54 protein-coding genes (1 of these 54 running past the window's edge) are annotated in these 56,204 nt (G+C 66.8%); 28 read left to right on the forward strand and 26 right to left on the reverse strand.

Annotation, left to right across the window (positions count from 1 at the left end; all coding sequences use genetic code 11):
- Positions 1–33 precede the first annotated feature (33 nt).
- From OCH239_RS13190 to hmgA, 8 genes are all read right to left on the reverse strand, one after another.
- On the reverse strand, positions 34–3,150 hold the full coding sequence (locus OCH239_RS13190) for an efflux RND transporter permease subunit (RefSeq protein ID WP_037263478.1): 3,117 nt from the start codon (positions 3,148–3,150) through the stop codon (positions 34–36).
- Between the two features lie 27 nt (positions 3,151–3,177).
- Complete coding sequence (locus tag OCH239_RS13195; protein ID WP_084782443.1) at positions 3,178–4,353, reverse strand: efflux RND transporter periplasmic adaptor subunit; 1,176 nt, start codon at positions 4,351–4,353, stop codon at positions 3,178–3,180.
- 249 nt (positions 4,354–4,602) lie between these two features.
- Entirely contained in the window at positions 4,603–4,800 is a 198-nt protein-coding gene (locus OCH239_RS13200; RefSeq protein WP_037263480.1) for a DUF2783 domain-containing protein, read from the reverse strand.
- On the reverse strand, positions 4,797–6,428 hold the full coding sequence (locus OCH239_RS13205) for an FAD-dependent oxidoreductase (RefSeq protein ID WP_037263483.1): 1,632 nt from the start codon (positions 6,426–6,428) through the stop codon (positions 4,797–4,799). Before OCH239_RS13205 ends, OCH239_RS13200 begins: the two co-directional genes overlap by 4 nt.
- Before the next feature lie 69 nt (positions 6,429–6,497).
- Positions 6,498–6,803, reverse strand: coding sequence for a hypothetical protein (locus OCH239_RS22690; protein WP_157577870.1), 306 nt, complete (start codon positions 6,801–6,803; stop codon positions 6,498–6,500).
- 8 nt (positions 6,804–6,811) lie between these two features.
- Positions 6,812–7,762 (reverse strand): MBL fold metallo-hydrolase, encoded by a 951-nt coding sequence (locus tag OCH239_RS13210; RefSeq protein WP_037263486.1) that lies wholly within the window; start codon positions 7,760–7,762, stop codon positions 6,812–6,814.
- A gap of 13 nt (positions 7,763–7,775) precedes the next feature.
- Entirely contained in the window at positions 7,776–9,041 is a 1,266-nt protein-coding gene (fahA, locus tag OCH239_RS13215) for a fumarylacetoacetase (RefSeq protein ID WP_037263489.1), read from the reverse strand.
- Positions 9,042–9,138: 97 nt separating this feature from the next.
- Entirely contained in the window at positions 9,139–10,500 is a 1,362-nt protein-coding gene (hmgA, locus tag OCH239_RS13220) for a homogentisate 1,2-dioxygenase (RefSeq protein WP_037263492.1), read from the reverse strand.
- A gap of 144 nt (positions 10,501–10,644) precedes the next feature.
- On the opposite strand from hmgA, the gene OCH239_RS13225 reads away from it, so the two are divergent.
- The 6 genes from OCH239_RS13225 to xrtE all read left to right on the forward strand — a co-directional run bounded on the left by OCH239_RS13225 (position 10,645) and on the right by xrtE (position 18,475).
- Positions 10,645–11,085, forward strand: coding sequence for a MarR family winged helix-turn-helix transcriptional regulator (locus OCH239_RS13225; RefSeq protein WP_037263494.1), 441 nt, complete (start codon positions 10,645–10,647; stop codon positions 11,083–11,085).
- A 110-nt stretch (positions 11,086–11,195) separates the two neighbouring features.
- Positions 11,196–12,602, forward strand: coding sequence for a cardiolipin synthase (gene cls / locus OCH239_RS13230; RefSeq protein ID WP_051489462.1), 1,407 nt, complete (start codon positions 11,196–11,198; stop codon positions 12,600–12,602).
- Entirely contained in the window at positions 12,602–13,309 is a 708-nt protein-coding gene (locus tag OCH239_RS13235) for an endonuclease/exonuclease/phosphatase family protein (protein ID WP_037263496.1), read from the forward strand. Before cls ends, OCH239_RS13235 begins: the two co-directional genes overlap by 1 nt.
- A gap of 344 nt (positions 13,310–13,653) precedes the next feature.
- Positions 13,654–16,419, forward strand: coding sequence for an SdrD B-like domain-containing protein (locus tag OCH239_RS13240; protein ID WP_037263498.1), 2,766 nt, complete (start codon positions 13,654–13,656; stop codon positions 16,417–16,419).
- A gap of 122 nt (positions 16,420–16,541) precedes the next feature.
- Positions 16,542–16,727: a hypothetical protein gene (locus tag OCH239_RS23115; RefSeq protein ID WP_037263501.1), complete on the forward strand. Its 186-nt coding sequence runs from the start codon at positions 16,542–16,544 to the stop codon at positions 16,725–16,727.
- Positions 16,728–16,849: 122 nt separating this feature from the next.
- On the forward strand, positions 16,850–18,475 hold the full coding sequence (gene xrtE, locus OCH239_RS13250; protein ID WP_425280288.1) for an exosortase E/protease, VPEID-CTERM system: 1,626 nt from the start codon (positions 16,850–16,852) through the stop codon (positions 18,473–18,475).
- 61 nt (positions 18,476–18,536) lie between these two features.
- On the opposite strand, the gene OCH239_RS13255 is transcribed toward xrtE, so the two are convergent.
- From OCH239_RS13255 to OCH239_RS13265, 3 genes are all read right to left on the reverse strand, one after another.
- Positions 18,537–19,256, reverse strand: coding sequence for an anti-sigma factor (locus OCH239_RS13255; RefSeq protein ID WP_051489470.1), 720 nt, complete (start codon positions 19,254–19,256; stop codon positions 18,537–18,539).
- Positions 19,253–19,717 (reverse strand): sigma-70 family RNA polymerase sigma factor, encoded by a 465-nt coding sequence (locus OCH239_RS13260; RefSeq protein WP_211241988.1) that lies wholly within the window; start codon positions 19,715–19,717, stop codon positions 19,253–19,255. The genes OCH239_RS13255 and OCH239_RS13260 overlap by 4 nt, the downstream gene beginning before the upstream one ends.
- Before the next feature lie 229 nt (positions 19,718–19,946).
- Positions 19,947–20,756, reverse strand: a complete 810-nt coding sequence (locus OCH239_RS13265; protein WP_037263507.1) for a DUF4394 domain-containing protein — start codon at positions 20,754–20,756, stop codon at positions 19,947–19,949.
- A gap of 342 nt (positions 20,757–21,098) precedes the next feature.
- On the opposite strand from OCH239_RS13265, the gene OCH239_RS13270 reads away from it, so the two are divergent.
- The 11 genes from OCH239_RS13270 (at position 21,099) to OCH239_RS13320 (ending at position 33,808) form a co-directional block, all read left to right on the forward strand.
- Positions 21,099–21,428: a PilZ domain-containing protein gene (locus OCH239_RS13270; RefSeq protein WP_037263510.1), complete on the forward strand. Its 330-nt coding sequence runs from the start codon at positions 21,099–21,101 to the stop codon at positions 21,426–21,428.
- Between the two features lie 620 nt (positions 21,429–22,048).
- Complete coding sequence (locus tag OCH239_RS13275; protein WP_037263513.1) at positions 22,049–22,363, forward strand: hypothetical protein; 315 nt, start codon at positions 22,049–22,051, stop codon at positions 22,361–22,363.
- A gap of 238 nt (positions 22,364–22,601) precedes the next feature.
- Complete coding sequence (locus OCH239_RS13280; protein ID WP_051489464.1) at positions 22,602–23,438, forward strand: cytochrome c family protein; 837 nt, start codon at positions 22,602–22,604, stop codon at positions 23,436–23,438.
- A 203-nt stretch (positions 23,439–23,641) separates the two neighbouring features.
- Positions 23,642–24,562, forward strand: a complete 921-nt coding sequence (locus OCH239_RS13285) for a LysR family transcriptional regulator (RefSeq protein WP_157577872.1) — start codon at positions 23,642–23,644, stop codon at positions 24,560–24,562.
- Positions 24,563–24,693: 131 nt separating this feature from the next.
- The gene (gene chvE, locus OCH239_RS13290; RefSeq protein ID WP_037263516.1) at positions 24,694–25,758 is read left to right on the forward strand and encodes a multiple monosaccharide ABC transporter substrate-binding protein; all 1,065 of its coding nucleotides are present in this window, start codon (positions 24,694–24,696) and stop codon (positions 25,756–25,758) included.
- A gap of 86 nt (positions 25,759–25,844) precedes the next feature.
- The gene (gene mmsA, locus OCH239_RS13295) at positions 25,845–27,380 is read left to right on the forward strand and encodes a multiple monosaccharide ABC transporter ATP-binding protein (protein ID WP_037263519.1); all 1,536 of its coding nucleotides are present in this window, start codon (positions 25,845–25,847) and stop codon (positions 27,378–27,380) included.
- Complete coding sequence (gene mmsB / locus OCH239_RS13300) at positions 27,377–28,585, forward strand: multiple monosaccharide ABC transporter permease (RefSeq protein WP_037263521.1); 1,209 nt, start codon at positions 27,377–27,379, stop codon at positions 28,583–28,585. Before mmsA ends, mmsB begins: the two co-directional genes overlap by 4 nt.
- An 81-nt stretch (positions 28,586–28,666) precedes the next feature.
- Positions 28,667–30,409: an L-arabinonate dehydratase gene (gene araD / locus OCH239_RS13305; protein ID WP_037263523.1), complete on the forward strand. Its 1,743-nt coding sequence runs from the start codon at positions 28,667–28,669 to the stop codon at positions 30,407–30,409.
- The gene (locus OCH239_RS13310; protein ID WP_037263526.1) at positions 30,396–31,322 is read left to right on the forward strand and encodes a Gfo/Idh/MocA family protein; all 927 of its coding nucleotides are present in this window, start codon (positions 30,396–30,398) and stop codon (positions 31,320–31,322) included. Before araD ends, OCH239_RS13310 begins: the two co-directional genes overlap by 14 nt.
- A 16-nt stretch (positions 31,323–31,338) precedes the next feature.
- Positions 31,339–32,256: a dihydrodipicolinate synthase family protein gene (locus OCH239_RS13315; RefSeq protein ID WP_037263529.1), complete on the forward strand. Its 918-nt coding sequence runs from the start codon at positions 31,339–31,341 to the stop codon at positions 32,254–32,256.
- Positions 32,257–32,293: 37 nt separating this feature from the next.
- Positions 32,294–33,808 carry an aldehyde dehydrogenase (NADP(+)) gene (locus tag OCH239_RS13320; RefSeq protein ID WP_037263532.1) on the forward strand — a complete coding sequence of 505 codons (1,515 nt, stop codon included), beginning with the start codon at positions 32,294–32,296 and terminating at the stop codon, positions 33,806–33,808.
- A gap of 39 nt (positions 33,809–33,847) precedes the next feature.
- Here OCH239_RS13320 and OCH239_RS13325 read toward each other — a convergent pair whose 3' ends face one another.
- Positions 33,848–35,884, reverse strand: coding sequence for an NADH:flavin oxidoreductase (locus tag OCH239_RS13325; protein ID WP_037263533.1), 2,037 nt, complete (start codon positions 35,882–35,884; stop codon positions 33,848–33,850).
- 820 nt (positions 35,885–36,704) lie between these two features.
- Here OCH239_RS13325 and OCH239_RS13330 point away from each other — a divergent pair.
- The 3 genes from OCH239_RS13330 to OCH239_RS13340 all read left to right on the forward strand — a co-directional run bounded on the left by OCH239_RS13330 (position 36,705) and on the right by OCH239_RS13340 (position 38,082).
- Positions 36,705–37,112 carry an H-NS histone family protein gene (locus tag OCH239_RS13330; protein ID WP_341871948.1) on the forward strand — a complete coding sequence of 136 codons (408 nt, stop codon included), beginning with the start codon at positions 36,705–36,707 and terminating at the stop codon, positions 37,110–37,112.
- A 200-nt stretch (positions 37,113–37,312) separates the two neighbouring features.
- Positions 37,313–37,597, forward strand: coding sequence for an acylphosphatase (locus OCH239_RS13335; RefSeq protein WP_162149998.1), 285 nt, complete (start codon positions 37,313–37,315; stop codon positions 37,595–37,597).
- A gap of 128 nt (positions 37,598–37,725) precedes the next feature.
- A complete protein-coding gene (locus tag OCH239_RS13340) occupies positions 37,726–38,082 on the forward strand; it encodes a hypothetical protein (RefSeq protein ID WP_037263539.1) in 357 nt (118 codons plus the stop codon).
- A gap of 1 nt (position 38,083) precedes the next feature.
- Here the strand turns inward: OCH239_RS13340 and OCH239_RS13345 are convergent, their stop codons facing one another.
- Positions 38,084–38,848, reverse strand: coding sequence for an alpha/beta fold hydrolase (locus OCH239_RS13345; RefSeq protein ID WP_037263542.1), 765 nt, complete (start codon positions 38,846–38,848; stop codon positions 38,084–38,086).
- Positions 38,849–38,926: 78 nt separating this feature from the next.
- Here OCH239_RS13345 and OCH239_RS13350 point away from each other — a divergent pair, with 78 nt between their 5' ends.
- Entirely contained in the window at positions 38,927–39,301 is a 375-nt protein-coding gene (locus tag OCH239_RS13350) for a hypothetical protein (RefSeq protein ID WP_037263545.1), read from the forward strand.
- 89 nt (positions 39,302–39,390) lie between these two features.
- Here OCH239_RS13350 and glyA read toward each other — a convergent pair whose 3' ends face one another.
- Entirely contained in the window at positions 39,391–40,683 is a 1,293-nt protein-coding gene (glyA, locus tag OCH239_RS13355) for a serine hydroxymethyltransferase (protein ID WP_037263548.1), read from the reverse strand.
- A gap of 240 nt (positions 40,684–40,923) precedes the next feature.
- On the opposite strand from glyA, the gene OCH239_RS13360 reads away from it, so the two are divergent.
- Genes OCH239_RS13360 through OCH239_RS13370 form a run of 3 tightly spaced genes read left to right on the forward strand, consistent with a single transcriptional unit; the run spans position 40,924 to position 42,967 of the window.
- Positions 40,924–41,685, forward strand: a complete 762-nt coding sequence (locus OCH239_RS13360; RefSeq protein WP_037263551.1) for an NAD kinase — start codon at positions 40,924–40,926, stop codon at positions 41,683–41,685.
- A 60-nt stretch (positions 41,686–41,745) separates the two neighbouring features.
- Positions 41,746–42,435, forward strand: coding sequence for a DUF4396 domain-containing protein (locus tag OCH239_RS13365; RefSeq protein ID WP_051489467.1), 690 nt, complete (start codon positions 41,746–41,748; stop codon positions 42,433–42,435).
- 34 nt (positions 42,436–42,469) lie between these two features.
- Positions 42,470–42,967 carry a DUF421 domain-containing protein gene (locus OCH239_RS13370; RefSeq protein WP_037263554.1) on the forward strand — a complete coding sequence of 166 codons (498 nt, stop codon included), beginning with the start codon at positions 42,470–42,472 and terminating at the stop codon, positions 42,965–42,967.
- Between the two features lie 316 nt (positions 42,968–43,283).
- Here OCH239_RS13370 and OCH239_RS13375 read toward each other — a convergent pair whose 3' ends face one another.
- Positions 43,284–44,150: a hypothetical protein gene (locus OCH239_RS13375; protein WP_157577873.1), complete on the reverse strand. Its 867-nt coding sequence runs from the start codon at positions 44,148–44,150 to the stop codon at positions 43,284–43,286.
- Between the two features lie 59 nt (positions 44,151–44,209).
- Complete coding sequence (locus tag OCH239_RS22695; RefSeq protein ID WP_157577874.1) at positions 44,210–44,593, reverse strand: hypothetical protein; 384 nt, start codon at positions 44,591–44,593, stop codon at positions 44,210–44,212.
- Positions 44,594–44,640: 47 nt separating this feature from the next.
- On the opposite strand from OCH239_RS22695, the gene lepA reads away from it, so the two are divergent.
- The 3 genes from lepA to OCH239_RS13385 all read left to right on the forward strand — a co-directional run bounded on the left by lepA (position 44,641) and on the right by OCH239_RS13385 (position 48,134).
- Positions 44,641–46,443: a translation elongation factor 4 gene (lepA, locus tag OCH239_RS13380; protein WP_037263559.1), complete on the forward strand. Its 1,803-nt coding sequence runs from the start codon at positions 44,641–44,643 to the stop codon at positions 46,441–46,443.
- Positions 46,443–47,495: a hypothetical protein gene (locus tag OCH239_RS22700; RefSeq protein WP_157577876.1), complete on the forward strand. Its 1,053-nt coding sequence runs from the start codon at positions 46,443–46,445 to the stop codon at positions 47,493–47,495. The genes lepA and OCH239_RS22700 overlap by 1 nt, the downstream gene beginning before the upstream one ends.
- A 309-nt stretch (positions 47,496–47,804) precedes the next feature.
- Complete coding sequence (locus OCH239_RS13385) at positions 47,805–48,134, forward strand: DUF3140 domain-containing protein (protein WP_037263562.1); 330 nt, start codon at positions 47,805–47,807, stop codon at positions 48,132–48,134.
- A 33-nt stretch (positions 48,135–48,167) separates the two neighbouring features.
- Here OCH239_RS13385 and OCH239_RS22105 read toward each other — a convergent pair whose 3' ends face one another.
- The 4 genes from OCH239_RS22105 to OCH239_RS13400 all read right to left on the reverse strand — a co-directional run bounded on the left by OCH239_RS22105 (position 48,168) and on the right by OCH239_RS13400 (position 49,583).
- On the reverse strand, positions 48,168–48,314 hold the full coding sequence (locus tag OCH239_RS22105; protein WP_084782450.1) for an entericidin A/B family lipoprotein: 147 nt from the start codon (positions 48,312–48,314) through the stop codon (positions 48,168–48,170).
- 110 nt (positions 48,315–48,424) lie between these two features.
- Positions 48,425–48,613: a hypothetical protein gene (locus tag OCH239_RS13390; RefSeq protein ID WP_037263565.1), complete on the reverse strand. Its 189-nt coding sequence runs from the start codon at positions 48,611–48,613 to the stop codon at positions 48,425–48,427.
- Positions 48,614–48,712: 99 nt separating this feature from the next.
- On the reverse strand, positions 48,713–48,970 hold the full coding sequence (locus tag OCH239_RS13395; protein WP_037263568.1) for a type II toxin-antitoxin system Phd/YefM family antitoxin: 258 nt from the start codon (positions 48,968–48,970) through the stop codon (positions 48,713–48,715).
- A gap of 166 nt (positions 48,971–49,136) precedes the next feature.
- Positions 49,137–49,583, reverse strand: a complete 447-nt coding sequence (locus OCH239_RS13400) for a low molecular weight protein-tyrosine-phosphatase (protein WP_037263571.1) — start codon at positions 49,581–49,583, stop codon at positions 49,137–49,139.
- Positions 49,584–49,622: 39 nt separating this feature from the next.
- On the opposite strand from OCH239_RS13400, the gene OCH239_RS13405 reads away from it, so the two are divergent.
- On the forward strand, positions 49,623–50,312 hold the full coding sequence (locus OCH239_RS13405; protein WP_037263573.1) for an NAD-dependent deacylase: 690 nt from the start codon (positions 49,623–49,625) through the stop codon (positions 50,310–50,312).
- Here the strand turns inward: OCH239_RS13405 and OCH239_RS13410 are convergent, their stop codons facing one another.
- The 6 genes from OCH239_RS13410 to argF all read right to left on the reverse strand — a co-directional run.
- The gene (locus tag OCH239_RS13410; protein ID WP_037263576.1) at positions 50,313–50,753 is read right to left on the reverse strand and encodes a copper chaperone PCu(A)C; all 441 of its coding nucleotides are present in this window, start codon (positions 50,751–50,753) and stop codon (positions 50,313–50,315) included. It lies immediately after the preceding gene.
- 36 nt (positions 50,754–50,789) lie between these two features.
- Positions 50,790–51,134: a hypothetical protein gene (locus tag OCH239_RS13415; protein ID WP_037263579.1), complete on the reverse strand. Its 345-nt coding sequence runs from the start codon at positions 51,132–51,134 to the stop codon at positions 50,790–50,792.
- Positions 51,135–51,255: 121 nt separating this feature from the next.
- Entirely contained in the window at positions 51,256–51,555 is a 300-nt protein-coding gene (gene rpmB / locus OCH239_RS13420; RefSeq protein WP_037263581.1) for a 50S ribosomal protein L28, read from the reverse strand.
- A 150-nt stretch (positions 51,556–51,705) separates the two neighbouring features.
- Entirely contained in the window at positions 51,706–52,716 is a 1,011-nt protein-coding gene (gene meaB / locus OCH239_RS13425; RefSeq protein ID WP_037263583.1) for a methylmalonyl Co-A mutase-associated GTPase MeaB, read from the reverse strand.
- A gap of 143 nt (positions 52,717–52,859) precedes the next feature.
- Positions 52,860–55,301: an ATP-dependent helicase HrpB gene (gene hrpB, locus OCH239_RS13430; RefSeq protein WP_037263585.1), complete on the reverse strand. Its 2,442-nt coding sequence runs from the start codon at positions 55,299–55,301 to the stop codon at positions 52,860–52,862.
- 78 nt (positions 55,302–55,379) lie between these two features.
- Positions 55,380–56,204 carry the 3' portion of an ornithine carbamoyltransferase gene (gene argF / locus OCH239_RS13435; protein WP_037263587.1) on the reverse strand. 102 nt of this gene lie beyond the right edge of the window, so 825 of the gene's 927 nt are visible here — the last part of the coding sequence; its start codon lies beyond the right edge, outside the window; it ends in the stop codon at positions 55,380–55,382.

A 56,204-nucleotide genomic window follows, 5' to 3' on the forward strand; every position in this document is an offset into this window, starting at 1 on the left:
GCAGGCCCCGTTACGGCATCTCGAAGCGCACCGTCAGGCCGATGCGTCAGCCGGCTGCCGGCTCCGGAAGAACATCCGCGCGATGAGCGCGAAGAAGAGCGGCACGAAGAAGACGCCGAGCGCCGTGGCCGACAGCGTGCCGCCGAGAACGCCCGAGCCGATGGCGTTGCGGCCCGCGGCCCCTGCTCCGGAGGAGAGCACCAGCGGCACCACCCCGAGCGAGAACGCCATCGAGGTCATGACGATGGGCCGGAAGCGCTGGCGCGCCGCCTCGACCACCGCCTCGCGGATCGGCTCTCCGGCATCCATCCGCTCGCGCGCGAATTCCACGATCAGGATCGCGTTCTTGCCGGTCAGGCCGATCACGGTCAGCAGGCCGACCTGGAAGAAGACCCCGTTCTCGTAGCCCCCGAGCCACGCGCCGAGGAGCGCGCCGAGGACGCCGATCGGCATCGCCAGCATCACCGCGAAGGGGATCGCCCAGCTCTCGTAGAGCGCGGCGAGCGACAGGAAGACCGCGGCGAGCGACAGCGCATAGAGCAGCGGCGCCTGGCTTCCGGATTCAACCTCCTCGAGCGAGAGGCCCGTCCAGGCGACCTCGAAACCCTCGGGCAGGTTCTCGTCCACGAGGCGCAGGATCTCGTCCATCGCCTCGCCCGAGGCGACGCCCTCCACCGGAGAGCCCTGGATCTGCATCGAGGGCACGCCGTTGTAGCGGTTGAGCCCCTGCGGCCCGTAGGTCCAGTCGGTCGTGGCGAAGTTCGAGAACGGCACCAAATCGCCCGTTGCGTTGCGCACCCGCCAGAGGTCGAGGTCGCCCGGCTGCATCCGGGCCGGCGCATCGGCCTGGACGTAGACGCGTTTCACCCGCCCCTCGTCGACGAAGTCGTTCACGTAACGGCCGGCCCAGGCGATCGAGAGCAGATTGCCCACGGTCTCGGCCGAGACGCCCATCGCGCCGGCCTTGCGCCAGTCGATGTCGATGTTGAACTGCGCCGCGTCCTCGAGCCCCGATGGCCGCGCCGAGGCGATCATCGGCGACTGGTTGAGCAGACCGAGCACCTGGTTGCGGGCCTCGACCAGCGCCTCGTGGCTCTGGTTGTTGCGCGCCTGCAGGTAGAAGTCGAAGCCCGAGGCGTTGCCGAGCTCGGGCACCGAGGGCGGCACGATGGGAAAGACCTGCGCATCGGTGATCTGGCTGAAGGCCCCGAAGGCCCGGCCCGCCACCGCCTGCGCGCTGTCCTGCGGACCTCGCTCCTTCCAGTCCTTGAGCCGGACGAAGGCGAGCGCGTTGTTCTGCCCCTGACCCGCGAAGCTGAAGCCGACCACGCCGAAGGTGGAGGCGACGGCGCTCTCCTCGTTCTGCATGAAATGCGTCTCGACCTGTTCGAGCACGTCGAGCGTGCGCTCCGCCGTCGCGCCGGTCGGCAGCGAGATGAGCGTGAAGAGCAAGCCCTGATCCTCTTCCGGCAGGAACCCCGTGGGCGTGCGCATGAAGAGGAAGACCACCGCGACGCCGATCCCGACATAGACGAGGAAGGTGCGGAACGGGCGTTTCACGAGGTATCCGACGGACCTGGCGTAGCCGCCGAGCGTCGCGTCGAAGCCGCGGTTGAACCAGCCGAACATGCCCTTGCGCTTGTCGCCGTGGGTCGGCTTCAGCAGGATCGCGCAGAGCGCCGGCGTGAGGGTCAGCGCGACGACCACCGACAGCGCCATCGCCGACACGATGGTGATCGAGAACTGCTTGTAGATGACGCCGGTGGATCCGGGGAAAAACGCCATCGGCACGAACACCGCCGACAGCACCATGGCGATGCCGATCAGCGCGCCAGTGATTTGTCCCATCGACTTCTTCGTGGCCTCGCGGGGTCCGAGCCCCTCCTCCTCCATGATCCGCTCGACGTTCTCGACGACCACGATGGCGTCGTCGACGAGCAGGCCGATGGCGAGGACCATGGCGAGCATGGTGAGCGTGTTGATGGTGAACCCCGCCGCCGCGAGCACCCCGAACGTGCCGAGGATGACCACCGGCACCGCCAGCGTCGGGATCAGCGTCGCGCGGAAGTTCTGCAGGAAGAGGTACATGACGAGGAAGACGAGGACGATCGCCTCGATCAGCGTCTTCACCACCTCCTCGATCGAGATCTCGACGAACGGCGTCGTGTCGTAGGGAATGACGTATTCGACGCCCTCGGGGAAGAACTGGGCGAACTCGTCCAGCCGCTCCCGGACCGCCTCGGCGGTCTCGAGCGAATTGGCCCCCGGCGCCAGGCTGATCGCCATGCCCGCCGACGGGCGCTGGTTGAACCGGGATTCCGTGGCGTAGTTCGCCGCGCCGATCTCGACCCGGGCGACGTCGTCGAGAAGGACGAGGCCGCCATTCGTCTCCGCCCGGAGCACGATCTGCTTGAAATCTTCGGGTGTGCGCAACAGCGACTGCGCCGTGATCGTGGCGTTGAGCTGCTGGCCGTCCACCGCCGGCAGCCCCCCGAAAGAGCCCGCCGAGATCTGCGTGTTCTGTTCGGAGATCTTCGCCACGACATCCGACGCGGTCATGTCATAGGCGCTCAGGCGCGACGGATCGAGCCAGACCCGCATCGCGTATTCCGCGCCGAAGACCTGCGTCGAGCCCACGCCCTCGATCCGGCTGAGATCGTCGACGAGGTTCGAGACCATGTAATCGGCAAGGTCGGTGTCGTCGTAATCGCCGCTCTCGGCGATGAGCGCGACCACCATGAGAAAGCCCGCCGAGGATTTCTGCACCTGCACGCCCTGCCGTTGCACGGTTTCGGGCAGAAGCGGCGTCGCCTGGCTCAGCTTGTTCTGGACCTGCACCTGCGCGATGTCGGCATCCGTGCCGGTCTCGAAGGTCAGCGTGATCGACGAGGACCCGGCCGAGGTCGAGGACGACGAGATGTAGCGCAGCCCGTCGAGCCCGGTCATGTTCTGCTCGATCACCTGCGTGACGGTGTTGGCCACGGTCTGCGCCGAGGCGCCGGGATAGGTCGCCCGCACCTGCACCGAGGGCGGCGCGATCTGCGGATATTGCGCCACCGGCAGGGTGAGCACCGACAGGATGCCCACGCCCATGATCAGGATGGAGACGACCCATGCGAAGACGGGCCGGTCGATGAAGAAACGCGCCATGTCTGGTCCCCCGCCGGTGTGACCGACTTATTCCGTTGCCGTGTCCTGCGGCGCGTCCGCGGCCGCCTGCTCGTTCGCCTGCGCGCTGTCCTCGCGCAGGGTGGGCGTGACCGTCGCGCCTTCGGAGATCCGCTGGAAGCCCGCCACGACGACCCGCTCGCCGTCCGACAGCCCGCTGCGCACGACCCAGTCGGAGCCCAAGTTCTGCAGGATCTCGAGCGGGCGCACCTCGATCGTGTTCTCGGCATTGACGACCATCGCCTGAGGATTGCCGCGCCGGTCGCGCGTCACCCCCTCCTGCGGGACGAGGAACACGCCCTCGGCGGTCCCCGTGGGCATCTCGACCTGCACGTACATGCCCGGCAGCAGGAGCTTCTCGGGATTGTCGAACGCGATGCGGAGCGCGACCACGCCCGTCTGCGGATCCACGTAAGGCTCGGCGGCCGTCAGCGTGCCGGTCTCGTCATAGGCCCCGCCATCCGCGAGGATCAGAGAGACGTCCCGCTCGGCATTGCCGAGCTGCGCGAGCCCCTCGCCCCGCCGCCAGCGCAGAAGGTCCGCGGCGGACTGGGTCACGTCCACATAGACGCTGTCGATGTTGCGGATCGTGGCGAGCGGATCGGCCTGCCCGACGGCGACGAGCGCGCCGGGTGACGTCTGCGAAAAGCCGATCTCGCCCGAGAGACGCGCCTCGACCTCGGTGCGTTCGAGCTCGATCTCCGCCTGGCGCCTGCGCGCCTCGGCCAGCTGCAGCGCGGCCCTGGCGCTGTCGCGCGCGGCGACGGCATCGTCCAGCGATTGCTGCGAGGCGACGTTGCGGCTCTGCAGCTCGGACAGACGGCTCGCCTCCTTGTCCGCGGCGGCAAGCTGCGCCTCGGCCTGCGCGACCGAGGCCCGCGCTTCGGCCAGCGAGGCCTCGTAGCTCGCGGGATCGATGGTGTAGAGCACCTGCCCCGCCTCGACCCGCGCGCCTTCGGTGAACCGCCGCTCGAGAATGATGCCGGCGACCTGCGGCCGGACCTCCGCCTCCTCGAACGCCGCGACCCGCCCCGGCAGGGTCGAGGTCAGCGTGACCGTCGCCTCGGTCACCTCGACGACCTCGACGCCCGGAGGTGGGGCGTCGCCTCCGCCTTGCTGCGCCGTCGCGGGCGAAGCAAGAAGCAGCACGGCCCAGAGGCTCAGGAACGTTGCGAGATATCTCATGGTCACACCAGCCGGTTTGATCACGTCGTGCGCGATGCAATTTGGGAAACTGAGACGTTCCATATGTAACCGGCGCATGAGCGGCAAGAAGCTGCGCATGATCGGCCCGCACGATAGCGTGTGCGCTGTCGCACGAATGCGTCACGCCCGAAAGGTGCCTCCTATTCGCGCACCGGCCCGCCATTCGCGGGCAGAGCCGGACCCTCCGGCGCGAATCGCCAAGGTCGGCGCGCCTTGGCAGCGCAGGCGCTACCGCTTGCCCGCGCTCCCGGCCGCTTCCAAGGCCTGCCGGAACGTCTCGCGATCGCCGACGTGATTGGCGAGGATCAGAATGAGGCGGGCGTTGAAGGCGTGGCTCTCCTCCTCGGTCAGACCCTCGTGGGCCTCGATGAGATCGGCATAGACGCCGTCCGCGTCGGCGAGATTGGGATCGAGTGTCAGACTCATGCCGGTCGCTCCTTGCCGCAGGCGTGGCGGAGGGCCGCGCGGATCGCGCCCTCGTCGAATGTCTCCCACCGCGCCGCGACGTGCTGATCGGGGCGGACGAGGTAGACGGCCGAGCGCGCATCGCCGAGATAGCGGGCGGCAAGCGCGCCGCTGGGATCGTCCGCCGCCGAGAGCGCGAGGCGCCGGGCGGTGACGCCGTCCTCCTCGACCGCCTCCGGCGCATCGGCGTCGAGCGTCAGGATCACGAAGCCGCCGAGCCGCTCGAGGAGCTGCCCGCCCCCAAGCGGCGCGTCGGGGCACGGCGCACCGGGACGGGTGCGCGAGGGACCGCCCGGCAGCGCGTCGGCCCCGTTCAGCAGCCCTCCGTCGTAGATGCAGGGCAGCGACAGGCGCCCCGAATTGACGAACGGCCGGGCAAAGGCGTGATGCTCGGCGAGGTCCAGCACCGCGTTGCGGAAGAGGCGGCTGACGGCCGATTTCGGTGTGATGAAGTCCGTCGAGCGCGTTGAGTTGAGGATGTTCTCGTCCGCGCCGTGGCAGCGCTCCGAGGAATAGGTGTCGAGCAGGGTCTCGGGCGCCTTTCCCCGAAGCACGAGGCCGAGCTTCCAGCCGAGGTTGTCGACGTCCTGGATGCCCGAATTTGCGCCCCGCGCGCCGAAGGGCGAGACCTGATGCGCGGCATCGCCGGCAAACAGCACCCGGCCGTGGCGGAAATTCTTCATCCGGCGGCACTGGAAGGTGTAGATCGAGGACCAGACGATCTCGTAGTCGACCTCGGCGCCGAGCATGGCGTCGAGCCGGGCGCGGATGTTCTCCTCCTTCATCTCCTCGGCCCGGTCGACATCCCAGCCGATCTGGAAATCGACGCGCCAGACGTCGTCGGGCTGCTTGTGCAACAGGCAGGACGCGCCCGAGGACTTGAACGGCGGCTCGAACCAGAACCAGCGCTCGGTCGGAAACTCGGCTTTCATGCGGATATCCGCGATGAGGAAGCTGTCCTGGAACACACGCCCCTCGAAATCGAGACCGAGCATGCGCCGCAGCGGCGACGAGGCCCCGTCGCACCCGATCAGCCAGTCGGCGGCGATCCGGTACGGCCCCTCGGGTGTGGTCACGTCAAGCAGGACATGGTCCTCGCGCGCCTCGACCGCGTCGAGCCGGTTCTTGCCGCGGATCTCGATCGGCGCGCCCTGCGCCTGCGCCTCGCGGACCCGCTCCACGAGGAAGCGCTCGAAATAGGGCTGGGGCAGATTGACGAAGGCCGGAAACTTGTGCCCCTCCTCCGGCAGGAGGTTGAATTCGAACACCTTCCTGTCGGCATGGAAGACCTTGCCGAGATTCCACACGACACCCTTCTCGAGCATCGGCGCGCCGGTCCCCCAGCGGTCGCAGATCTCGAGCGTACGCTTGGCAAAACAGATCGCGCGGCTGCCCTGCCCGACGCCCTCGTGATCGTCGAGCAGCAGCACCGGAATGCCCTGCAGCCCGAGATCGAGCGCAGCCGCGATCCCGACCGGCCCGCCCCCCACGACGACGACGGGATGGCGGACGGGATCGATCGCATCCTGATCCGCGCAGCGGCCATACGGATAGAGCCTGAACGCCAGGCTGTACCGATCGTCGAGCATGTGCCTCCTCCCCCCTTGATGTCCCGGCACGGCCTCCCACCGGCCCCAAGGATGTATTCCTGGCGACGATTAGGGCTCGACCGACAGCAATGGCTTGCCATCGATCAGTATGCCGTCGGCCTTAAAGAGATTGGTCTGCCGGCTGTTGTTATTTCCGATTCCCACCATCCGGATCGAGAGACCAGCTTGTAAGCCGTTAATGACACTACGCTCGTCAGGACAATAAATATGGAAACGTTTTTCGTTTCCTCGTTCCGAGGACCCGTCAGAAACATCCCTATGCTTCAATGGGTTTTTATTGCTCATCACATAGCATGCACAGCCGTTTACCATTTCCCTAGCGGCCTCCCACTCGTGACCGTTGGAGTGTTTCATATGAATTCTCATTCCTGCAGGGCCGCCCACATCTCCTTGTCGCGGGCGGCGGTCCAGACGCGGGGCGTGTCGATGCCCTGCGCCTCGTCATAGGCGCGTGCGACGTTGAACGGCAGGCAATGCTCGTAGATCGCGTAATCGCTGAACTTCGGATCGCACTCGGCCCGTACGGCGTCCCACGCCTCCTTGAGCGTGCCGCCCCGCGCCACGACCTTCGCCGCCGGCTTGTAGGTCGAGGCCACGAAATCCGCCGTGTTCGCAATCGCCTCGGCAACCTTCTCCTCGCCGACGAGCGCGTTGCCCCGGCCCGGCGCGATGGATCGGGGCTCGAAGGACGCGATTGCGGCGAGCGTGTCCTCCCAGTCGCCGAAATGACCGTCGCCGCAATAGCAGGCGGAGTGGTATTCGACGATGTCCCCGGTGAACATAACCTCCTGGTCCGGCACCCAGATCACCGCGTCGCCGGCGGTATGCGCGCGGCCGAGATGCATGATGTCGACCCGCCGCTTGCCGAGATAGACCGACATGCCGTCGCTGAAGGTCGTCGTCGGCCAGGTGAGTCCCGGTATCTCCTCGTGACCCACGAAGAGCCGCGGGAAGCGCTCGAACTCGCTGTCCCAGTCCTCCTGCCCGCGTTCGGCCACCATCGCCCGCGCCACGTCCGACATGATGATCTCGGGCGCTCCGTAGGCCGAGGCGCCGAGCACGCGCACCGCGTGGTAATGCGTCATCACGAGATGGCTGATCGGCTTGTCGGTCACCGAGCGCACGCACTCGATCACCTTGCGGGCGAGACGCGGCGTGGCCTGCGCCTCGACGATCATCACGCTCTCGTCGCCGATGATGACCCCGGTGTTCGGATCGCCCTCGGCGGTGAAGGCGTAGAGCCCCTCGCCCACTTCCGTGAAGCTGACCTTCTTCTCTTCCATGTCTCCGGCGGAGGCGAATGCCTTGGCCATGTGATGCTCTCCTTTATTCTGTCGCCCAGCCGGGCAGATCCCCGGCGGGCTTGATCGTTCCGGTGCAGGCGCCGAAGCCGACGCGGTAGCCGTCGCCCTGCGCGGCGCCGCGCAATGTCACCGTATCCCCGTCCTCGAGAAAGCTGCGTGTCTCGCCGCTGTCGAGCGTCAGAGGCTCCTTGCCGCCCCACGAGAGCTCCAGCAACGAGCCGAACGCGCCCGGCTCCGGCCCCGAGATCGTGCCCGAGCCCAGGAGGTCGCCGACCCGCATCGGGCAGCCCGATGTCGTGTGATGCGCGAGCTGCTGCGCCGAGGAATAGTACATCTCGCGGTAATTCGTGCGCGCGATCACCGTCTCCGCGCGGCCTTCGGGCGCGAGACCGACCTCGAGGGCGATGTCGTAGAGCATCGGGCCCGGCTCGCGCAGATAGGGCAGAAGCTCCCGCTCGCGCTCGGGCGTGCTCACCCGGAACGGCTCCAGCGCCGCCCTCGGCACGATCCAGGGGCCGATCGTCGTTGCGGTCGCCTTGGACTGGAACGGCCCGAGCGGCTGGTATTCCCAGGCCTGGATGTCCCGCGCCGACCAGTCGTTCAGCAGCACGTAACCGAAAATCATCTGGTCGGCCTCGGCGACGCTCACCATACCCTCCGAGGGCCGGCCAACCACCGCCCCCAGTTCGAGCTCGAGATCGAACCGCGCGCTCGGCGCGAAGCGCGGCAGATCCTCGTCCTGCCCCTTGATCTGGCCAAAGGGGCGCCTGACGCCCGTGCCCGAGACCACCACCGAAGACGCCCGTCCATTGTAGCCGATCGGGATCGACAGCCAGTTCGCAGGCAGCGCGTTCTCGGCCCCGCGGAACATCGTCCCGACATGGGTTGCGTGATGCTTGCCTGCGTAGAAGTCGGTATATTCCGAGACGCGGAAGGGCATGACCATCCGCACATCCGCCTGCCGGACCAGATAGCCCGCCAGCATCCTCGCATCGCCCGAACCCTCGGCGAGCATCTCGCCCAGCGCCGCGCGTAGCCGCGCCCAGGCCCCCGGCCCGAGACCCATGAACGCCGTCCAGTCGCACCCCTCGAGCACCTTCCCCGCGCCGGGCTCGATCTCGATCCGCCCGTCCGCCTCGAGCCGGGTGACATCGAGGATCATCTCCCCGATCGCCACGCCGCAATGCGCGCCGCCCTCCACGGCGAAGGCGCCGTAGGGCAGGTTGTTCAGCGGAAAGTCGGTCTCAGCCGAATTCGCGCTCTCCACCCAGCTTCGCTCGAGGCTCATCTCTTCTCCGAGAGGCGCGCGCCCCTGATTCTTCTTGGCAAAAATACTCCGGGGGAGGCGCCGCAGGCGACGGGGGCGGAGCCCCCTCCCCGCCAGGTCATTTCACCCCCGGCGTGCCGTCGAACTTCTTCTCGATCCCGTCCCAGCAATCGACGTAATCGTCCTGCAGCGGCGCCTCGCGCCCGGCAAACTCGGTCAGGTGCTGCGGGAAGCGTGTCTCGAACATGAACGACATGGTGTCGTCGAGCTTGGCCGGCGCGAGCTCGGCGTTCGACGCCTTCTCGAAGGCCTCCCGGTCCGGCCCGTGCGGCAGCATCATGTTGTGCAGGCTCATGCCGCCCGGCGCGAAGCCCTGGGGCTTGGCATCGTATTGCCCGTAGATGTTGCCCATCAGCTCGGACATGACGTTCTTGTGGTACCAGGGCGGGCGGAACGTGTCCTCCGCCACCATCCAGCGCTCGCGAAAGAGCACGAAGTCGATATTGGCGGTGCCCTCGATGCCCGAGGGCGCGGTCAGCACGGTGAAAATCGACGGATCCGGATGGTCGAAGAGGATGGCGCCCACCGGGCAGTAGGTCGAAAGGTCGTATTTTACCGGCGCGTAATTGCCGTGCCACGCCACCACGTCGAGCGGGCTGTGCCCGATCTCGCAGCTGTGGAACTGACCACACCACTTGATGGTGAGCGTCGAGGCGACGTCGCGATCCTCGAAGGCCGCCACCGGCGTCTTGAAGTCGCGCCGGTTCGCCATGCAGTTCGCCCCGATCGGGCCGCGCCCCGGCAGATCGAACTTCTGGCCGTAATTCTCGCAGACGAACCCGCGGCACGGCCCGTCCAGAACCTCCACGCGGTAGACGAGCCCGCGCGGGATGATCGCGATCTCCTGCGGCTTCAGGTCGATCACGCCCAGTTCCGTCGAGAACCGCAGCCGCCCCTCCTGCGGGACCACCAGCAGTTCGCTGTCGGCGGAGTAGAAATAGGCGTCCTCCATCGAGGCGGTCACGAGATAGATGTGGCTCGCCATGCCGACCTGGATGTTCACGTCGCCGGCGGTCGTCATCGTGCGCATGCCGGTCAGCCAGGTCAGCTGCTCCTCGCTGTGCGGCACCGGATCCCAGCGATACTGGCCGAGGCTGGTGACGCCCTCTGGCACGTGTGGCGCGCTCTTCCAGTAGGGCAGATCAATCCGGCGATAGCGCCCCGAATGCTTCACGCTCGGGCGGATCCGGTAGCACCACGTCCGCTCGTTCTGGTGGCTCGGCGCGGTGAAGGCGGTGCCCGAGAGCTGCTCGCCGTAGAGACCGTAATTGCATTTCTGGGGCGAGTTCATGCCCTGCGGCAGGGCGCCCGGAAGCGCCTCGGTCTCGAAGTCGTTGCCGAACCCCGGCATGTAGCCCTCGGTCGTGCCGCCGCTCCCCGCCGCGCGGACCATGCCGTTCGGAAGCTCCTGAGATGTCATGTCCTCTCTCCCTTCCCCGGGCCTCCTCCAGCCCGATTCGAGTTGGGACCAGTATTCGTTGCATGCGCAACAACGTCAACAAAGTCGTTGCATTTGAGACGAACGGGCCCGAAAGTCCGGCCATCCCCAGCCGACGAGAGGCCCATGAGCCGCGATCTGCCCGATTTCGACCTGTCCCGCTTTCTGCCCTACCGGCTGACCGTGGCGAGCGACCGCCTGAGCGCGGGCCTCGCCCGCCGCTACCGGACCGAGTTCGGGATCTCGAATGCCGAATGGCGCGTGCTCGTGCATCTCGCCGATGCGGGCGAGGTCTCGATCCGCGAGCTCGAGGCGCGGGTGCATCTCGAGAAATCCAAGGCCAGCCGCGCCGCCTCGCGCCTCGTCGAGGCCGGCCACGTCACCAAGCGGCCCAATCCCGAGGACAGACGGCTCGTCCGCCTTTCCCTCAGCGATCGCGGCCGCGCCCTCATGACCGAGCTTCTGCCCATGGCCGCCTCCTATCAGGAGCGCCTGGAGGCGGTGATCGGCACTCACATGGACGACCTCGAAGCCGCGCTCGAGGCGATCATGGAGGCGGATCTGTGAGCGCCTTGCGCTTGCTCCGCCCCTAGGGATCCGGATCGCCCCCTTGAAGATCGGGCGGCATTCGCCACAATCGGGGCACCGCACCCCGAAGGCCGCAAAGCATTGACCCCATGAACGTCTTCTGGACAGCCGCCACCGGTGTCCTCGCCATCGGCATCGTGGCGTTCTGCGTCTGGCGCGCGATCTCGACGGCCCGAACGCCGCAGGGCTCGGTGGCCTGGGTGATCTTCCTGCTGAGCGCGCCCTGGTTCGCCGTCCCCGCCTACGCCGTCTTCGGGGGCCACCGGATCCGCTCCTACACCCGCTCCCGTCAGCGCAGCCGCGCGCTCACCTCGACGCTCAAGGACCAGGCGCCCCATCCGCCGGCCGAGGTCGCGAGGTCGCGGCTCGCGGTCTTCGAGCGGATCGTGAACCTTCCGGCGACGGGCGGAAACTCCGCGACCCTTCTGATCGACGGGCACGAGACCTTCGCCGCCATCTTCGAGGCGATCGACGCTGCAAAGCACAATGTCTGCGTGCAGTTCTACACCATCGTCGACGACGCAACCGGCAAGGCGCTGGCAGACCGCCTCGTCGCCGCGGCGCAGCGGGGCGTGACCGTCCGGCTGCTCTTCGACGGCGTCGGCAGCTACGGGCTCTCCCGCTCCTATCGCAGGCGGCTGTCCGAAGCCGGCGTGCAGATCATCGACCCCCGCGCGGCCCGCGGCCCCACCTCGCGCCGCAACATCAACTTCCGCAATCACCGCAAGACCGTCATCGTCGACGGATCACTCGGGTTCATCGGCGGCCACAACGTCTCGGACACGTATATGGGCCGAAACCCGCGCTACGGACATTGGCGCGACACCCATCTCGCCCTCCGCGGGCCGATCGTGGCGCAGCTCCAGCTCATCTTCGCGGAAGACTGGCACTGGGGCGCCGGCGACCTGCTCACCAGCGAGCTGACCTGGGATCCCGGCCTTCAGGGCGACGACATGCCCGCCGTGCTGCTTCCCACCGGCCCGGCCGACGCCACCGAGGCGGGCGCGCAGACCTTCTTCGCGGCCATCGCGGCGGCGCGGAAACGGCTCTGGATCGCATCCCCCTATTTCGTGCCCGATGCCGGAACCCTCGCCGCCCTGAGCAATGCCTCTCTCAACGGCGTCGACGTTCGGGTGATCCTCACCGGAAAGATCGATCATTACCTGCCCTGGCTCGCCGCCCATGCATTTTTCGACGACATCCGGACCGACGGCGTCCGGATCTATCGCTACCAATCGGGGTTCATGCACCAGAAGGTCATTCTCTGCGACGACGATCTCGCCCTCGTCGGCACCACGAATTGCGACATCCGCTCTTTCCGTCTCAATTTCGAAACCATGGCCGCCATCTGCGACGAACGTTTCGCCTGCGATATTGCGCGAATGCTCGAGGCCGATCTCGCGCAATGCGAGAAATACGACACGCCATTAACCGAGGCGCCCGTCTGGATCCGGATCGGCTCCACCTTCGCCCGCCTGCTCGCGCCGGTGCTCTGATGAAATTGCGCGTCGCGAGCTACAACATCCGCAAGGCGCTCGGCATCGACCGGAAGCGGAGCCCGGAACGCATCTTGTCTGTGATCAACGGCATCGGCGCCGACGTGGTGCTACTGCAGGAAGCCGACCACAGGCTCGGGCCGCGCCGCGCCGCGCTGCCCCGCTCGCTCATCGAACGCGAGAGCGATTACCGTGTCGCCGATCTCGCCGTCAACGAGGTGAGCCTCGGCTGGCACGGCAACGCGATCCTGGTGCGCGACGGCCTCACCGTGACCGCGACGGAGCGCTTCGACCTCCCGGGGCTCGAGCCGCGGGGCGCGGTCATGGCGGCCGTCGGAGGGGTCCACCTCGTCGGAACGCATCTCGGACTCGTGCGGCGGTCGCGCCAATTGCAGATGCAGGCCATCCTCGATCATCTGGGGGACCGCACCGAGACATGCCTCGTCGGCGGCGACTTCAACGAATGGTCCCGCCGCGCGGGGTTCGAGCCCTGGGCCGACGATCTCAGCCTCGTGACGCCGGGACCGAGCTTTCACAGCGCGAGGCCGGTCGGACGGCTCGACCGGTTCGCCCACGGGCCCGGGCTGCGCGTCCGCTCGGCGGGTGTCGAGCATCACGGCGCCGCGCTGCGCGCCTCCGACCACCTGCCGGTCTGGTGCGAGGCCTCGCTCGAGGCCAGCGGACCGCCCGACGCCTCGCGGCGATGACGGCGGGTCCGCTTCCCCCCCATTCCATGACAATCGACGTTAATTTTACCGTATCGTTATTTTTTTCTTAACGACTTGCATTACCCCACGGTATGTTCGCGTGGCGTGTGGGAGGGAATCGGTTTCGAGCCGCCTCGGGGCAGTATTGTCCTCCCGGAACGTTGAAGTGCGTCAGGGGACAGTGATGGTTCGGGGGAGGCTGCTAAGGCGATCATCTTTAGATTGATCGCGTCAATTCGTTTCGAGGGAGTTTTACCCTCAATTTACCATCATTCTAACCGCGATGACTTCCCGTTTTAATTGTCTGGCGTGGCTGAGCCCTGCCGGCGCGAGGGAATTGAAAGATGACATATTACAGCTACCAGAATTACTACCGGACATACGAGTGGACCGCGTTCCGGGAATCGGACCTGCTCAAATCCGGGGATCGTGATCTCGGCTACGGCGACTGCTTTACCATGCCGGCATCCTCCACCGTCTGCCTTGCCACCGTGGACAACGACGGCACCCTCTCGGGCGACACTTACTGCGACGAGAACGCGGATGACCGCACGGGCCAGAACGCCTGGGTCGACGGCGAGCGTGTGGGCGGCCAGCTCTACGCCGAAAGCTACCACGTCCTGAAGGGCGCGGACGGCAAGATCTACTACCTCATCGAGATCGAGATCGAGGGCACCCACGACGATTACTTCTCGTTCTACGGCGACGTGCCGCCAGCCGGCCTGAAGCTGACGCTGGTCCAGACCTGTGCCGTGAACGGCGACTGGGTCGACTACAAGTGCCTCGACGCGGGCCCCAAGGAGCCGCCGGTGGAATACGGTTCGGTCTCGGGAACGGTCTGGTGCGACGATTGCGACGGCATCCAGGACTACGAGATCACCTACGCGAAGGGCGCGGATGTCTGGTGCGACAGCGTCACCTACGAGAGCGTGACCTGCACCACCTACAACGTCTGCGATTACGGCAGCTGGAAGAGCACCGCCGCCCAGGTCATCGACATCGTGGTGGGCAGGGACCAGGGCCACAACGGCAACGCCTACGACAACACGATCGTGGAGCTCGACAAGGGCGGCGTCTGGACCCGGGACTTCTACCTCGGCGAGGGCGGCAAGTTCTGCCTGACCTTCGACACCTACAAGAACTTCTGCGTCGATGACGAGGGCAACACCTTCGGCGTCAAGGTCAACGGCGTCTACGTCCAGACCGTTGTCGTCACCGCGGATGGCAAGGTCGAGATCAGCCTCGATCTCGCCAAGGGCTACAACAAGATCGAATTCGTCTCGAAGTCGGACGTGACCGGCTTCGGCGCCGGGATCGACAACACCGAGCTGGTCAAGCTCAAGGAGGTCTCGACCTTCGCCGAGATGCCCAAGGCGGGCGTGACCGTGAAGCTGATCGACGCCGCAACCGGCGATGTCGTGGCAGAGACCGTGACCGATGCCGACGGCAACTACCGCTTCGACGACGTGCCGGTGGGCGACTACAAGATCATGGGCGTCGCGCCCGACGGGACCGAGTTCACCATCCAGAACGCCGGCAGCGACGACAGTGTCGACAGCGATGTGGACAAGAACGGTCTGTCGGACACCTTCACCGTCAAGAAGGACCAGAACACCGACATCGACCTCGGCCTCTGCGAGAAGGACGCCGAGCCCGGATCGCTCTCGGGCCGCTACTTCTGCGACACCAACGACAACGACCAGGACGACGGCAATGGCGGCGAACCCGCGGTGCCGGGCGTGCGGGTCGCCCTCTTCGACGCGGCCGGCAACGCGGCGGTGGATATCGACGGGAACGCGGTCGCTCCGGTCTTTACCGACAGCAACGGCAATTATTCCTTCACCAACCTCGCTGCGGGCTTCTACACGGTGAAGTTCACCGACCCGAACGGCGTTCTGGCGGGCAAGCAGCTCGTCACCGCCAATGTCGGCAACGACGCCAGCGACAGCGACGCGATCGGCGACACCACCCTGTCCGTGATCGCGGCGATCGAGGTCAAGGAGGGCGAGAACACCCCGGACAACGACGCGGGCGTGGAATACGTGAACGAGGATCCGACCGCGACGGACGATGCCGGCAAGGGCTGCGCCGACGAGCTCATCTTCGTCGACTTCTCGGACAACTTCGCCGACAGCGACAGCGCCTCGGTCGGCATCACGCAGATCGGCGGCATCGACATCGCCGACGGCGAAACGGTTGTCGTGGGCGGGGTCAATGTGACCCTGAACGGCGGGGTCTTCTCCTTCGACGGCGAGGCCGCTTACGAGTACCTCGACTTTGGCCAGAAGGCGAACCAGACCTTCACCGTCACCGTCGAGGACAGCGACGGCGGCAGCGCCACGGCAGAGATCGACGTGTCCTTCTGCGGCGTTGCCGAAACCGTCGAACAGCTCAACGCCACCATCCCCGCCGGGCCGTTCAGCTTCCAGATCGCCGACGACTTCCAGGACGCCCCTGCCGGCGAGGACGCCTATACGCTGGTAATAAACGGCACAGGCGACGCGCGCTTGGACGGCGTGGCATTCGAAGAGGCCTACTGCATCAGTTTCTGGGACAATTACGAGGCAGGCGAGACCGTCGCCGACGCTCCGGTGGTGACCGGAGCCTCGATGACGACCGGCACGGACGGCAGCGTCTTCGACGATATCCCGAACGAACAGGTTGCCAGTGCGGTCAACGGCCTGTCCGCCGCGGAAAACCTCGACATGGTCAACTGGATCCTCGCCCAGGACTTCGGCTCGGCCGGATACTCCGAATGGGAAATCCAGTTCGCGATCTGGGACCTGACCGACAATTGGGATCCCAGCTCTGTCGGCTCCAGCAATGCCGCGGTTGGGCTCAACAACAGCTACGAGAACGGGCGTATCAGCGTCGCCATGCTCGACAGTCCGTTCTTCAGCCCGACCTTCGCTGCAGAAGTCGACCAATCCGATGTCGACTTCATCCTGAACGAGGCACTCGCCAACGGTGAAGGCTTCGAGTTCGGAGGTGCCGGGGATACGAGCGGACTGGCCAGCTTCATTGTGACGGGTGATCCTGAAGATGCGGCGAACCAGCAGCCGTTCATCTTCACGGTTCCCCTCGGCGAGTTCGACTGCCTGTGTGGCTAAAGCATCGGCTGCCGCGCAATCCGCGCGGCAGCCGTTAACCGTGGCATGGGCTGCGGTTCAGACGGACCGGCTCATTCTTTGAGAGCCGACCTCACGATGGTTAACTTGAAACGGAGTAAATCATGAAGAAACTCATTATCGCATCTTCGGCCATGCTGGCCTCCGCGCCGGCCTTCGCCGGCCCCGGCAGCATGTTGCCGCCAGCCACTGCCGTTCCCGAAATCAGCGCCCTCGAAGGCATGGCTGCGATCGCAGCTCTGGCCGCCGTCATGATGCTGGTCTGGGAACGCCGCCGCCGCGCGATGTGATCGCTGCGGCGACCGCACCGCGCCTGACCGGGCCCGCCCCCAGGGGTGGGCCCATTCCGCCCGAGGCCTCTGCCGCCAGATTTCCCGAAACCCGCCGAGCCAGAGTGTCCCGTCCCGTGAGCATCTCCGTTGATCCGTCGATCAGGTCCCGCCCGTCCTACACGGGCGTTGCCGTCATTGCCGGGCTCGCGCTCCTGCTCGCGGCCGAGCTGGCCGGGATCGGGATCGTCTACAAGCACCGCATCGACTTCTACTGCATCGACAACTGGCCGCCCGCCGCCTGCCGCGCCGCCAGCCGGACGCTCGTCTCGATGTACTGCGTCCTCGGCGCGCTTGCATTGACGGCCATGCTGCGCCCCGCGCCCTTCCGGACGCTCAGCGCCGGGGCGAGGTTCAGGCCCCTGCCCCTCGCCCTGAACGCCATCGGGATCGCGCTGGCATTCGTGCCGCTGAGATACCTCGTCGCGGGCGAGGCGATGGACAAGGTCCTCCCCGCCTTCGCCTTCTGGACGCTCGGCATGGGGTTCATCCTCGCCGGGCTAATGCTCTGCGTCGCGCCGCTCTCCGGCTGGCGGCGCTTCCTGCGCGACGCCGGCGGCGCGATCCTGCCAGCGATCGGCGCTGGCCTCGTCGCGCCCTGGCTCGCCGTGCTGATCCGCCCGGCCTGGCGCAGCCTCGACGAGATCTCGGCCGTCACCTTCGCCGCCGTCACCCAGCTGATCGGAGCCCTCGGCTACGATGTCGCGACCGATCCCGAGCGCCGCATCATCGGCACCGAGACCTTCTCGGTCTCGGTCAATCCCTCCTGCTCCGGCATCGAGGGCCTCGCCCTCGTGACGCTCTTCGTCACGCTCTATCTCTGGCTCTTCCGCGCCGAGCTGCGCTTCCCGCGTGCGCTGCTGCTCTATCCCGTCGGGCTTGCCGCCTCGGCCCTCTTCAACGTGGTGCGCATCACCGCGCTTCTGGTGATCGGGTTCGAGGGCAATCCCGAACTCGCGGTCGGCGGCTTCCACTCCCATGCCGGCTGGCTGATGTTCACCCTCGTCGCGCTCGGCCTCATCGCCCTTGCGCAGACCTTGCCCGGGTTGAAGGTCCCCGCCGCCACGTCCGGCCCGGTCGCCCCCATCCGCACAGTTCTTCCCTTCTGGCAGGATCCCGTCGTGGCCCGGATCCTGCCCTTCGCGACCTTCATGCTCGGAGCGCTCCTCGCCTCGGCCTTCCTGATGCAACCCGCTCTCGCCTACCCCGCGCGGGCGGTGGCCCTGATCGCGGTGATGGCGCCGTTCTGGCCGCTCTACCGCAGCCTCGGCTGGCGTGCCGATCCGGGTGCGATGGGCGTCGGCGCCCTCGTCGCCGCGATGTGGATCCTGATCCCCGTGCCCGCCGCGGAGGCGCCGCCCTACGGCGCGCTCTCCGGCGGCCTTCTCGCGCTCTGGATTCTGGCCCGGGGCATCGGAACGACGCTTCTGATCCCGGTGATCGAGGAGCTGTTCTTCCGGGATTATCTCGAAAGCCGGATCCGGCGCGGCTCCGGCCCTCTCTGGGCCATCGTCGCGGCCCTCGTCTCCGCGGGCCTCTTCGCCGCGCTGCACGACCGCTGGGCCGAGGCCTTCGTCGCCGGGCTCGCCTTCTCCTGGCTCGCCCGCCGCTCCGGGGGGCGCATCGCCGACGCGATCCTCGCGCATGGCCTCGCCAACGGGCTGATCTTCGCCGCGGCGCTCGCGACCGGCAGGTTCGAGATCATCTGATCGTCCCGCCCCCGGCGACAGGCGCGAAAGCGCCCAGCGCCAACGGAGGGCCGAGCGCCGCCTAGCTCACCGGCTCCTTGGCCAGACCCTTCCCGAGTATCGGTCCCGTCGGCAGGTTCGTGGGGGATCCGCCCGCCGGCTCGAAGGTGATTTCGTAGAGCTGATCGGAATGGGGCGCAGGCAGGCCGTCGACCATCAGGACGCTGGATCGCGCCGTGGGCAGAAGGCCGAGGGAGACCGGAAGCCCGTCGTCGTCCGGCTTGGTCCAGACCTGCATCACCTGATCGGGTGGCACGCCCGGCCGCTCGAGGAGGGTCACGCTGGTGGTGTTGTCCGCATTGCTTTCGACGAGCGCGATGACCGCACCGCTCTCGTCCTGCAGGACGGCCACGACAAGCGGATCGACACTGCGCGTCATCGTCCAGCCGAGAAGCCCCGCGAGCACCAGGGAGGCCGCGATGGCGGCGGACGCCCCGACGCGCCAGCGGTTCAGGTGGCGGCGCATCGTGGCGAGATCCACGACCGTGTTGTCCCTCGCCGGCCTGGCCGCATCGTCCTGCGGTGCGTCGAGCGCACGGGCGATCCTGTCCCAGAGACCGGCGGGCACGGGAAGCTCCTCGGCGGTGTCGTCGAGCGGTGCGAAGCGCCGGCGCGCCTGCTCCACGCGTGCCGCCACGTCGGGGTCCTGCGCGGCGAGCGCCTCGAGGCGCGCGACATCCGCCTCGCTGGCGAGCCCGAGGACGACCTCGTCGATCAGAATATCAAGAGACCGATCCGTCACGACAGACACTCCCTCAACTTCATGAGCCCGCGCCGGACCCGAGACTTCACCGAACCGAGCGGCGCGTCGAGGCGCCCGGCGATTTCACCGTGGCTGTATCCCAGAACATAGGTCGCGAGGATCGCCCGGCGGGACTCGCCGTCGAGCCTCTCGAGACAGCGCCGGAGATCGGACGCATGGCCCAGCCGGTCGAAGGCCGTCTCCAGCATGACGTCGTCGGGTGGTGTATCGAGATCTTCCGGCGCCACCGGAACCTCTCGGTCCTCGTTCCGCAGCATCGTCAGGCAGCGGTTGCGCAGGATCGTGTAGAGCCATCCCCGCGCGTTGCCCCGGCTCTCGTCGAACTGGTGCGCCTTGCGCCAGACGAGAACCAGCGCCTCCTGCAGCGCCTCCTCGGCGAGGTCGGTGCGACGAAGTATCCGCCGCGCCACACCCAGCATGCGGCCGCCCTCGGCGGTCATGAGCTGATGAAGCGCGCCCTTGTCGCCTCTGGCGCAGGCTCGGATCAAGGCGGCGTGGTCTGTCACGATAAAGGCGGCTCCCGATGGTCCACGCTTCTTGTCGCGGCGGGAGCGCCCTGTCAAACCACCGCGGCACGGGGTTCGGGCTTCCGGGCCTGCCCTGCCGCCCGGGACATGCTGCGCGCCGCGAAAGGTGTCCCCCCGCGACGCGCCTCTTGCCGTCAGGCGATCACATCTCCTCGGCGGTCATGAAGGTGATGTCCCGCAGAACCGCGTCGCCCGCGCCTTCGATGTCCCAGCTCTCGGTGACCGAGCCGTCCTCGAGGGAAACGGTGTGCAGCTGCCCGCCGGCCACGAGCCAAGCGGTGTTGGTGCCCTCGGCATCCGTCGCGATGTCGAAGGCATAGGCGTCCGCGCCATCGATGCCGAGCTTGCCCACGGCCGCGAGCGTGCCGTCATTGGGCGAGGTCTGCTGGATCAGTGCCACGATGGTGCTGTCGATGTCGTACATCGCGGTGCTCTCGGGCTGGCCGTAGCTGTTGATATAGGCCGCGGCGGCGATGGCCGGGGCTTCACCCGCATGCATGTCGGCCTCTTCGAAGGCAAGCGAGCCATCGACGGTCACGGCGCCGCTCTCGATGTCGACGCGGTGGTTCGTCGTCCCGGACATGAAGCGCAGCTTGTCGGCCATCGGGTTGAAGTCGACGATGACGGGGGCACCGTCCTCGACGGGAAGCTCGGTATCCATGGTGGACAGGACGGTCGCCTCGCCCGACGCGGGGTCGATCTCGACGATGTCGAAGCTGTCGGTCACGCCGATGAGCTGGCCGTTCGAGGGGCGCAGGTCGATGCCGAGCAGACGGTCGACCCCGGTCACCTCCATCGACTCGCCGACCGTTGCGGAGGTCGCGTCGATCATGTGCAGCGTCTTGTCGCCGGAAAGGCCGATGGCGGTGAGGCTCTCGGACTGCGCCAGCGCGCCGGTGGCGGTTGTGGAAAGCAGTGCTGCAACGGCCAGGGTGGACTTCGTGTTGAACATGGTACGTCTCCTGATGGTCAGCCGCGGTCAATCCGCAGGCTCTGTACCCCCTAGGACTCGGCCGCGCCCCCGTTTGGATGCACCCTCCCGAAACTTTTTTTCCGCGGAGGGCTCAGGCGTGTCCGTTTCGGCGCGGCGTTTCCGGATCGGGTCCCTGCACCCGCAGCTTCCGGGTCCCGCCATGCCGTGCCGGCCATCGCGATCCCCCTGAGAGGCGAGCGGCCCGGGGCGATATCCTCCATGCGTCTCAAATGCAGCCGAGAATGTCCGGCGCGCATCTCGGGCCTTAGGCTTTCCCTAAACCGGCCGAGATAAGGCGGGCCGTGTCTATGGAGACGTGACATGCGCTACCGCGAACACCGCTACCCCAGCGACCGGCTCGTGAGGATCGCCCACGGCCCCGATGTCGAGCCCGCCGAGCTCGCCAATATCAGCGCCACCGGCGCGCGGGTGAAAGGTCCGGCCTCGCTCGCCCCGGGCCAGCGGGTCAGCCTCTGCCAGCGAGACATCCAGATCCAGGCGGAGGTGGTCTGGTCGGACGGCAGGCAGACGGGCATGGTCTTCCTGAAAAGGTTGAGCCCGGCCGAGCTGCAGGCGGTCTCGGGAACCCTGGGCCGCCCGTCCGGGCCCGGCGGCCGCTGGGACAATCACGGGTTTCGCGAACTCGAATGACCGCAGCGCCGGCATGCCGCCGGCCAGCCCCTCATCGCATCCCGCGGCCCGGGGAGACGGCCCGCCTCCCTGCCCGCGGGTCAGGCGACCGCGCCGCGCGCGCTCCTTATGCAGGGCCGCTCCCCCCAGGGACAGCCCGGCCGATGTGACGAGACCGGGGCAGTTGACGGCCCGATCCCGCAGGCTGACACGAATTGTGACACGTCCGCATCCTGCCCGCGACTTCACCTCCGACAACCTGCCTCTATGTTAGGCATCCGGGATGGCGAAGCATCTCGGGCGTATTCCAAGCCTCGGCAGAGCATGCGACTGAACGGCAGCCCCCGGACGCGACCAACTCAACCATTTGCAGGAACAGGTTTATTCTCGTGGCCCGCTCCCACGACCAGCAGGGAATGCCCTTCCCTCCGGACAGGGCAGGCCTAAACGAATTCACCTCATGGTAGCGTTGCCCCGCCAAAATTATCCAATAAAGCGATTTGAGCGATTAATCGCCGGTCGTTTTGATCGTCAGATTTTTGCCACATTTGCGTCCCAAAAGTGGCGGCTATAAGAACTGCATTAACCGACCGCTTTTTACCGAAGCTTTTTAGTCCAACGCCTTGGCGCGGAGTTTAACCATGTTTGACATCAAGACTTTGAAATCCGACGCGGCATTGGTGGCGTCCGCCCCCAGATCCACGCTCGCCTCCCCCGTGCTGCTCGAGGCAGTGACGCACCTTCTCGATGTGCCGGGTCCGAACCGCTCGGCCTGCATGGCGCGGCGGCTCCGCCAGACCGAGTTCGAGGAGTTCCAGTCGCTCTGCCGCGCCCTTCTTGGATCGCCGGCGAAAAACGACTGCGATCTTCTGCGGCTGCAGCTTTATGCGGACATCGTCCACGAAGCCCTCGACGACCAGAGCCGGTCCTACAGCGCATCCCTCGCCGCCGAGTGAGGGCATTCCGCCCCGGGCGATGCCGCCCGGGGCGCGGGACCGTTTCGCACCGAGTCCGACGCTGCTGTCGGGCCGCGCTCAATGTCATGGCAATTCCAACCTTCCGCCAAACGCTTCGAGAGCAATAACCCTCGCGCGCGCCGAATTCCGGAAAGCAAAAGACGCCTGGACCGCGGAAAAATGCTATTCTGCAACGTTGCCGAGAGAAGGAATCGGCAACTCATTTGCGGAGTGACAGATGAAGTCATTTTTTGCATGCGCCGCCGCATTTTCGGCGGCAGCCGGGATTGCGTGCGCGGCCCCTCCTGAAGAGAGGGGCGAATACCTCGTCCGCGGCATCATGGGGTGCGGCAATTGCCACACGCCGCTCGGGCCGAACGGCTTTCTCATGGAGCAGGAATTCGCCGGGCGTCTCGTGGAGGATTCGGAGCCCTTCACCGCCTACGCCCCGAACATCACCCCGGCCGGCGCCATCGCCGAGTGGTCGGACGAGGAGCTTGGCCGCGCGATCCGCGAGGGCATCCGGCCCGACGGCAGCCTGATCGGACCGCCGATGCCCTTCTCGGCCTATCGCCACATCTCGGACGACGATCTCGCGGCGATCGTAGCATTCCTGCGCACGGTCGAGCCGATCGAGGCCGAGCTCCCGAAATCCGAGTACCGGATCGAGCTGCCCCCGGCCTACGGCCCGCCCGTCGAGAATGTCAGCGCCCCCGATCCCGGCGTCACCGAGGAATACGGCGAATACCTCGCCATGGGTCTGGCCCATTGCATGGAGTGCCACACCCCGATGACCCCCACCGGCCCCGATTACGCCACCCGGCTCGGCGCCGGCGGCTTCGAGTTCAACGGCCCCTGGGGCACCTCGGTCGCCTCCAATCTCACCGATCACGCCGACGGGCTTTCGGGGTACAGCGACGACGAGGTGAAGGCGATGATCACGCAAGGCGTCCGGCCCGACGGTACGCAGATGCTTCCGCCGATGCCCTATCCCTACCTCGCGCAGATGAGCGGCGACGATCTCGATGCGATCGTGCTCTACCTGCGCAGCCTGCCCGGTCTGCCGAACGGGTGACCATCGCGCCGGGGTCCCGAATGCGGCTCCCCGGCGCACCCGACCCTTGAAGATCGGGCCGGCATGGCGCGATATGCGCGGACAACATATCACCGCACGTCCCCCATGCCGAACGACGGGAAGCCCCCGGAAGGAGGTCCCCCTTGCCTCAGGCGAAACCGCCGCGCCGAACGCACGGCGCCCTCATCCGCCGGAGCGTGAAGATGACCCAGCTGGAGCTCATCACCGCCCTTGCGGATACCGGCCAGATCCTCGCCGCCGCCGAACGGGTCGGCATGACCCAGCCCGCCGCCTCGCGTCTGCTCGCCCAGTTGCAGGATTCGGTCGGCACCCCGCTCTTCGAACGGCACCCGCGCGGCGTGAAGCTCACCGAAGCCGGGGACATCCTCGCCCGGGGCGCGGCGCGGATGCTGAACGATCTCGACCTCACGCAGGAGCGCATCGCGCAGACCGTTCAGGGCGCCAGCGGCTTCGCCCGGATCGGATCGGTCACCGGCCCGTCGCTGCAATGGCTCCTACCGGTCGTGCGCGAGCTTCGTGACGAGCTGCCCGGGATCGAGCTCGTGATCCATGTCGAGACCTCGGCCAAGCTCGCGCGGTCGCTCCTCTCGCGCGAGCTCGACTTCTATATCGGCCGCGTGCCCGAGGGCGCCGACAGCCGGCCCTTCCTCTTCGAGCCGCTGCGGACCGAGCCGATCTCGCTGCTCGTGCGGCAGGATCACCCCCTGACCCGGCTCGAGGCGCCGACGCTGGACGATTGCCTGCGTTACGAATGGGTCATGCAGCCTTCGGGCGGCCTGCTGCGCCAGACCATCGAGAGCTACCTCATCTCGCAGGGATACCGCGCGCCGGAGCGGGTGCTCGGGACGACCTCGATCCTCTTCACCCTCGCCTTCGTGCAGGATGCCGACGCCGTCGCGCCGGTGGCGAGCGCGGTCGCCGATTTCTACACGCGCGAGACGCATCTCGGCGGCAGGCTCGAGATCCTCGACGTTGCGCCGGACCTGCAGGTCGAGACCTACGGCCTCGTCCGCCGGGCGCAGGACGAATTGCCTCCCGCAGCCGAACATGTCCACACCCGGCTGCTCGAGATGAGCGCCGATCCGGACGGGCCGCCGACATAACAATCCGGCATATCACTCGGCAATATTGGCATTTGAAGCGAATATCCAGTCGGGCGATGAATGGGGTCGCAACCGGACCCGCCGTGCTTTGCCGCGTCGGGCTAAAGGCTTTGCGACCCAGGGAGGATACAATGACATTCACGAGACGCGCCTTCGGCGCCACGGCCCTCGTTGCACTGATGGCGCTGCCCGCCGCGGCGCAGGACAACGGCACCATCGGCATCGCGATGCCCACGAAATCATCGGCCCGCTGGATCGCCGACGGCGAGAACATGGTGAAGCAGTTCGAGGAAGCGGGCTACGCCACGGACCTCCAATATGCCGAGGACGACATCCCGAACCAGCTCGCCCAGATCGAGAACATGATCACCAAGGGCGTCGATGCCCTCGTGATCGCGGCGATCGACGGCACGACCCTGACCAACGCGCTGGCGAATGCCGCGGCGATGGACATCCCGGTCGTCGCCTACGACCGCCTCATCCGCGACAGCGAGAACGTCGACTACTACGCCACCTTCGACAACTTCCAGGTCGGCGTGCAGCAGGCCGAGACGCTGGTCGAGGGCCTGAAGGAGCGCTTCCCGGACCAGGAGACCTGGAACGTCGAGCTCTTCGGCGGCTCGCCCGACGACAACAACGCCTACTTCTTCTACGACGGCGCGATGAGCGTGCTGCAGCCGATGATCGACGACGGCTCGATCAACGTGGTGTCGGGCCAGATGGGCATGGACACGGTCGGCACGCTGCGCTGGGACGGCTCGGTCGCTCAGTCGCGGATGGATAACCTCCTCTCGGCCAACTACACCGACCAGCGCGTGCACGGCGTGCTCTCGCCCTATGACGGCCTCTCGATCGGCATCATCTCGTCGCTGAAGGGCGTCGGCTACGGCTCGGGCGACATGGAGATGCCCATCGTCACCGGTCAGGACGCCGAGATCCCGTCGATCAAGGCGATCCGCCGCGGCGAGCAGTACTCGACGATCTTCAAGGACACCCGCGAGCTGGCAGAGGTCACCGTCGGTATGGTCGACGCGCTCCTGCAGGGCGGCGAGCCCGAGATCAACGACACCGAGACCTACGACAACGGCGTGAAGGTGGTCCCGTCCTACCTGCTCGAGCCGGTGCCGGTAACCGAAGAGAACATCAACGAGGTTCTCGTCGATTCGGGCTACTACGAGGAATCCCAGCTCAACTGAGCCGGCCCCTCGCGGCCGCGGGCACCGCCCCGCGGCCGCACATGCTCCCCGGTCAGGGGAGCCCCCTCATTCACTGGAGACGACCGATGGCGACCATCCTCGAGATGCGCGACATCACCAAGGAATTCCCGGGCGTGAAGGCGCTCGACCGGGTGAACCTCTCCGTCGAGGAAGGCGAGATCCACGCCCTCGTCGGCGAGAACGGCGCGGGCAAGTCGACCCTGATGAAGGTGCTCTCGGGCGTCTACCCCCACGGCAGCTACGACGGGGAGATCCTCCTCGACGGCACCGAGATGCAGTTCCGCGGCATCCGCGACAGCGAGGCGCGCGGCATCATCATCATCCACCAGGAACTCGCGCTGATCCCGCTCCTGGCCGTGGCCGAAAACATCTTTCTCGGCAACGAACGCGCCCATCGGGGCCTGATCAACTGGCGCGAGACCGAAAGACGCGCCGCGGACCTTCTCGCCCGCGTCGGCCTCAAGGAAAGCCCCAAGACCACCGTCGCGGATCTCGGCCTCGGCAAGCAGCAGCTGGTGGAGATCGCCAAGGCGCTCTCGAAGGACGTGCGCCTCCTGATCCTCGACGAGCCGACCTCCTCGCTCAACGAACAGGACAGCGAGAAGCTGCTCGAGCTGCTGACAGAGTTCCGCAAGCAGGGGGTGACGTCGATCCTCATTAGCCACAAGCTCAACGAGATCAGCCGCGTCGCCGACACGATCACCGTCCTGCGCGACGGCTCGACCGTGGCCCGGCTCGACTGCAAGGACGGCATCAGCGAGGACGACATCATCCGCGACATGGTCGGGCGCTCGCTCGACGACCGCTACCCCGAACGCGAGCCCAAGGTCTCGGACGAGGTGGCCATGGAAGTCTCGAACTGGACCGTGCACCACCCGATCCAGACCGATCGCAAGGTGGTGGACGACGTGTCCTTCCACGTCCGCCGCGGCGAGGTGCTGGGCATCGCGGGGCTGATGGGCGCAGGGAGGACCGAGCTTGCCATGTCGCTCTTCGGCCGCTCCTACGGCCGCGACATCAGCGGCAGCGCGAAAATCGGCGGCCGCGAAGCGGACCTCTCGTCCGTGCGCAGCGCGATCAACGCGGGCCTCGCCTACGCCACCGAGGACCGCAAGACCTACGGACTCGTTCTCGGCGACACGATCCGCCGCAACGTGCCGCTCGCCAAGCTCGACGCCATCGCCGACGGCCTCGTCGTCAACAGGCACCGCGAAGGCGACGTCGCCGAGAAGTACCGCGACCGTCTCGCCATCAAGTCGAGCAGCATCGAGCAGGAGACGATCAACCTCTCGGGCGGCAACCAGCAGAAGGTCGTCCTGTCGAAATGGCTCTTCGCCGATCCGGACATCCTGATCCTCGACGAGCCGACGCGTGGCATCGATGTCGGCGCGAAGTTCGAGATCTACACCGTCATCCGTGACCTCGCCGCCTCCGGCAAGGCCATCATCGTCATCTCGTCGGAGATGCCCGAGCTTCTCGGCATCACCGACCGTCTCTACGTCATGAACGAAGGCCGCTTCGTGGGCGAGATGCCCACCGCCGAAGCCAGCCAGGAAAAGATCATGGCGCGCATCATCAAGTCGGGGAACCGAGCCGCATGAGCAACATCGTGGACAGCACCGCCCAGGCGCCCGCCGGGCAGCAGGCCCGCGCGAGCCTGAAGTTCCTGAAAAATCACCTGCGGGAATACGGCATCCTCTTCGCCCTCATCGCGATCATGGTGTTCTTCCAGATCGCGACGGGGGGGATCCTCCTCAAGCCGGTGAACATCACCAACCTCGTGCTCCAGAACTCCTACATCGTCATCATGGCGATCGGGATGCTGCTGGTGATCGTCGCGGGGCATATCGACCTCTCGGTCGGCTCGGTTCTTGGCTTCATCGGGGCGCTCGCGGCGGTGATGATCGTGAACTGGGGCGTGCCCTACCTCATCGCCGGCATCCTCTGCCTCATCGTCGGGGCGATGATCGGCGCGGCGCAGGGCTTCTGGGTCGCCTATTTCCGCATCCCCTCCTTCATCGTGACGCTGGCGGGCATGCTGGTCTTCAAGGGCCTGACGCTCTGGCTCCTCGCCGGGCAATCGGTCGGCCCCTTCCCGCCGCAATTCCAGCTGATCTCCTCGGGCTTCCTGCCCGACCCGTTCGGCGTCGACGGCTTCAACCTGATGTCGCTGCTGATCGGCGTCGGCGTGGCGCTCGCCCTCGCAATCTTCCTGGTCCGCGGCCGCGCGCAGGCCGCCAAGACCGGCGCGGTCGACGAACCCTTCGCCTTCTTCGCGGCCAAGACTGCCATCATCGTCATCGGCATCGTCTGGATGAGCTGGCTGATGGCCGATTTCCGCGGGCTGCCGAACGTCTTCATCGTCATGGCGCTCCTGATCGCGATCTACAGCTTCGTCACCAGCCGCACGACGATCGGCCGCCGCATCTACGCCATCGGCGGCAACGAGAAGGCGGCGAGCCTCTCGGGCATCAACTCCAAGCGCCTGACCTTCCTGACCTTCGCCAACATGGGGATGCTGGCCGCGCTCGCGGGCCTCGTCTTCGCCGCGCGCCTCAACACCGCGACGCCCAAGGCGGGCGCGACCTTCGAGCTCGACGTGATCGCGGCGGTCTTCATCGGCGGCGCGTCGATGGCGGGCGGCGTCGGCACCGTGGTCGGCGCGGTGGTCGGAGCCTTCATCATGGGCGTGATGAACAACGGCATGTCCATCCTCGGGATCGGCATCGACTACCAGCAGGTCATCAAGGGGCTTGTGCTCCTCGCCGCGGTGATCTTCGACGTGATGAACAAGCAGAAGAGCTGACGCTTCCGTCATCGGCACCAAAACTGACCCGGCGGCGGCGGGCCGCCGGGTCGCACAGACTTTGACCTTCGAGGCACGGACATGACGTTCCAACCGGCAGACTGGCCCCGCAAGCTGCGCAGCCAGGAATGGTACGGCGGCACCAGCCGCGACGCGATCTACCACCGCGGCTGGCTCAAGAACCAGGGCTACCCCCACGACCTCTTCGACGGCCGGCCGGTGATCGGGATCATGAACACCTGGTCCGAGCTCACCCCCTGCAACGGCCACCTGCGCGAGCTTGCCGAAAAGGTGAAGGCCGGGATCTGGGAGGCCGGGGGCTTTCCGCTCGAAGTGCCGGTCTTCTCGGCTTCCGAGAACACGTTCCGCCCCTCCGCGATGATGTACCGCAACCTCGCGGCGATGGCGGTCGAGGAGGCGATGCGCAACCAGCCCATCGACGGCGCGGTTCTGCTGGTGGGCTGCGACAAGACCACGCCGAGCCTCATCATGGGCGCGGCCTCGACCGACATCCCCTCCATCGTGGTGACCGGCGGGCCAATGCTGAACGGCTGGTTCCGGGGCGAGCGCCTCGGCTCGGGCACGGCGCTCTGGCAGATGTCCGAGGACATCAAGGCCGGGAAGATGACGCAGGAGGAGTTCCTCGAAGCCGAGCAGGCGATGTCCCGCTCCTCGGGAACCTGCAACACCATGGGCACCGCCTCGACCATGGCCTCGATGGCCGAGGCGCTCGGCATGGCGCTCTCGGGAAATGCGGCGATTCCGGCGGTCGACGCGCGGCGGCGGGTCATGGCGCAGCTCTCTGGCCGGCGCATCGTGCAGATGGTCAAGGACGACCTCAAACCTTCCGACGTGCTGACCAAAGAAGCCTTCGAGAACGCGATCCGCACCAACGGCGCCATCGGCGGCTCGACCAACGCGGTGATCCACGTGCTCGCGATCGCGGGCCGCGTCGGTGTCGACATCTCTCTCGATGACTGGGACCGGCTCGGGCGAGACGTGCCGACGGTGGTGAACCTCATGCCCTCGGGCAAGTACCTGATGGAGGAGTTCTTCTATGCCGGCGGGCTTCCCGTCGTGCTGAAGCGCCTCGGCGAGGCGGGCATGCTCAACCGGGATGCGCTCACCGTCTCGGGCGGGACGATCTGGGAGGAGGTGAAGGACGCCGTGAACTGGAACGAGGACGTGATCCGCCCCGCGGACAAGGCCCTCGCCGCCTCGGGCGGAATCGCGGTCCTGCGCGGCAATCTCGCGCCCGGCGGCGCGGTCCTGAAACCCTCGGCGGCGAACCCGGACCTCATGCAGCATCGCGGCCGCGCGGTGGTCTTCGAGGATATAGATGACTACAAGGCGCGCATCGGCAACGAGGATCTCGACATCGACGAGAGCTGCATCATGGTGCTCAAGAATTGCGGCCCCAAGGGCTATCCAGGCATGTCCGAGGTCGGGAACATGGGCCTTCCGCCCAAGGTCCTGCGCCGCGGCATCACCGACATGATCCGCATCTCCGACGCGCGCATGTCGGGCACCGCCTACGGCACCGTGATCCTGCACACCTCGCCCGAGGCGGCGGTCGGCGGCCCCCTCGCCGTGGTGCGCTCGGGCGACATGATCGAGGTGGACGTGCCCGGACGGCGCCTCCATCTCGACATCCCGGACGAGGAACTGCAGTCCCGCCTCGCCGCCTGGCAGAGCGCGGTGACGCCGCCCGAGAGCGGCTATGCCCGCCTCTTCCACGACCATGTCGAGCAGGCTGATACCGGCGCCGATTTCGACTTCCTCAAGGGATGCCGCGGACGGGAGGTGCCTCGTGACAGCCACTGACATCGCCATCGTCGGCGTGGGCAAGATCGCCCGCGACCAGCACATTCCCAGCATCGCCGCCGATCCCGGCTTCACGCTCGCGGCCACGGTCAGCCGCTCGGGCGGCGTGGACGGCACCGAGAACCACGAGACGCTCGACGCCCTGCTCGAGGCGCGCCCGGACATCCCGGCGGTGTCGCTCTGCATGCCCCCAGTGCCACGCTACGAGGCCGCCCGCGCGGCCATCGCGGCGGGTCGCCACGTGATGCTCGAGAAGCCCCCCGGCGCCACCGTGGCCGAGGTCTTCGCGCTCGAGCGCCTCGCGCGCGAGGCGGGCGTCACGCTCTTCGCCACGTGGCATTCGCGCCATGCCGCAGGCGTCGCCGCGGCGAAGGACTGGCTCGCGGACAAGAATATCCGCCGCCTGCGCGTCGACTGGAAGGAGGACGTGCGCAAGTGGCACCCCGGTCAGGCCTGGATCTGGGAGCCGGGCGGGCTCGGCGTCTTCGATCCCGGCATCAACGCGCTCTCCATCGTGACCGAGATCATGCCGGTGCCGCTGCATCTCTCCGCCGCCGAGCTGTCCTTTCCCGAAAACCGCGACACCCCCATCGCGGCGGATCTGACCTTCGCGGGCCCCGGCGACATCGACGCCACGGCGACCTTCGACTGGCGTCAGGAAGGCGGCGAGATCTGGCAGATCGAGATCGAGACCGATGCAGGCACGCTGAAACTCACCGAAGGCGGCGACCGCCTCTTCATCGACGGTGCGGAGCAGGAAGTCGCCAACGCCGGCGAGTACCCCGAACTCTACCGCCGCTTCGCCCACCTCATCGACACCGGCGCCTCCGACGTCGACCCCGCCCCCCTCATCCATGTCGCGGATGCCTTCCTGCTGGGCCGGCGGATCGTCACCGCGCCCTTCCACGACTGACCCCCGGGAGAACACCATGGTAGCCACACGGATGACCGGCAGCTGGCCGGTCGCCCCGACCCCGTTCCACGACGACGGCAGCCTCGACGAGGCTGGCATGGCACGGGTGCTCGATTGCATCGTCGACAGCGGCGCCGACGGCGTCTGCATCCTCGCCAACTTCTCCGAGCAGTTCCTGCTGAGCGACGACGAGCGCGAGACCCTGACGAAGCTCTGCCTGCGCCATCTCGGCGGGCGCATCCCCGCGATCGTCACGATATCGCATTACGCGACCGACGTGGCGGTGGCGCGGGCGCAGCTCGCCAAGGATCTCGGCGCCCGCGCGGTGATGCTGATGGCGCCCTACCATGGCGCGCTGATGAAGGGCACGCCCCAGCAGACCTTCGAGCAGATGCAGCGCGTCGGCGAGGTCGGCATCCCGATCATGATCCAGGACGCGCCGCTCTCCGGCGTCGAGCTGCCCGTCGACCTCCTCGTACGCATGGCGCGCGAGATCGAGATGGTGCAGCACTTCAAGATCGAATGCCCGGGCGCGGCCACAAAACTGCGCGCGCTCATCGAGCAGGGCGGCGAGCATATCGTCAGCCCCCTCGACGGCGAGGAAGGCATCACCCAGCTTGCCGACCTCGACGCGGGCGCAACCGGCACCATGTGCTCTGCCATGATCCCCGAATGGATCGGCCGGGTCGTCCTGCCCCACGCACAGGGCAACCGGGACGCCGCCGTCGAGACCTACGCGAAGATCCTCCCGGCGGTGAACCACGAGAACCGGCAATGCGGGTTCCGCGCGGCCAAGGCGGCGATGGTGGAGGGCGGCGTGATCCGCTCGGACTTCTGCCGCCACCCGGTGCCGCCCCTGCCCGCACCCACGCGGGACGAGCTGATCGGCCTCCTGAGGCCGCTCGACCCCGTATCGATGCGCTGGGGCCGCTGAGGCCCAGCCGACACAAACGGAACAGACGAGAGACACCATGACCCACAGCATCACCGGCAAGCACCTGATCGGAGGCGACTGGATCTCCGGAACCTCGACCTTCCGCACGAGCCCCGCATCGGGCGATCCGCTCGAGATCTCGGCGGGCGACGCCGCGCTCGTGGACAAGGCGGTTCAGGCCGCAGAGGCCGCGTTCGACGCCTATGCCGCCACCAGCCGCGAGGCCCGCGCCGCCTTCCTCGACGCCATCGCCGAGGAACTCGAGGCCCGCGTCGACGACATCACCCCAATGGCCATGGCCGAGACCGCCCTGCCCGAACCGCGCATCCGCTCGGTCGAGCTGCCGCGCACCGCCAACCAGATGCGCCTCTTCGCCACCCATATCCGCAAGGGCGACTACCTCGACCTGCGGCACGATCCCGCCATGCCCGACCGGCAGCCCATGCCGCGCCCGGACCTGCGCATGGTCCAGCGCCCGATCGGCCCGGTCGCCGTCTTCGGCGCCTCGAACTTCCCCCTCGCCTTCTCGACCGCCGGCGGCGACACCGCCGCGGCGCTCGCGGCGGGCTGCCCCGTCGTCGTCAAGGCGCACGAGGCCCATGCCGGCACCTGCGAGCTCACCGCCTCGGCGATCCAGGCCGCGGCCGAGCGCACCGGGATGCCGACGGGCGTCTTCAACCAGGTCCAAGGCGGCTCGCTCGAGGTCGGTCAGGCGCTCGTCCAACATCCGCTGATCAAGGCGGTCGGCTTCACCGGCTCCTACAAGGGCGGCAAGGCGCTCTACGATCTCTGCGCCCAGCGCGACGAGCCGATCCCGTTCTTCGGCGAGATGGGCTCGATCAACCCGATGTTCCTGCTGCCCGAGGCCGTCAGCGCCCGCGCGGCGGATCTCGGTGAAGGCTGGGCCGCCTCGCTCACCATGGGCGTCGGCCAGTTCTGCACCAATCCGGGCATCGCCGTGGTGCTCGGCGGCTCCGAAGCCGACACCTTCCGCGACGCGGCCCGCGCCAAGCTCTCCGAGACCGGCCCGCAAACAATGCTCACCGACGGCATCGCGGCCGCCTATCGCGGCGGCGCCGAGGCGCTCGCGGGACGTCCGGGCGTGACCGAAGTCGTCACCTCCGAGCCGAAGGACCGCGAGGCGACCCCGTTCCTCTTCGAGACCGACGCAAAGAGCTTCCTCGAAGACGAGACCCTGCGCCAGGAGGTCTTCGGCCCGCTCGGCCTGATCGTCCGCGCATCCTCGGTCGAGGAGATGGCCGAGATCGCCCGCGCCATGGAAGGCCAGCTCACGGTCACGCTGCACATGGACGACGGCGACATCGAAACGGCCCGCAAGCTGGTGCCGCTGCTCGAGCGCAAGGCGGGCCGCATCCTCGCCAACGGCTTCCCGACAGGGGTCGAGGTGGCGGATGCCATGGTGCATGGCGGCCCCTGGCCGGCCTCGTCGAACTTCGGCGCGACGAGCGTCGGGACGCTGGCGATCCGCCGCTTCCTGCGCCCGGTCTGCTACCAGAACCTGCCAGAGATGCTGGTGCCCGAAACCGCCTGACCAACCCTGCCGCCGCCGGACCCCGGCGGCGGCGTTCCCTCAAAGCACCCGAACGAGGCGCAGCGCGTCGTAGATCGCCGCATGGGTGTTCCGCGCCGCGACCGCATCGCCGATCCGGAAGAGCTGGTAGCGCCCCTCGGGATTGCGCACCACGCTCTGGGCTTCGCCCGCAACCAGCGCCTCGTGATCGACCTCCCCGAGGTTCGACGATCCCTCCCGCAGCTCGAAATAGAGATCGTCGAGCGGCCGCGTGCCGTGGTTCACCACCACCTGGTCCACATGCCGCTCGCGCCGCATCGCGCCGTAATCGCTCCCGAGCACCGCCCGCAGCCCGTTGCCGTCCCGCTCCACCGCATCGAGCCGCCATGTCGGCGTGAAGGTCACGTCGAGGCTCTGCAGGATCCGCAGCGACGGCGTGAGAGACATCGACATCACCTCCGAGACGATGTTGCGGTCGCGGGTCACGATCTCGACCCGCGCGCCCGCCTCGGCGATCTTCTCGGCCGCCTGCAGCGCCGGGTAGTCGCCGGCATCGTCGTAGATCAGCACATTGGCCCCCGGCGCCACGTCGCCCGACAGGATGTCCCAGGCCGACACGACAAGCTCGTCCCCGTCGACCAGCACCTCGGTATGCGCCATCCCGCCCGTCGCCACGATCACCGCATCCGGCGCGTCAGCCAGCACGTCGGACGCGTCGGCGAAGCTGTTGAAGCGGAACGTCACCCCACCCCGCTCGCATTCCGCCATCCGCCAGTCGACGATCTGCATCATCTCGCGCCGCCGCGGCGTCTGCGCGGTCAGGCGGATCTGGCCGCCGGGATCGCTCGCGGCCTCGTGCAGGATCACCTCGTGCCCGCGAGCCGCCGCGACCCGCGCCGCCTCGAGCCCCGCCGGCCCGGCCCCGACCACCGTGATCCGGCGCGGCGCCTCCGCCCGGCCGATCACGTGCGGCTGCTCGAGTTCCCGCCCGGTCGACGGGTTGTGGATGCAGAGCGCCATGCCGCCCTGGTAGATCCGGTCAAGGCAGTAATTGGCCCCGACGCAGGGCCGGATGCGGTCCTCCTCTCCGCGCAGGATCTTGGCGACGAGATGCGGGTCCGCCATGTGCGCGCGGGTCATGCCCACGAGGTCGAGCTTGCCGCTGGCGATGGCATGGCGGGCGGTCGCGACGTCCTGGATCTTGGCGGCGTGAAAGGTGGGAAACTCCGTCGCCGCGCGGATTTCTCCGGCGAAGTCGAGATGCGGCGCCGATTTCATGCCCTGCACCGGGATCACGTCGGTCAGGCCCGCATCGGTGTCGATATGTCCCCGAACGACGTTCAGGAAATCAACCATGCCGGACGCCTTGAGCCGCTGCGAGATCTCGATCCCGTCGGCATTGGTCAGCCCGCCCGGCAGGTCTTCGTCGCCCGAATAGCGGATGCCGACGATGAACTCGTCGCCCACCCTCTCGCGGATCGCCCGCAGCGTGTCGAAGGTGAAGCGCAGCCGCCCGTCCAGATCGCCGCCATACGCACCGTCGAGCGAATTGGTCAGCGGCGACCAGAACTGGTCCATCAGGTGCCCGTAGGCCTGCAGCTCGATCCCGTCGAGGCCCGCATCCCGCATCCGCTCGGCCGCATCTGCGTAATCCTCGATGATCCGCGCGATGTCCCAGTCCTCGGCCTTCTTCGGGAACGCCTTGTGCGACGCCTCGCGCTCCTGCCCGGGCGAGACGACAGGCAGCCAGTCGCCCTTGTCCCACCGCGTGCGGCGGCCAAGATGCGTCAGCTGGATCATCACCGCGCACCCGTGCTCGTGACATTCGTCCGTCAGCTCCCGCATCCAGCCGACGACCTCGTCCTTCCAGGCGAGGATATTGTTGAACACGGGCGGGCTGTCGCGCGACACGCTCGCCGAGCCCGCGGTCATCGTCAGCCCGACGCCCGCGCGCGCCCGCTCGGCATGATAGGCCCGGTAGCGCTCCTTCGGCATGCCGTCCTCGGGATAGGCCGGCTCGTGCGACGAGATCATCAGCCGGTTCTTCAGCGTCAGGTGCTTGAGCCTATAGGGCTGGAGGAGCGGATCGGTGGGCATGACGGCCTTCCTGTCGTTCTGTGTCGGACCGCCCCGAGACATCTCCCGCCGCAGACGGCCGCTCCTTGCGGCGTCCCGTCAGGGGGCGGCGGTCCCTCTCGCGGCATGGACGCGATGCAGGGCCCGGCCCCCTGCTCGCAACGTCTTCAGTTCCACACGAAAACCGGACCCTCCGCACGTCCCGTTTCCGACTCCCGCCAAGCCGAAGGCGACGTCACAGACGAGAATTCAAACCCGTCCCGCAACCGCAACACCACGCTCAGCGGCCGAGACGGTGCGACACCTCCCGGAATACCGGTGTGGATCTCGCCCTGCTCCACCACCCGAAAGGTTGCCACCAGCAAGCCGCCGCGGAAACGTGGCCGCCAAAGACTCAATTGGGGAGCCACTCTCAATCCCAAAGCGCAAGACATTCTGCGGATACACTCTGTCACCCAGCGTCCCGCTCAGCGACTTTCCGCTGACTGTTTCGTGAAACACCGAATGGCTTTCGTGATCTCCACACCAGGAAACCCGTGCAAATCCTCCCCTTTTCGGACCTCAAAACCGGCAGCACATGGCTATTCCCAAACGCCCCGCACCCCCGCTTCTTTCAAACCCACAGAACGCAAGTCACTATTACATTTAAAAAAAATCTTCATACCCATACTCTATAGAACCAGAACCTGACCGCTCCCGGTCCCTCCAAAGACGACCTCAAGCCACCCCATCCCGTCGCTATCTCCCCCGGCCTAATTAACGAATTCACCCCGCCAGACATTAACGCGCCTCTTGAAAGTACCTTGCGGCCGCGAATATTAAGGAGCAAAGCGACCGCGCAATGGTCGCGGTGGCGACCTGGCCGAAATTTTTCCGAACAGGATCATTTCGAGCCAAATCAACCGAGCGGAGAAAAGAAAAAATGACCACAATCGACGTCAGCGCCCTTTCGAAAGACGAGCTCCTGAAGCTGAGAAAGGACCTCGACAAGGCGATCGAGAACTACGACCGCCGGCAGCGGAAGGAAGCCCTGGCGGCCGCCGAAGCGAAGGCGCGCGAGATGGGCTTCAGCCTTGCGGAACTGACCGGCGGCAGCGCCGGTGCGGAGAAGGGAACCGTAAACCCGCCGAAATACCAGCACCCCGAGAATCCCGAACTCACCTGGACCGGTCGCGGCCGGCAGCCTGCCTGGATCAAGGAACGCCTGGCGGAGGGCAAATCGCTCGACGCCTTCCTGATCGCCAAGTGATCACCGCAAGGCGGTCGCGCACAGCATCGCGTCTCTCGATAACCTGACCCGTCTGCAATCGTCAGCCTCGGCACCGAGGCTGACGCCGCGGCCGCGGTATTCCGGACAAGGCGGCAGGAACGGCCCGGGGAATGCCGCGTTGGCTGTCCGAAGGCCCCGGGCGCATCCCGGGGCACAATGACAGAGAGAAAGAGGACGACATGGCAGAGAACGCGATCCGCGCGACGGTGACGGGCAATGTGCAGGGCGTTTCGTTCCGGGATTACGTGAAATCGCAGGGCGCCGACCGCCACGTGCGCGGCTGGGTCCGCAACACCGATGGCGGCAGCGTCGAGGCGGTCCTCGCCGGCGAGGCGCTCGATCTCGAGGGCATGGTGCAGGCGCTGCATGACGGCCCGGACGGCGCAAAGGTCGAGGACGTGAAGACCGAGGCGGCCGACACCAGCGAGGTTCTCGGCTGCAAGGATATAGAAATCCGCGATTGATTGCGGCCAATTGGCCGGCGCCAATTGAAAACTCCGCCAGTTCGCGTCATTCTTGACCCATCGGCAGTGCAGCCGGGGGTCAAGGAGCGCCAAAAGCTCCCGCCCGGCGTGGAGATAGGGACAGGCGGATGAGAGCAATTCCCATGATTGCGGCGATCGCCGTGATGGCGGTCGCATCGTGCGGACAGCGCGAGTCGGTGACGCGCAAATCGAGTTACATGGCCCCGAGTTTCGCGAACGGCCCGCTGAAAAGCGCGTGCCTGCGCAGCGACCGGGCGCAGCGGAACCCGCAGCTTTGTGGCTGCATCCAGGCGGTCGCGGACCGCTCGCTCTCCAATTCGGAGCAGAGTCTCGCGGTCACCTTCTTCAGCGATCCCCACCGCGCGCAGGAGATCCGCCAATCGGATCGTCCCAATCACGAGCGCATGTGGACGAACTACAAGGCCTTCGTGAGCCGCGCCGAGCGCAGCTGCCGCGGCCTCTGATCTAGCCCGCGTCGAGGAACGCCCGGACCGAAGCCTCGAATTCGCGGGGCTTTTCGGCGTGGAGCCAATGGCCCGCGCCGGGCAGCTTCGCGAAGCGGGCCTTGGGGAAGAGTTCGCGGATCGCGCCCCGATGCTCGGGCGCGACATAGTCGCTCTCCTCCCCGGACAGAAACAGCGCGGGCCGTTCGAACGTCCCGCCGATCTGCGGCCAGCCGAGGATCTTCGGCATCTGGTCGGCGAGCACGTCGAGGTTCAGCAGCCACTTCTTCTCCGATGCGTCGAGCGATTGGGTGAAGAAGCTCTGCAGCGTCTTGTCCGGCACAGTCTGCTTCAACTGCTCGGCGGCGTCCGAGCGTTTCTCGACCTTCGACAGATCGACGCCCCGCATCGCCTCGATGAATTCCATCTGGCTGTGGCCGTAGGCGACGGGCGCGATATCCGCGACGACGAGGCGCCGCACCTTCTCGGGATGCGCGAGAGCGAGCGCCATCGCCGCCTTCCCGCCCATCGAATGGCCGACGACGTCCGCCGGAGCGTCGAGCGTGTCGATCACCTCCGCGAGGTCCCCGGCAAGATCGGGATAGCCGTGCTCCTCGGACCAGGGCGACTGTCCGTGGTTGCGCATGTCGACGGCGATCACCTCGCCGCGGTCCGCCAGGCGCTTGGCGATGACGCCCCAGTTCCGGCCCGAGCCGAACAGACCGTGGGCGATGAGGACGGGCGCGGCCTCGGTCGGCGCGCCGTGACGGATGGTGTTGAGCTTCATGTCTCACGGCATAGCGCGCTGGACAGCCCGCTTCCAGAGGGGGCTTGCAGCGCGGCGCGGCAAAGATAGCGTGGCCCCATGAGTTTCGAGACGGATCTGAGGACAGGCGGCGAGCGGCTCGAGGCGCTCGCCGCCGAAAAGCTGGGCCGCACGCGCGGCAGCCTCGCCCGCCGCGCGGCGCGTGCGGGCCGCGATCTGCCGCGCGGCGTCCGGCGCGACCTCGCCATCGTGGCCGAGGCGCTCCATCTCTCCGACCACCCGCGGCTGCGGTGCCGGATCGACGAGCCCGGAACCCGCGCGGCCCTCACCCGCAGCGAGGCGCATCTCGCCGGGATCGACGCCGCGGACCGCCGGTGGGGCCGCATCCTCGGGCTTCTGACGGTGATCGCCTTCAACCTCCTGGTGGTCGCGACCGGCCTGCTGATCCTCCTGCGCTGGCGCGGTCTCGTCTGAGCCGCGATGCGCCAATGGCGCGCGCGCACGAAAAACCCCGGCAGAGAAACCTCTGCCGGGGTCCATCCCTGCCGATGCGGGATAGCCGCTCAGAGCGTCGCGTAGATCGGGAAGCGCGAGAGCATCTCGGCGACTTCACCCTTCACCTTGTCCTCGACCGCGCCGTTCTCCTCGCCGTTCGAGGCGAGACCGTCCACCACCTCGACGATCCAGTCCGCGATCTGGCGGAACTCCTCCTCGCCGAAGCCGCGGGTGGTGCCCGCGGGCGTGCCGAGGCGGATGCCGCTCGTCACGGTCGGCTTCTCGGGATCGAACGGCACGCCGTTCTTGTTGCAGGTGATATGCGCCCGCCCGAGCGAGGCCTCGGTCGCGTTGCCCTTCACGCCCTTGGGCCGCAGGTCGACAAGCACGAGATGGCTGTCGGTGCCGCCCGTGACGGTGCCGAGCCCGCCCTCGATCAGCCGGTCGGACAGCGCCTGTGCGTTTTTGATGACCTGCGCCTGGTAGGTCTTGAACTCGGGGCGCAGCGCCTCGCCGAAGGCGACGGCCTTGGCGGCGATCACGTGCATCAGCGGCCCGCCCTGGATGCCCGGGAAGATCGCCGAGTTGACCTTCTTGGCGATCTCGGCGTCGTCGGTGAGGATCATCCCGCCCCGCGGTCCGCGCAGCGTCTTGTGCGTGGTCGTCGTCGCGACATGCGCATGCGGGAAGGGCGACGGGTAATGCCCCGACGCAACGAGGCCCGCGAAATGGGCCATGTCGACGAGGAGATAGGCGCCGACGCTGTCCGCGATCTCGCGCATCTTCGCAAAGTCGATGATCCGCGGGATGGCCGACCCGCCCGCGATCAGCATCTTCGGCTGATGCTCCTTCGCGAGCTCCGCGATCTGGTCGTAGTCGATCCGGTTGTCGTCCTGCCGCACGCCATACTGGACCGCGTTGAACCACTTGCCCGACTGGTTCGGCGCGGCGCCGTGGGTGAGGTGGCCGCCGGCGTCGAGGCTCATGCCGAGGATGGTGTCGCCGGGCTTCAGGAGCGCGGTGAAGACGCCCTGGTTCGCCTGGCTGCCCGAGTTCGGCTGCACGTTGGCGTAGCCGCAGCCGAAGAGCTGCTTGGCGCGGTCGCGGGCGAGATCCTCGGCCACGTCGACCCACTGGCAGCCGCCGTAATAGCGCCGTCCGGGATAGCCCTCGGCGTATTTGTTGGTCATCACCGACCCTTGCGCCTCCATCACGGCGCGCGAGACGATGTTCTCGGACGCGATGAGCTCGATCTCGTCGCGCTGGCGGCCGAGCTCGCCGGTGATGGCGGCGAAGAGCTCGGGGTCGCGGTAAGACAGCTCTTCGGTGAAGAATCCGTCGTCGCGGTGAGGTGCGTTCATGTCGGGGCCTCCCGGGGCTGCTGCGGACGGGCGTCCGGCGGGGTGACCCCGACGCGGCGCCATGTGTTTCCGATCGGAAACTAGCGGATCTGTACGAGCTGTAAATCGCGCAAGACGACGCAAGGCAAGGGGAATGCGACGCATCGCGCGGACCTGTCACGGGGATCGCTGGCAACCCGGGGAAACTTGTGCTTGTTTCGGAACCATCGCGCCACGGACAGGAAACGGCCCGCCCCTCGCATGACGCTCCGCATCGCCTTCACCGCGTCGTCCGCGCCGCTGGCCCAGTCCGCCCTCGAGACCCTGACCCGTCGCTACGGCGATCATGCCGAACGGGGCGCCGACGTGATCGTCGCGCTCGGCGGCGACGGCTTCATGCTCGCGACGCTGCACCGCACGCAGGAGCTCTCCGCGCCGGTCTACGGCATGAACCGCGGCACGGTCGGCTTCCTGATGAACGAATATGCCGAGCACGACCTGCCCGAACGGCTGGCGGCGGCAGAGGAGGCGCTGCTCAACCCTCTCTCCATGCGGGCCGAGACGGTCGACGGCGAGATCCGCGAGGCGCTCGCCATCAACGAGGTCTCGCTCCTGCGGCAGGGCCCGCAGGCGGCGCGGCTGCGCATCAGCGTCGACGGACGCCTGCGGATGTCCGAGCTCGTCTGCGACGGCGCGCTGGTCGCGACGCCCGCGGGCTCGACCGCCTACAATTACTCGGCACACGGTCCGATCCTGCCCATCGGGGCGGACGTGCTGGCGCTGACGGCGATGTCGGCCTTCCGCCCGCGGCGCTGGCGCGGCGCTCTCCTGCCGAAGACGGCCGAGGTGCGCATCGAGGTCCTGAACCCCGCCAAGCGCCCCGTCATGGCCGAGGCGGATTCGCGCTCGGTGCGGGACGTCGCGAACGTCGTCATCCGCTCCGAGCCGAACGTCGCGCACGGGGTGCTCTTCGATCCGGGCCACGGCCTCGAGGAACGCCTGATCCGCGAGCAGTTCGTCTGAGGCGCCCCGGCGCATAATTCGACGCAGGAACCCGCGCCGCCGCGGTCCCGTTGGCCCCGCATGGACGGTCTGCGCGCATTCCTCGACTCCCCCCTCTTCCTGGGGCTCTGGATCGCGACGATGCTCCCCTGCCTGCTCTGGACCATCCGCGACCTCCGCACCAGGAACGCGCATCTGATGAGCCTGATGAAGCTCGTCTGGGCGCTCACCGTCTTCTATTCCGGCCCCATCGGACTCCTCGTCTACCGCTGGTCGGGCCGGAAGGAGATCGCCGACGACACCCTCGCGCGGCGCGGCTTCCGCTCGGTTGCGCATTGCTACTCGGGCTGCGGCATGGGCGAGATCGTCGGCGTCATCGTCGCCGCCGGCCTCCTGTCGCTGGCCTCGATCTGGGTCTCGGCGATCACTTTCGCGCTCGCCTACGTCTTCGGCTTCGCCCTCACCGTCGGGCCCATGGTGCAGGGCGGCACGCCCTGGCGCGAGGCGCTGCGCGACGCCGCCATCGCCGAGACGCCCTCGATCACGGTGATGGAGGTCACGGCCATCGGCGTCAGCCTCTGGCTTGCCTCGGGCGCCGGGATGGGCGAGGTGCGGTTCTGGACCTCGTTGATCGTGTCGCTCTCCTGCGGGCTCTTCGCGGCCTGGCCGGTGAACGTCGCGCTGATCCGCTTCGGCGTGAAGGAGGGGATGATGGACCCCCGTCACACCCATCACGGCTCCGGAGGCGAGGGGCACGACGCCCACGCCTGACGGCCCGCCGGACTATCAAAAAAGGACACCAGACATGACCTGGGCCGATGCGGGCGAGATCTTCCTGCGCATATTCCTCCTGATGGGGGTGGTGATCGCCATGAGCCGTGTCTTCGGCCTGCGCTCCTTCTCCAAGCTCTCGGGCTTCGACTTCGCGGTGACGGTGGCGATGGGCTCGGTCGTGGCGAGCGGGATCACCGCCCTCGACAAGAGCCCCTGGATCCCCGCCGTGGCGCTTCTGGCGATCTTCGTCTGGCAGATGCTGGTCGCCCCGCTGCGCACGCATTTCCGCACCGCCGAGGACGCCATCGACAACCATCCGCTCATGGTGATGGAGAACGGAGACATCCTCGAGGCGAACCTGCACAAGGCCAGCATGACCCGCGCCGACCTCTGGGCCAAGCTCCGCGACGCCAATGTCGGAGACCTCTCCCGCGTCCAGGCCGCCGTCGTTGAAGTCACCGGCGTCTTCACCGTCCTCCACGGCCACGAGAAGATCTCCGACGAACTCCTCGACGGCGTCCGCCGCTAGGCCTCCTTAAAGGCGTCGCGAGAGCCGCCCACCACCCACCTTGGCGCGGGGCGACCAGCCCCATGCCGCGTTCGTCCGGGGCTCCGCCCGCTCGCGCCTGAAAAGGTCCACCGGACCTTTTCCGCGACGCCGCTCGCCCCTCCCCAGGGAAGGCGCATCGCCGATGCCACCTGTAGCGGAAACCTCCGCCGGGGCTTCAGAGATAAACCGCCGCAGCTGACCCGGATCAAAGCTCCCACCCAAGGCTCGGGCACGGCATTCTTTGCGCCACTCATTTGCACGTAATGGCCGTTCCACATACACCTCCGAACACCCGCTAGACGTCGCGTGCGTCCGGTAGAGTTGGGCGATATTCGATCTTGGCTTCGGGAGCCGGCTCGGCATTCTGACTATCACTCGACCACTCGCGATAGTTCTCTAGCGTCAGATCGGACAGTTCGAACCCGAAGAAATGCGAGGACGCAAACGCAAGTCCTGCTATGAAAGGCAGGCTGCAGACCGTCGTACCCAAAGCCTCCATCGCCTTGATCTTGAACCGACCATTGAGCGTCTTCGAACGTGCGATCCGCAAGTCTGATTCCAGCTTCGCCACATCAGCATTCAACGCTTCTATCGCGCGCGTCAGAGCGTCAATCTTCATTTGCTTGGTCTGATCCGTCCTCACGATCCGGGCGACCGAACGAAAATGCTCCGGAAGAGCATGAAGGTGCTGTAATTCCTCCGGCAAATCGTTCGCCGGAGCCTCGCGCAGATAGGCGCGAATGGCCCGCTCAGTCTGATCGGCGGCGCCCTCGGCAGTGATTAGCGTCATCTTCGGGTTTTCAAGAAGCTTACGGACATGGGTCGCCAAACGTTGCGCGTCTAGGTCGGGAACGCTTGCGGGGCGCTCATCCCGCATCTCGTCCTCAATCTCGCCGATCCGCTTCGCTACCTTCTGTGGAGCATCTTCGCCGGTCCAATCCTTGTCCTCGACTTCGGTTGCGATCCGCCGTTGAAATTCAAGCTCTAAAGGCTTGCCCTCGAAGGCTGCGCGGTACCAACGCGTCCAGAAATCGAAAGCACCACCTAATTTCTCAAGTTCGGCCTTCACAACGCCCGGCCCACCCATCCCGTCCGGGAGGCCCGACGATCTCCATAAAGGCGTGGAGAACATGTCTTCGGGTGGTTTTTCCGCGTCTTCCAAACATGTGGCGATCGCCTCCTTTTCCGTTGCGATCCAGCCTTGTTGTCTAGAGAGCCATCTCAGAGAGCTGAATGCAGTAGCCGCGAAGTCGCAGGTGACACCGGTCTTCTGAGCGATGCCAAGATGCAAAGATGCAAAGAGGGATCCGCGCCGTGGACTTCGGTCGAAGCGTCGCAGATCTTGGCGGCGTTCTCGGCATGATGCTCGAATGGTGTGCCGGGAACCGAGACGGCGGCTGCCACGTAGGCATCCAAGGTCATGCGAAGCGTGTTCAGAGCGCGCGAAGGAGCGTGGCTCGTTCCATCTAAGGTATCGAGAGAATTGATGTACGTTACATAGTCCGGCCACACACGCAGAGCTGCGCGCACGGCGAATGCAACACAGGTCTCATCGGATTTCTGCCTGAGTATATCTCGAACGTCGCTGTCGATGTTCTCCGCCACGCGCACCCCACCTTGACCGTCTCCGCCCCCCGCGTCATATGCCGAGGATGACCTCACGCGCCCTTATCCGCAACTTCTCCATCGTCGCCCATATCGACCACGGGAAGTCCACCCTGGCCGACCGGCTGATCCAGCTCACCGGCACCGTCGCCGAGCGTGACATGCAGGACCAGCTCCTCGACCAGATGGATATCGAGCGCGAGCGCGGCATCACGATCAAGGCCAACACGGTCCGGATCGAGTACCCCGCCAAGGACGGCAACACCTACGTCCTCAACATCATCGACACGCCCGGCCACGTCGACTTCTCCTACGAGGTCGCGCGCTCGATGCAGGCCTGCGAGGGCTCGCTGCTCGTCGTCGACGCGACCCAGGGCGTCGAGGCGCAGACCCTTGCCAACGTCTACACCGCCATCGACGCCGACCACGAGATCGTCCCCGTCCTCAACAAGGTCGACCTGCCCGCCGCCGACCCCGAGCGCGTGCGCGCCCAGATCGAGGACGTCATCGGCATCGACGCCTCCGAGGCCTGCCTCATCTCCGCCAAGACCGGCATCGGCATCCCCGATGTGCTCGAGGCCATCGTCACCAAGCTCCCGGCGCCGCTCGAGGGCGATGCCGAGAAGCCCCTCAAGGCGATGCTCGTCGATTCCAAGTACGACCAGTATCTCGGCGTCATCTGTATCGTCCGCATCATCGACGGCGTCCTGAGGAAGGGCGACCGCATCCGCATGATGAAGACCGGCGGCACCTACGACGTCGACGACGTCGGCGTCTACCGCCCCGCCATGACCGCCGTGAAGGAGCTCGGCCCCGGCGAGATCGGCTATCTCAACGCCTCGATCAAGCAGGTCCGCGACACCCGCGTCGGCGACACGATCACGCTCGAGAAACGCCCCTGCGAGACGCCCCTCCCGGGCTTCAAACCCTCCGTCCCGGTGGTCTTCTGCGGCCTCTTCCCGGTCGACGCCAACGATTTCGAGGACATGCGCGGCGCCATCGAGAAGCTCGCGCTCAACGACGCCTCCTTCACCTACGAGATGGAGACCTCGGCCGCGCTCGGCTTCGGCTTCCGCTGCGGCTTTCTGGGCCTGCTGCACCTCGAGGTGATCCGCGACCGGCTCGAGCGCGAATACGGCATCGAGCTCATCACCACCGCGCCGTCGGTGATCTACCACCTCTACACCAAGGACGGCGAGCGGCGCGACCTGCACAACCCCGCCGACATGCCCGACCCCTCCACCGTCGCCCATGTGGAGGAGCCGCGGATCAAGGCGACCATCCTCGTGCCCGACGAATATCTCGGCGACGTGCTCAAGCTCTGCCAGGAACGGCGCGGCATCCAGACCGACCTCACCTATGTGGGCGGCCGCGCCATGGCGGTCTACGATCTGCCGCTCAACGAGGTGGTCTTCGACTTCTACGACCGTCTGAAATCGGTCACCAAGGGCTATGCCAGCTTCGATTACGAGATGATCGGCTACCGCGAGGACAACCTCGTCAAGATGCAGATCCTCGTGAACGACGAGCCTGTCGACGCGCTCGCCATGATGGTCCACCGCGACCGGGCCGAGCAGCGCGGCCGCGCCATGTGCGAGAAGCTCAAGGACCTGATCCCGCGCCACATGTTCAAGATTCCGATCCAGGCGGCGATCGGAGCCAAGGTCATCGCCCGCGAGACGCTGTCGGCGATGCGCAAGGACGTGACCGCCAAGTGCTACGGCGGCGACGCGACGCGCAAGAAGAAGCTGCTCGAGAAGCAGAAGGCCGGCAAGAAGAAGATGCGCCAGTTCGGCAAGGTCGAGATCCCGCAGGAGGCGTTTATTTCTGCGTTGAAGATGGATAGCTGATGACGCTAGTGGGGTCCATTTCGCGAGTTAATAGCGGATGGGTTGCACTCACAGACGTCTTAGTGACACCGGAAACATATCAAGAGAAACCGTCAGGGTTCCTGCCTCTTCAAACCGGATTCAGCTTTGGAAACGTTACCAGAGGAAGCAGACTTGGCTCGAAATCTGCGATATCTGGCAACAACCTGTTTCTTTGGGCGGATAGCAGAATTTTCGCTGGCCGCGCTATCCGCAAACTATGTGAAAAACCTATTAAGTCCCAAGAAGAGTTCCTCGAAGCGCTCGAAGTCCTTGACGACACTGAAAGAGATGAGGTCGCACTTCATTGGTACTATCGTGAAGATGAAATAATCAGAGGCGGCTTCTTTGATAGAAAGAACGATGAAACTTTTCGGAGTTTCGCGGACTGGGATTTTCTATCTTCCGGAACCGGAGCCGAAGATTTCATCAACCTCGAGCCTCCTTACCTCAAGGGTGAAGGGGGAGACAAAGATCTTCGCTCAGCAAGTGTTTCTGGCGTTCTCGCGCACATATTGGTGAACCTATTCCACAGAGAATTCTACGTGCCCGTTCATCAATTTCAAGGATACGGTGGCTTTTATGAGATTTTTCTACCGTATGAACGAGATGGATTCCGCCGCGCGATCTACTCAGTTACCGAGTATTCAACTCGCGACCACCTCGGCGGAATAGACACCGGCCTATTTGATATCACAAGATTTTTGAAGTATATACCGGTAGGAAACGGAGCAGTGGTATTTGTCGGCGTGGGACGCCCGAAAGAATACGGCGATTTTTCTCCACTATTCGACCAGACTTGGATTTTGCCAATATCGGTCAGAGATGAGGAAGTAGCCAAATTAGACATCCACTCTGCACTTTGCCTTGAAGAGGACTTTTCCCTAAACTATTCGGTACTGGGTGCCACTGATTACTTCTTCGGAAATGATCCGGGGATCAGGTTTTCCATAGAAGGCAGCGGTATCAAAGCGGAGAAAGATCTCGACGGCTTTCACAAAATGCTAGAGCGACAGAAAAGTTGGATGTCATGAAATCCGGTTAAAAAATAGGACAACTACTTTCATCCCTACATTTGAACGACGCTTAAGCATCGAACTTCTGAGTATCTTAGGATGATCACATCGCTTTCCTGCATATATATCGCCCACCTTACCTTCGTTGACTATCTCACGTCTTTAAAACGACACGCAGCGGCACATCTGGACATTTAACGCACAATACAGCGTCTGCATAATTCTCCACCAAATCTCTAACGCCAACTACTTTTGGAGCTTGCATCCAAAGGAACCCCCTTGCCCTCTCCCCTGTTTTCCCGCGACACAGTAAAGAAAGAGCACCCCATGGCCAAATCGCGTGACGAGATCTGGGACGAGTGGCAGGACCTCGTGAACATGAATCCCAAGGAGCTGGAGGACTGGCTCGGGACGGAAGAGTCAAAGGAAGTCGGCGACAGCGAGGACGGCGAATCCACCGGCCATGCCTCGGAGCGGAAGATCGTGGAGATCCAGCGCACGAACAAGGACGACCTCTCGGACGGCCAGTGGGAGCACATGGGCAAGGTCGTCGCCTACATCAAGCGCCACAAAGCCCAGGGCGGCCCGGACGAGGACGCCGAGCAGTCCGACTGGCGCTATTCGTTGATGAACTGGGGCCACGATCCCCTGAAGTGACAGCGGACCCCCGGGAGGGTCCGCCTGTCCGGATCAGTCGTCCTCGAGCTCGCGCTCGGTTTCCTGAGCCTGGTTGGAGATGGCGTTGCCGGCGGACGAGATGTCCTGGCCCGCGCCGCCGATCGTCTCGCACGCGGCGAGACCGAGAAGGCCGAAAAGGGCGAGAAGTCGTAGTGTCATGTGCTTCGCTCCGAAAGCTGAGGCAGGGAACCTCCGACAGGCCAACGCCGGCGCAGACCCGCGCGTTCCCCCCTCCCCCCACCCGTACGGGCGGACGGGGACACCCCGCCTCAGCGCTTCTTCCCGGGCGCCTTCGCCCAGGGCATCATCATGCCCATCCACGCGTCCATCCAGGCCTTCTGCCACTCCTGCATCATCTGCGTCTGGGTCTTGCTCATCTCTGACATCATCTGACCGCGGGCGGCTCCGGTCGTGCTGTTCGCGGCCGAGAGCCACGCGCTCATCCAGGGGTTCTTCATCGCATCGCTCCTTCGCGCGGAATGCGCGACCTCGCTCAACCTGCCGCACGTGCCGCGGTTCCGCCGCGCGTGGTCTTGAGGCGCCTCCCGCCCCGCGCCTCAATCCTCGTGCCCCGTCCCGCGCCGCAAGGCCTGCCACGTCCGGAGCGCCGCGTCCTGCTGCTCGCGCAGGCGCCGCATCGACACCGCCGCGACCTCCTCCATGAGCTGGGCGTCCTGCACCGGGACGAGCGCCGCCACCGTCTCTCCGTGGCGCACGACGAAGACGTGGCCGCCGTCGTACTCGGCAAAGCGCACCCACTCGGCAAGCCGGGTGCGGAACTCGGTCATGGTCACGTCGCGCATCTTGGGTCGCATCGGGCGCCTCCCTCGATGCACCCTCCCACGGCAGGCGTTGACGCCGCCCGAAGCCCCCGCGCGTTGCGTCCCCCGCCGCCCTTACCCGGGCTGCGCGCAAATGGCCGGTTCGAGCCCCGAAACCCGCGCAAATTCCGTACGAAACGGCGCGAATTTCTCGTCTTTGTTACGAAACTAGCGCGTCGAGCAGCCTCTCGGCCGCCTCCTCCACCAGCGCAAGCGCCCCGTCGAAGTCCCGCGTATGATAGGGATCAGGCACGTCCCCGCCGTTCAGGTGCTGCGTGAACATCCCCAGTTCAGCCCGCGCCCCCTCGGGTTGCAGCGCCCGCAGATCGCGCAGATTCTGCCCGTCCATCGCAAGGATCATGTCGAAGTCATTGAAATCGCTGACGGATACCTGCCGCGCCCGAAGCTGCGAGAGATCGTATCCCCGCGCCCTCCCGGCGGCCTGCATCGGCCCGTAAGGCGGCTCGCCCACATGCCAGTCGCCCGTCCCGGCGCTGTCGAGCTCGAGCTCCAGCCCCCGCTCCGCCGCCATGCGCATCACCACCGCCTCCGCCGACGGCGACCGGCAGATATTGCCCAGACACACGAAGAGAATACGTTTCACCATGCCAGACACATAGCCGAAAAACGCAAGCGGGGCAAAGACATGGACGGCAAGATCGTCATCCTCACCGGCGCCGGGATCTCGGCCGAGAGCGGCCTCGGCACCTTCCGCGACGAAGACGGCCTCTGGACGAAGGTCCCGATCGAGGAGGTCGCCACCCCCGAAGCCTTCGCTCGCAACCCCGCGAAAGTGCACGACTTCTACAACATGCGCCGCGTCCGGGCCGCCGAGGCGCAGCCCAATGCCGCCCATCACGCCCTCACCCGCCTGCAGACCGAAAGGCCCGAGACGGTGATCGTCACCCAGAACGTCGACGCCCTCCACGAACGCGCCGGCGCCCGCGTCATCCACATGCACGGAGAGCTCTGCCGCGCGCTCTGCGCCGCCTGCGACCACCGCTGGGACGCTCCGCCCGAGATGTCACCCGGAGCGGCCTGCCCCGCCTGCGGCGCGCCGAAAGCGCGCCCCGACATCGTGTGGTTCGGCGAGATGCCCTACCACATGGAGGAGATCGCCGGGCATCTTCGCGCGGCCGATCTCTTCGTCGCGATCGGCACGTCCGGCGCGGTCTACCCCGCCGCGGGCTTCGTCGAGGAGGCCCGCATGGCCGGGGCCGAGACGCTCGAGCTGAACCTCAATCGCTCCGACGTGAGCGCCGCCTTCGACGCCCACGCCCTCGGTCCGGCCAGCGAGATCGTCCCGGCCTGGGTCGACGAGATGCTCGCCCGCTGATCAGTGCCCGTGCGGCATCCGGTCGTTGTCGACGGGGATCTCGACCTGCACGTCCCCGGCCTTCTCGAAGGTCAGGGTCACCGGGATCGTGTCGCCGTTCTCCCACGTCTCGCGCAGCCCCATGAACATCACGTGGTCGCCGCCCCGCCCGAGGACATGAGTTCCCCCTGCCGGTACCGCAAACCCCTCCTCGACTTCGGACATGATCATCATGCCGTTCGCATCCTCGGCATGGGTGTGCAGCTCGACCTGATCGGCGGCGTCCGAAGACACGCCGACGATCCGGTCGTCCTCATCCCCGTCGTTTTCGAGGACCATGAAGGCCGCTCCGCTCTTGGCAACGGGTGAGGCCGCGCGGGCATAGGCGTCCGTGACCGTGATGTCGGCGAGCGCAGGGGTCGCGAGCACGAGAAGGCCCGCCGTAAGAAGGATCGATTTCATCTGTTCCATTTCCGTCTGATGTAAGCTGGATGGGTTTCAGACGGATGAAGGCGGCGCCCGCGCCCGCGCGTCAGGCGCAACCCGGCCTTCCGAGAGCGGCGCGGAGCCCAGAAAGACGGCGCCGGTCAGTACGAGGTCCGGTCCGGCGACGTCCTGCGGCAGACCTCGGTCGACCAGTATCGCGGCCGCCCCGTCGGGGCAAAGCTGGCTCTGCCTCACCGGGGTGCCGTCCGCGCCGAGCGTGACCGTCACGACCGACAGACCGTGGCAGATGACCACCTCACCCGCCGGTCGCGGCAAGCCGCGGGCGACGGCAAACTCCACGCTCGCAAGAGCGAGGAGAAGCGAGAGGAGGCATATGGAAGCGGAGCGTGCCGTCATGCTCCGCTCAATGCCAGCAAGAGCGCCATGCGGCAATGCGACAAGTCGGTCCCGGAAACGCAAAACGCTCCCGGAACCGCATCGGTCCGGGAGCGCCTGACATCGTCGCAACGATGGAAGATCAGGCTTCGGCGGTCGCCGCGGCCTGTGCCTTCGCGATCTCGTTCTTCACCTTCAGCGCCTTTGCCGACAGCTCGACATCCTTCGCCTTGGCAAGGAACTTGTCGAGCCCGCCACGGTGGTCGACCGAGCGCAGCGCCGAGGCGGAGATGCGCAGCTTGACGCCGCGGCCGAGCGTTTCGGACTGCAGCGTCACGTCGTTCAGGTTCGGCAGGAAGCGGCGCTTCGTCTTGTTGTTGGCGTGGCTGACGTTGTTGCCAACCATCGGCCCTTTTCCGGTCAGTTCGCAGACACGCGACATGGGATCATCCTCGTCTTCTCTCGCGCGGGGAGGCGATGGGATCCCCGCCAATATGAAAGGGCGCGTGCGATCTCTAGCCCGCGCCCGGAATCTGGTCGCGCTTCACTAAGGCCGCAGCATGCGCGCGTCAACCCCCGGTGCGCGCCTCGATCACACCTGATCGGCCAGCTCCGCGTCCGGCATCTGGAGGAACTCGCGCAGGAGCGTCTCGGCCGCAACGGCCGCGGTCACCTCGCCGCGCTCGACCTCCTCGGCCATGCGCGCCATCGCCCCCTTCACCGGCTCACGCTTCAGCCGCGCGAGCAGGCCCTCGCGCACCTCGGCTTCGAACCAGTAGCGCGCCTGCTCGGCCCGCCGCGTCTCCCAATGCCCATGATCCTTCCGCCAGGAGGCGAGCGCCGTCATCTCGCCCCAGACGCCCTCGAGCCCGGCCTCCTCGACCGCCGAGACGGTCATCGCCTTGGGAAACCCCTCGGGATCCTGCGGGCGCTTGCGCAAGAGCCGCAGCGCCCCGGCGTAATCGCTACAGGTGCGCGTCGCGGTCGATTTGAGCTCGCCGTCCGCCTTGTTGACGACGAGAAGGTCCGCCATCTCCATGATCCCGCGCTTCACCCCCTGCAGCTCGTCCCCGCCCGCGGGCGCGAGCAGGAGGCAGAAGAGATCGGTCATCTCGGCGACCACGGTCTCGGATTGCCCGACGCCCACCGTCTCGACGAGCACGGCATCGAAACCCGCCGCCTCGAGAAGCGCGATCGCCTCGCGCGTCCGGCGCGCGACGCCCCCCAGATGCGATTGTGCGGGCGACGGTCGGATGAAGGCGTTCGGATCGCGCGACAGCCGCTCCATCCGGGTCTTGTCGCCGAGGATCGACCCGCCCGACCGCGCCGAGGAGGGATCGACCGCGAGAACGCCCACGCGCTTGCCCTGCCTCGTCAACATGGTGCCGAACGCCTCGATGAAGGTGGACTTGCCGACGCCCGGCGTGCCCGACAGCCCGACCCGAAGCGCCTCGCGTCCGTGATCCTCGGCGTTCAGCCGCTCCATCAGCCGCGTCGCCGCCTGCCGGTGATCCGCGCGCCCGCTTTCGATCAGCGTGATCGCCCGCGCCAGCGCCCTCCTGTTGCCCTCCAGAACGCCGCGCGCAAGGTCCTCGATCTCCATGAAAGCTCCTGTCTGCCCGGGTTCCCGATCCTGCATCGGCCCGGCCCCATGTCCACACCGCATGCCGCTTCTTCTTGACGGAAATATCCCGGGAGCGCGAGGGCAGAGCCCTCGCTCGGGCGCGGATCGCGGGTCCGGCCGCCCTAGCTCCGCCGCTTGACGCGCAGGGTGGGGTCCTCCTCGCGCGGGTCTTCCGGCCAGGGATGCTTGGGGTAGCGCGCCCTCATGTCCTTGCGGACATCGGCGTAGGAGCCTTGCCAGAACCCCGGCAGGTCGGTCGTCGTCTGCACGGGACGGTTCGCGGGCGACAGGAGCGTCACCCGCAGCGGCACGCCACCGACGGTCGGATGGATGCGCTGGCCGAACATCTCCTGCAGGCGCAGCGATATCTCCGGCGCCTCGCCGGTATAGTCGATCGGGATCTGCCGGCCGAGCGGTGTCGTGAACGCTCCGGGCACGGCGGCGTCGAGCGCCTGTTTCTGCGGAAAGTCGAGCCGCGCTTCGAGCGCCGGGACGAGGTCGAACCGTTTCCACTCCTCGGCGCTCTTCACGCCCGAGAGAAACGGCAGCAGCCAGTCCTCGAGCGTCGCCATGAGCGCTGCCTCGGACATGTCGGGAAGCTCGTGGCCATCGGCTCGGGCAAGCGCCACCCGTGCGGCGAACCGCTCCGCCTTCGGCGAGAGCTTCAGCCCGAGCTCGCGCACGCCCTCGAGCATGGCGGCGGCGACGGCGTCCGGCGGCACGTCCTTCCAGAGCCGGTCGTCGAGCACAAGCGCCCCGAACCGCTCCTGCTGGCGCGCGACCACCCGGCGCTCGCGCCGCGACCATTCGCAGACATCCTCCCAGGTGATGCGGTCGCCGTAGAGCTCGCGCAGCTCCACCTCCTCGAGCCGCGCCGCCTGCCGGATCCGGGCCTCGCGCGGATCGCCGTCGAGATCCGTCGCCACGATGAGCCGCGTCGCGCCCAGCGGATCGTCGGCCGCGGTGATCGCGCCCTTGCCGCCCGACAGGATGTAGCGCGGCGCATCACCCTTGCGGCGCAGGCCGATCCGGTCGGGATAGGCCAGCGCGGCGAGCGCTCCGGGGCTGAGATCGCGCGCCGCGCCCTTGGGCGCCGCCTTGCGCAGGCGCTTCGCCTCGTCGCGGATGCGGTGCAGCGCGGCCTGCCGGATCTCGTGCGGACGCTCGGCGAGGAACCTCTTGGCGTCCCTCAGCGCCTCGAGCCGCAGCCGCAGATCCGACGGCGCGCGCTTCAGCGGGTCGCGGTCCGAAAGGAGCGCCGCAAGCGGCGCAGCGTCGGGCCCCGCGATCGCAAGCATGTGCGCGAGGCGCGGATGCAGGGGCAGACCGGCTAGGCTCCTGCCATGGGGCGTCACGAGCCCCTGAATGTCGAGCGCGCCCAGCATCTGCAGTAGCGCCTGCGCCTCGCGGAACGCGCCCTCGGGCGGCGGCGTCAGGAACGGAAGATCGGCCGGCGCCGCCCCCCAGAGCGCCAGCTCGAGCGCGAGGGCGGCAAGGTCCGCGGCCTCGATCTCGGCCGGGGGGTGGGCGGCGAGCGCCCCCTCCTCGCCGCGCGTCCAGAGCCGGTAGGCGACGCCCGGCGCGACGCGGCCCGCGCGGCCCGCGCGCTGCGTCGCCTCGGCGCGGGTCACCTTCTCGGTCACCAGCCGCGACATGCCCGAAGACGGATCGAACCGCGCCCGCCGCGCCTTGCCACCATCGACGACGACCCGGATGTCCTCGATCGTCAGCGAGGTCTCGGCGATCGAGGTCGACAGCACCACCTTGCGTCCCTGCGTCTCGGGCCGGATCGCCGCGCGCTGGTCGCCCATCTCCATCGCGCCGAAGAGCGGCCGCACATGGCACTCCTTCGGCAGGCGTCCCGCCAGGCGCGAGGCGACATTCCGGATCTCGCCCTCCCCGGGCAGGAAGACGAGCACGCCGCCGTCCGTCTCGCGGACGGCCTGCGCGACCAGATCCGCGACCGCGTCCTCGTAGCGCTGGCGCTTCGCCAGCGGCGCCTCCAGCCAGCGTGTCTCCACCGGATAGGCGCGGCCTTCGGAGGTGACGACCGGCGCATCCATAAGCGTGGCAACCGGCCCCGCCTCGAGCGTCGCCGACATCGCGAGGAGTCTCAGATCCTCGCGCAGCGCGCCGGCGATCTCGAGGCAGAGCGCAAGACCGAGATCGGCGTTGAGCGAACGTTCGTGGATCTCGTCGAAGATCACCGTCCCGACTCCCGAAAGCTCGGGATCCGATTGCAGGCGGCGCGTCAGGATGCCTTCGGTGACGACCTCGATCCGCGTTTGCGGCCCGACCTTGGCCTCGCCGCGGATGCGGTAGCCGACGGTCTCGCCGACGCGCTCGCCGAGCGTCTCCGCCATGCGCTCCGCCGCCGCCCGCGCCGCCAGCCGCCGGGGCTCGAGCATGACGAGCGTGCCCTCCACGAGCCCCGCCTCGAGCAGCGCCAGCGGCACGCGGGTGGTCTTGCCCGCGCCGGGCGGCGCCTGGAGCACCGCACGCCCCCGTTCGCGCATCGCGGCGAGCAGATCGGGCAACGCCTCTTCGATGGGCAGTTTGTCCATGGTCTCGCTCCCGCGCAGGCATGATAGGTAAGCCGGGCACCCGGCTTCCGGAGGACAGGCGGTGCCTGCCACTCGGGCTCAGGCGTTGAGGCACCAGCGCATGATGGCCTTCTGGGCGTGCAGGCGATTCTCGGCCTCGTCCCAGATGACCGAATGGGGCCCGTCCATCACTTCGCTCGTGACTTCCTCTTCCCGGTGTGCGGGCAGGCAATGCATGAAGAGCGCGTCGGGCTTGGCGCGCTCCATGAGCTTGGCGTTCACCTGATAGGGCCGCAGCATGTTGTGCCGCCGCTCGCGCGCCGATTGCGCATCGTGCATCGACACCCAGGTGTCGGTGATGATGAGGTCCGCGCCCTCCACCGCCTTCATCGGATCGCGCTCGATGGTCACGTCGACGCCCTTCTGGCGGGCATGACCGACGAACTCCATCTCCGGATCGAGCTGCACCGGCCCGGTGAAGGTGAAGTCGAACCCCATCTGCGCCGCCGCGTGCAGCCACGAGGCGCAGACATTGTTGCCGTCGCCGGACCACACCACCTTGCGGCCCTGGATCGGGCCGCGATGCTCCCGGTAGGTCTGCAGGTCCGCCATGATCTGGCAGGGATGCGAGCGGTCGGTCAGCCCGTTGATCACCGGGACGGAGGCGTATTCCGCCATCTCGGTCAGAACGCTCTCGTCGAAGGTGCGGATCATGATCATGTCGACGTAGCGGCTGAGGACGCGCGCGGTGTCGGCGATGGTCTCGCCGTGACCGAGCTGCATGTCGGCGCCTGACAGCACCATGGTCTCGCCGCCCATCTGGCGCACGCCCACGTCGAAGGAGACGCGCGTACGGGTCGACGGCTTCTCGAAGATCAGCGCGACCATGTGGTTCTTCAGCGGCTGCTCGGCGTCGGGCGTCGC

Origin of the sequence: Roseivivax halodurans JCM 10272 (assembly GCF_000521785.1) — a bacterium.
Classification (GTDB): Bacteria; Pseudomonadota; Alphaproteobacteria; order Rhodobacterales; family Rhodobacteraceae; genus Roseivivax; species Roseivivax halodurans.

What these genes read in the sequence shown, in the direction of transcription:
- OCH239_RS13190 (WP_037263478.1), bottom strand. Translation starts at nt 3,150, where the DNA reads ATGGCGCGTTTCTTCATCGACCGGCCCGTCTTCGCATGGGTCGTCTCC.
- OCH239_RS13195 (WP_084782443.1), bottom strand. Translation starts at nt 4,353, where the DNA reads ATGAGATATCTCGCAACGTTCCTGAGCCTCTGGGCCGTGCTGCTTCTT.
- OCH239_RS13200 (WP_037263480.1), bottom strand. Translation starts at nt 4,800, where the DNA reads ATGAGTCTGACACTCGATCCCAATCTCGCCGACGCGGACGGCGTCTAT.
- OCH239_RS13205 (WP_037263483.1), bottom strand. Translation starts at nt 6,428, where the DNA reads ATGCTCGACGATCGGTACAGCCTGGCGTTCAGGCTCTATCCGTATGGC.
- OCH239_RS22690 (WP_157577870.1), bottom strand. Translation starts at nt 6,803, where the DNA reads ATGAAACACTCCAACGGTCACGAGTGGGAGGCCGCTAGGGAAATGGTA.
- OCH239_RS13210 (WP_037263486.1), bottom strand. Translation starts at nt 7,762, where the DNA reads ATGGCCAAGGCATTCGCCTCCGCCGGAGACATGGAAGAGAAGAAGGTC.
- fahA (WP_037263489.1), bottom strand. Translation starts at nt 9,041, where the DNA reads ATGAGCCTCGAGCGAAGCTGGGTGGAGAGCGCGAATTCGGCTGAGACC.
- hmgA (WP_037263492.1), bottom strand. Translation starts at nt 10,500, where the DNA reads ATGACATCTCAGGAGCTTCCGAACGGCATGGTCCGCGCGGCGGGGAGC.
- OCH239_RS13225 (WP_037263494.1), top strand. Translation starts at nt 10,645, where the DNA reads ATGAGCCGCGATCTGCCCGATTTCGACCTGTCCCGCTTTCTGCCCTAC.
- cls (WP_051489462.1), top strand. Translation starts at nt 11,196, where the DNA reads ATGAACGTCTTCTGGACAGCCGCCACCGGTGTCCTCGCCATCGGCATC.
- OCH239_RS13235 (WP_037263496.1), top strand. Translation starts at nt 12,602, where the DNA reads ATGAAATTGCGCGTCGCGAGCTACAACATCCGCAAGGCGCTCGGCATC.
- OCH239_RS13240 (WP_037263498.1), top strand. Translation starts at nt 13,654, where the DNA reads ATGACATATTACAGCTACCAGAATTACTACCGGACATACGAGTGGACC.
- OCH239_RS23115 (WP_037263501.1), top strand. Translation starts at nt 16,542, where the DNA reads ATGAAGAAACTCATTATCGCATCTTCGGCCATGCTGGCCTCCGCGCCG.
- OCH239_RS13260 (WP_211241988.1), bottom strand. Translation starts at nt 19,717, where the DNA reads ATGACCGCCGAGGGCGGCCGCATGCTGGGTGTGGCGCGGCGGATACTT.
- OCH239_RS13265 (WP_037263507.1), bottom strand. Translation starts at nt 20,756, where the DNA reads ATGTTCAACACGAAGTCCACCCTGGCCGTTGCAGCACTGCTTTCCACA.
- OCH239_RS13270 (WP_037263510.1), top strand. Translation starts at nt 21,099, where the DNA reads ATGCGCTACCGCGAACACCGCTACCCCAGCGACCGGCTCGTGAGGATC.
- OCH239_RS13275 (WP_037263513.1), top strand. Translation starts at nt 22,049, where the DNA reads ATGTTTGACATCAAGACTTTGAAATCCGACGCGGCATTGGTGGCGTCC.
- OCH239_RS13280 (WP_051489464.1), top strand. Translation starts at nt 22,602, where the DNA reads ATGAAGTCATTTTTTGCATGCGCCGCCGCATTTTCGGCGGCAGCCGGG.
- OCH239_RS13285 (WP_157577872.1), top strand. Translation starts at nt 23,642, where the DNA reads ATGACCCAGCTGGAGCTCATCACCGCCCTTGCGGATACCGGCCAGATC.
- chvE (WP_037263516.1), top strand. Translation starts at nt 24,694, where the DNA reads ATGACATTCACGAGACGCGCCTTCGGCGCCACGGCCCTCGTTGCACTG.
- mmsA (WP_037263519.1), top strand. Translation starts at nt 25,845, where the DNA reads ATGGCGACCATCCTCGAGATGCGCGACATCACCAAGGAATTCCCGGGC.
- mmsB (WP_037263521.1), top strand. Translation starts at nt 27,377, where the DNA reads ATGAGCAACATCGTGGACAGCACCGCCCAGGCGCCCGCCGGGCAGCAG.
- araD (WP_037263523.1), top strand. Translation starts at nt 28,667, where the DNA reads ATGACGTTCCAACCGGCAGACTGGCCCCGCAAGCTGCGCAGCCAGGAA.
- OCH239_RS13315 (WP_037263529.1), top strand. Translation starts at nt 31,339, where the DNA reads ATGGTAGCCACACGGATGACCGGCAGCTGGCCGGTCGCCCCGACCCCG.
- OCH239_RS13320 (WP_037263532.1), top strand. Translation starts at nt 32,294, where the DNA reads ATGACCCACAGCATCACCGGCAAGCACCTGATCGGAGGCGACTGGATC.
- OCH239_RS13325 (WP_037263533.1), bottom strand. Translation starts at nt 35,884, where the DNA reads ATGCCCACCGATCCGCTCCTCCAGCCCTATAGGCTCAAGCACCTGACG.
- OCH239_RS13330 (WP_341871948.1), top strand. Translation starts at nt 36,705, where the DNA reads ATGGTCGCGGTGGCGACCTGGCCGAAATTTTTCCGAACAGGATCATTT.
- OCH239_RS13335 (WP_162149998.1), top strand. Translation starts at nt 37,313, where the DNA reads ATGGCAGAGAACGCGATCCGCGCGACGGTGACGGGCAATGTGCAGGGC.
- OCH239_RS13340 (WP_037263539.1), top strand. Translation starts at nt 37,726, where the DNA reads ATGAGAGCAATTCCCATGATTGCGGCGATCGCCGTGATGGCGGTCGCA.
- OCH239_RS13345 (WP_037263542.1), bottom strand. Translation starts at nt 38,848, where the DNA reads ATGAAGCTCAACACCATCCGTCACGGCGCGCCGACCGAGGCCGCGCCC.
- OCH239_RS13350 (WP_037263545.1), top strand. Translation starts at nt 38,927, where the DNA reads ATGAGTTTCGAGACGGATCTGAGGACAGGCGGCGAGCGGCTCGAGGCG.
- glyA (WP_037263548.1), bottom strand. Translation starts at nt 40,683, where the DNA reads ATGAACGCACCTCACCGCGACGACGGATTCTTCACCGAAGAGCTGTCT.
- OCH239_RS13360 (WP_037263551.1), top strand. Translation starts at nt 40,924, where the DNA reads ATGACGCTCCGCATCGCCTTCACCGCGTCGTCCGCGCCGCTGGCCCAG.
- OCH239_RS13365 (WP_051489467.1), top strand. Translation starts at nt 41,746, where the DNA reads ATGGACGGTCTGCGCGCATTCCTCGACTCCCCCCTCTTCCTGGGGCTC.
- OCH239_RS13370 (WP_037263554.1), top strand. Translation starts at nt 42,470, where the DNA reads ATGACCTGGGCCGATGCGGGCGAGATCTTCCTGCGCATATTCCTCCTG.
- lepA (WP_037263559.1), top strand. Translation starts at nt 44,641, where the DNA reads ATGACCTCACGCGCCCTTATCCGCAACTTCTCCATCGTCGCCCATATC.
- OCH239_RS22700 (WP_157577876.1), top strand. Translation starts at nt 46,443, where the DNA reads ATGACGCTAGTGGGGTCCATTTCGCGAGTTAATAGCGGATGGGTTGCA.
- OCH239_RS13385 (WP_037263562.1), top strand. Translation starts at nt 47,805, where the DNA reads ATGGCCAAATCGCGTGACGAGATCTGGGACGAGTGGCAGGACCTCGTG.
- OCH239_RS22105 (WP_084782450.1), bottom strand. Translation starts at nt 48,314, where the DNA reads ATGACACTACGACTTCTCGCCCTTTTCGGCCTTCTCGGTCTCGCCGCG.
- OCH239_RS13390 (WP_037263565.1), bottom strand. Translation starts at nt 48,613, where the DNA reads ATGAAGAACCCCTGGATGAGCGCGTGGCTCTCGGCCGCGAACAGCACG.
- OCH239_RS13395 (WP_037263568.1), bottom strand. Translation starts at nt 48,970, where the DNA reads ATGCGACCCAAGATGCGCGACGTGACCATGACCGAGTTCCGCACCCGG.
- OCH239_RS13400 (WP_037263571.1), bottom strand. Translation starts at nt 49,583, where the DNA reads ATGGTGAAACGTATTCTCTTCGTGTGTCTGGGCAATATCTGCCGGTCG.
- OCH239_RS13405 (WP_037263573.1), top strand. Translation starts at nt 49,623, where the DNA reads ATGGACGGCAAGATCGTCATCCTCACCGGCGCCGGGATCTCGGCCGAG.
- OCH239_RS13410 (WP_037263576.1), bottom strand. Translation starts at nt 50,753, where the DNA reads ATGAAATCGATCCTTCTTACGGCGGGCCTTCTCGTGCTCGCGACCCCT.
- OCH239_RS13415 (WP_037263579.1), bottom strand. Translation starts at nt 51,134, where the DNA reads ATGACGGCACGCTCCGCTTCCATATGCCTCCTCTCGCTTCTCCTCGCT.
- rpmB (WP_037263581.1), bottom strand. Translation starts at nt 51,555, where the DNA reads ATGTCGCGTGTCTGCGAACTGACCGGAAAAGGGCCGATGGTTGGCAAC.
- meaB (WP_037263583.1), bottom strand. Translation starts at nt 52,716, where the DNA reads ATGGAGATCGAGGACCTTGCGCGCGGCGTTCTGGAGGGCAACAGGAGG.
- hrpB (WP_037263585.1), bottom strand. Translation starts at nt 55,301, where the DNA reads ATGGACAAACTGCCCATCGAAGAGGCGTTGCCCGATCTGCTCGCCGCG.